The following is a 57,671-nucleotide window of genomic DNA, read 5'->3' on the forward strand; positions in this document are numbered from 1 at the left end:
ACGGCTTCTATGCACATAACAAGGTAGTGATTGTTAGTGAGGAAGTTGCCAAAGAAGGATTGTTACCTTTATTTGAAACATTTCAGCGTGAGCAGTTAGTGCGAAGTTATGTATGGCTAGGAGTGACAAAGAATACAACCGCTAAATCTGTTCTTGAAAAGCAAAAAAATAGCATCTCAAAGATTTCTGCTGATTTTCTCAGTAGTTTATTTGAGAATGCAGAGCATGAAACTGTTTCCTTTAATTTATTGAAATTATATAAGCAATCACTAAGGCAAGGACAAAACCCAGTATTAGGTGTAGTAACTTTTGATCAAAGTGAGAGCGAAGAAGTAGATGTTCATTTGTCTGGAGGAGCAGCATTTAATAAAGACAAACTTGTAGGATATATGTCCGAAATAGAAACGATGGCATATAACTGGATCGTACCTACTAACGATAACAACCAGGAAGGAACATTTACTTTTCCTTATAAAGAAGATAACTACGTTACACTGAAAGTAATAGATGTCCATTCAAACATTAAACCAAAAGTAATAAATGAGAGAGATATCTCCTTTACAATAGAAATAAAGCAGAAAGTTAAAATTACAGAACAGCAAGAATTAAAGAAAACAGAAACGAGAAAGGAAATTGTTGAAGTAGTTGAAAAATTCGAGAAACAAACAGAAAAAGAAATAGAAGCTCATGTTGGAAAAGTCATTGCAAAAGCCCAAGAAGAGTTCCAATCTGATATTTTTGGGTTCGGGGCATCATTGCGCAATCGATATCCAAAGGTATGGAACAAAATAAGGGATAATTGGAATCAAGAATTTGCGGAAGCTTCTTATGAAGTAAAGGCGGAGGTTGAAATCTTAAATTCTGGATTGTTACAAGGCTCTTTACACCCCAATGAATGAATTAGCGAAAATATCCTCTGAAAATATGGTATATAAGCGTGAGTATTAGTAGAATAGCATAAACGATACCTCCAATTAGTAAGAAGCTTAAGATAAAATCTGCTTTAAGTACATCGATATCTAAATGCATCGGAATCCACCTTTTTCTATGGTGACTTTTTCACTATAAGGAGAAAGTCACCATTTATTGTTTACGTTTCTTTTTTACTTGGATAATGAGCAGAATTAATAATGGAAGCAGTGAATATAACAAAATACTAAAGACCCCACCTTCCATGCCTTTCCACCTTTGATCATCTAAATTATCAAACCGTAATATCGAAAGCAAAGGAAGCAGTAAACCAAAAATAACAATAATCCATTTAGAATTAGACTTATTCAATAACCAAGTAAACACTAGGGTAAAACCATAAAAATGTATAGCTGTTTTATAGAATCCTCCAATAAATATAATAAATACACCGATAATATCTAGATTAGTAAATATCATCGCAATATGAATAGAGAGCATTACTTCTAACAAAGGTATTTCTGAGATTGCTGCTAGTTCTGAACCGAGGACAGCAATAAAGACAATTTGGGCGATTAATAATAAAAACGTTGAAACCGTAACAGCAATAAATGTTGTTTTGCGAATATATTCTTGTTTATTGACATAGTGCCAAATGGCAAGAAACACTACCATCTCACCGAAAGGAAAGGCTACAACCCTTGGAATTTCAGTGAGGATCGGTTCTATTCCTTCACCTAAGATTGGCAATAAATTCCCTATCTCAAATTCGCCAGAAATCATATTTAGAAAATAAGCAGCAAGTAAGAAAAAGAATAGGCATGGTAGAAATATTTCAAGCGATCTAGCAACAACTTCAATGCCTTTATGTAAGAGATAAACCATCACGATAATGTATATGTAAAGAATGACGAGAAGTGGTGTATTAGGTAGTGCAGCCATTTTGATCAGTGCGCCAAATTCATAGAAATTATGTGTTGCCTGACTAAGAAAATACATACTGTATAGAAATAATAATGGTTTAGCTAGAATGACCCCTAAACAGTCATTTAAAATCTCCGCAAAGTTTTGCTTTGGATAATATTTAGGAATTTGAGTGTATACCCATAATAAAATAAAGCTGAGAACAAATGACAGTAATATAACTATCCATGCATCTTTTTTAGCTCCAATACCTAAAGCAAATATAGTGGTACTGCCAATTTCAAATGTAACGATAAGGGCAAAAAGCTGTGTGTTTGATATTTGTCTCATATCTCATCCCCCATTGTATAGTTTTGGCACTGTTTTTGATTAGGTATAGTTTTAATATTTTTGCCATTATTGCAGAAAAATATAACGAAATACTGCAAGTGTAAGTCATTACAGGAACGTGCTATACTTATGGCTAAGATGGAAAAAAGGAGTATGAACAATGGCACATAAGGGCTGGATTATTTATAACGGAAATCTTGATAGTCAGAAGTTTTCAGAACAAGTAGAATGGTTACAACAAACAGCAGAATCGTTTGATTTTGAAATAGAACCAATGAAAAATAATGAGCTGCTTGTCATGATTGATCAGGGTAAAGCAAGGATCGAACCAGCTAAGGAATTACCAGATTTTGTTTTCTTTTGGGACAAGGATTTATTTTTAGCGAAACAGCTGGAACAACAAGGCGTGCGTTTGTTTAACCGAGCAAAAGCGATCGAAATCTGTGATGACAAAGCATTGACTTATCAACAACTTGCTGGTAACGGTATTCGTATGCCGAAAACGATCATTGCTCCGAAAGTCTTTTTAAGCCTCGAAGATACAAGTCATTTGCCACTTGTGATAGAAAATCTCGGTTTTCCAATGGTTATTAAAGAGTCATTTGGATCGTTTGGAGAGCAAGTGTACCTGATAGAGGATGAACAGCAATTGCTGGAGAAGGTAGCTGAGTTGAAGCATAAGCCGTTTGTTTTCCAAGAATTTATTCAGTCAAGTTTCGGGAAGGATGTTCGACTTAATGTTGTTGGTGACGAAGTAAGAGCGTCGATGTTGAGAAAATCCTCAGATGATTTTCGTGCCAATGTTACGGCAGGTGGAAAAATGTACCCATATCAGCCATCTAAGGAAGAACAAGCGTTAGCCATTAAATGTACGAAGCTAGTTGGTGCAGATTTCGCAGGAGTTGATCTGCTGTTTGGACAAGATGGTGAACCGATTCTTTGTGAAATTAACTCCAACGCTCATTTTAAGAACATTTTTGACTGTACAGGCGTTGATTTGACAAAAGATATGATGGCATATATTAAGGAGACTATTTCATGAACGGTTGGCTAATTTATCGAGTGAAGGATGCCGAAAAGAATCGTGCATTTATTGATTGGATGCAAGCAGAAGCAGCATTACTTGGAATAACGCTTCAGCTTGTGATCTATCATGAGCTGACATATGGCATTAAAGATGGTCGCCTCTTTATTAATTGGAAAGGTAGAGAGAAACCTGATTTTGTTATCATGAGGGCAATTGATCCGCTTCTCTCAGCACAATTCGAATGGCTGGGCATCCGAGTTTTTAATAATTCAAGAGTTGCTTCTATTGCCAATGATAAAGCCAACACCCACCAATTATTTGCAACCCATGGGATTCCGATGGTCGACACACAATTTCTGAATAGAGAGGAATTAAAAGAAGGCACATTCCGCTTTCCTGTCGTCTTAAAAGCAGTTAATGGAAGAAGTGGCAGTGAAGTTTATTTACTCAATTCGTTAGATGATTTGCCACCTTTAACAAGTGAGCGATTCATTGTGCAATCGCTGGCAACTCCGGGAAGGGATCTCCGAGTCTTTGTGATGGGGAAGAAAGTAATTGGCAGTGTACTTCGCGAATCGAACATCGATTTTCGGGCAAATTATACGCTTGGCGGTAATGCTAGCTTATACCAACTATCCTCGGCTGAGTGTGAGCTGGTAGATAAAATTATTACTATTTTACCTGTAGATTTTGCAGGAATTGATTTTGTCTTTGATGACCATAATCGCCTTCTGTTAAACGAAATAGAAGATATTGTTGGTAGTAGGACAATCACGAGCTTAACAGATATCAATATTGCACGGTTATATTTGCAACACATTATGAAAGGTGTCCAATAACAGAGAATAAAACCACAAAGGAGTTGTAATAAATGCGTAATGAGCAAGAAATGATGAAAATAGTGCTTGATTTTGCTAAAGCAGATGACCGAATCCGTGTGGTCGGAATGAATGGGTCACGAACGAATCCTAATCTTCCTACGGATCGTTTTCAAGATTATGATATCGTGTACTTAGTAACAGATATGAAATCATTTCTGGAAAACCGAGACTGGCTTGATTTTTTTGGTGAGCGCATGATCATGCAAACTCCTGAGGAATCCACATTATTTCCTGCCACATTAGGTAACTGGTTTTCCTTTTTAATACAATTTAAGGATGGAAACAGAATTGATTTAATGCTTATTCCTCTGGAGGAATTAGACCTTTATTTACAAAATGATAGTCTTACAAGCATATTATTAGATAAAGATCGTTTGATAGAAAATCGACCAATACCAGATGAGAGCAGTCATTTTGTTAAAAAGCCTACCGAACAACAATTTATTGATTCCTGTAATGAATTTTGGTGGGTAAATCCTTATGTAGCCAAAGGTTTATGCCGTGGAGAATTTCTATACGCTAGTCATCATTTGGAGAACATACTAAGAGGAGAAATACTACGAATGATGGCATGGAACGTCGGTGTTGAACATCATTTTAAAGTGAATATTGGTGCTGCTTATAAGTTTCTTCATCATTACGTGGATGACGACGCCTTCGAGGCTTTACAAGCAACTTATCAGTTAGATACAATCGACAAATGTTGGGAAGGATTATTTCTAATGCAGCGGCTATTCCAACAATACACAAAGAAGCTAGCGAATGAACTTGGCTATTCCTACCCCTCTCATTTTGAAAGCGTTATCCCGTACATTCAGCAACTTCATCAAGAATTCGTTAAATAAATTGTATGGAGTAATGATCCATATCCCTCACGAGTAATATACTTTCGTACTTGTGAGGGAATGAATTTATAACGGGGCTAAACGTCTGTAAGACCTACACTGATCATTGGCTCCCTTTATTTGTCTCTTTTACCCATCAACCCATAGAAGAACAACGTGATAATATCTTCTGTTAAAGGTAAAATATAATCACTAACCTTGTCATTCTTCAAATATTCTTTAAACATATGAATGTACATCATGATTGCTTCTGTTGAAACATCCTGATTGATATACCCCGTTCTTTTCCCTTCCTCTACTAGCTTTGTGAATAAAGGGATCGATTTTTCTTGATAGATCCTGTCAATATAGGACCCTTTATTAGAAAAATCGTCCATTATGTAGTGATATAGTTCCTCATTTATTTTTGCAGCATCATCCGTTTTGTTGAAAGTAATTTGTTCAATTTTTTCAGGGAAGCTGACATCACTATCGAGGATATTTTGAAATTTTTGATATTCCTTCTCGACAAAATAAACCATTGTTTCATATATTAGGTTTTCTTTGCTATCAAAATAATTATAGATTGTCACCTGAGAGACATTTGCTTCACTAGCAATTTTTGCAATGGGAACACTTTTTATTCCTTTATCATTAAAAAGTTGAAGGGATGTCTCCAGAATTTTATTTTTTTTACGTTGGGTTCTTTTTTCAAATCCGTCCATTGTTGTCACCTCTTATATAGTATTTTAAGTTAAATTATGAAATATAACAACGAATTTATTTCAAAAAAACCTTGATATAAGTCATATCCTTCTATAATATGAAATATATAAGGTAATATATTTCAAAACTTAGGAGGTTTTGATATGAAGATGATTGAAATAAAGGGAGTAACGAAGAAATTTGGTAAGTTTACTGCTCTTAATGGAATTGATTTAGAAGTGAAAAAAGGGGAAGTATATGGCTTCATTGGACCGAATGGTGCGGGGAAGTCAACGACCATTCGCGTGTTATTAGGAATTATTCAAGCAACCTCAGGAACAGCGACAATATTTGGTAAGGATGCCTGGAGAGATGCAGTAGAGATTCATCAGAAGGTTGCTTACGTACCGGGAGATGTATTTCTTTGGGAGAATTTAACCGGTGGAGAGATTATTGATACGTTTCTAAAATTACGTGGAGGAATTAATAAGAAGAAGCGTGACACTTTAATTGATCGTTTTCAACTTGATCCACGCAAAAAAGCTGGTACGTATTCAAAAGGAAACAGACAAAAGGTTGCATTAATTGCTGCATTTGCATCTGAGGCAGATTTATTTATCTTAGATGAACCGACATCTGGACTAGATCCTTTAATGGAAAATATTTTTCAGCAATGTGTAGAAGAAGTGAAAGATGAAGGGAAAAGTGTTCTGTTATCCAGCCATATTTTATCCGAGGTGGAAAAACTTTGTGACCGTGTCGGCATTATCAGACAGGGGGAAATGATTGAAACTGGTACGTTAGATGAATTACGCCATTTAACAAGAACGAACATTATTTTGGAAACAGAGAAGTCTGCTACAGACTTAAGCAACCAACCAGGTGTTCATCAATTTACAGAGGATGCTGGCGTATATTCATTCCAGGTAGATCCTGAAAAATTATCAGACGTCATGCTGAAGGTTGGGGAGTTAGCTGTTAAACGTATTGAAAGTACACCACCAACATTAGAGGATTTATTTATGCGTCATTATGAAACAGATGGGGTAGCAGAAAAGGGGTGATAAAATGCTTTTCTATCAATTGAAATTTTTACTCAGATTTAATTGGCGGCAAAATTGGCTTGCTAGCATCATTTGGACATTGTCAGTTGTGGGGATTACCGTTATCATAGCAGGTGCTTTTGTAAATCTATTTGGATCGGAAGCAGAAAGGAATACAATGGCCCAAACGCTTGAGAATCCTGCTATGGTTGCGATGGTTGGACCGGTATATGGCATTGACAACTATACGACAGGTGCGATGATGGCAAATCAAATGTTATTGTTTACTGCTATTGTACTTGGAATTATGAGTATATTAATGGTAACCAAGCTAACTCGGAAACAAGAAGAAGAGGGTAAATATGAATTAATTCGCTCGATGCCGGTGGGACGGTTATCAAGCTTGAGTAGTGCGTTAATGTTAGTAGCATTGGTTAATGTGGTTATCGGTTTAGCAACAGCGATAAGTTTAATTGTTGTAAATGTAGAAGGAATCGATGTGGAAGGATCGATCATGTATGGTGCGGTTTTGACGGTGACAGGATTAATGTTTACCGGGATTACTGCTGTCATTACCCAGTTGACGGAAACATCTAGAGGTGCATTAGGCATATCAATCGCGGTTTTACTTGTCACCTATTTTGTGCGGGCAATTGGCGATGTCAGCAGTGAAGTGTTAAGTCTTGCTTCCCCATTAGGTTTGGTTTTGCGCGCGGAAGTATATGTAGAAAACTATTGGTGGCCCATTATTGTTTCGGTTGTCATCACCTTGATATTAACCATTCTTGCTTTTTATTTGCATAACCGACGAGACTTAGGTGCAGGTCTACTACCATCCAAACCCGGGAAAAAAGAAGCTTCCAAACTGTTATTATCACCACTTGGTTTGCTTTTACGTTTGCAGAGGACACAGATTATTTCTTGGCTGGTAGCAATGGTTTTTTTAGGTGCTTCTTATGGATCGGTCTTAGGTGATTTAGAATCATTCTTTGCAGACAATGAAATGTTTCAACAGCTCCTTGGTGATCATCCAGCATATACCATGACGGAACAATTTATAACGATGTTAATGGTGATTTTATCCATATTTGCGACCATTCCTATGGTAGTTTCGTTTTTGAGAGTGCGTGGGGAAGAGAAGAAAGAGCGCAATGATCATCTACTAACAACAGGTATATCGAGATATACCTTATTAAGCCACTATCTTGGCATATCAGTAGTAGTCGGAGTAGTTTCTTTATTTATTGCATTATATAGTATATGGGCAGCTGGATCTGTCGTAATGAATGAGGCCATTCCATTGGAAAATATATTGAAGGCGGGAATGTCTTATTTACCTGCGATGCTAGTCATTCTTGCAATTGCTAATCTGTTATTTGCTTTTGTACCGAAATGGACACCGTTAGTGTGGGGATATCTGGTATTCTCCTTTTTTACTGTATATTTAGGTGGAATGATAGATATACCAGAATGGTTAGCAAACATTTCAAGTTTCAACCATATCCCACAACTCCCGGTAGAAGAATTTACGTGGACACCGCTAATCGTATTAATGGCGATTGGGATCATTGCTTTAATCGTTAGCCAATTCGGCTATCGAAACCGAGATGGAATCGAGGGGCAAGGCTAGGCATCAATTTTTAAGGAGTAGGGGGCATGTATGCTGCCCTCTTTCCCATATTCAGGAAAGATGAACGTCCAAGGCATGCTTGTGTTCGCTGGCAGGTATAGCCTTTTTTCCTCCATTTGTTGGCTTGCTAGCTGTTTGCCTTCTTGAAATAGTTGGATGTTGATGTTGGTTAAGTCAGCTTCGGTTGATTCGAAGTTATGAATTAATGTCGTGATGAGCAAATCATTTCGATGATTTACTGCGCTTCGAATGGGTACAAACGTAACACCGCCGTCAGCATCCGCTTTTGTTTGGTCAAAAATCTTCTTTATTTCTAAACGATCTTGTTCACTAATCGTCCTGTTCCATGCATCCTCTAAAAATAATCTCTGCATCAATAAGCACCTCCATTCATCATTCTATCAGGAAACGAGCCAGAACAATAGAGAACTCCCCCTAAGATAACAGATTATTAATTCTGTTTACCAAAGGGGGAGCATATGTTACTAGCCTATTCATTTGCAGGTACTACGGCACCTTTATATTCTTCTTCCATAAAAGTTTTGATTTCATCTGATTGAAGTACGTCTACTAAAGCTTGTAATGCTTCACTGTTTTCATCTTCGCTGCGAGCAGCAATAATATTTGTATAAGTGAAGTCAGGCTCTTCTAAAATGACTGCATCTTCCAGATTTACGCCACCCTCAATAGCATAATTGGCATTAATGGCAACTAGTGCGTCTGTTTCGCGGTTATAATATTCTGGTAGTAGTCCAGCATCAATACTTGCATCAAATTCAAGATCAAGTGGGTTTTCTACTACATCATCAATCGTCGCGTCAGCAGGGTTTACATCTTCATCAATCTTAATTAATCCTTCATCCTGTAGTAGTGATAGCACACGGCCGTGGTCCGCAACAGAACGACTTAAAATAACTACAGTACCTTCAGGAATATCCTCTACACTGCTGATATCCATGGAATAGATTCCTAATTGTTCGGTGTGAACTCCACCAAGGTTAACAAAGTCATATCCTATTTCTTCTTTTTGACCTTCAAAGTATGGCACGTGTTGGAAATAATTAGCATCCAATATTCCGTCCTCTAGATCTTGGTTTGGTAATACGTAGTCTTGGTAAACTTCAATTTCAAGCTCAATGTTTTGCTCTTCAAGTAATGGAACTGCTTGCTCTAACACTTCTGCGTGTGGCACACTTGTTGCACCAACTACAATTTTTTCTGGTCCTTGCTCAGCATTTTCGTTGTTCTCTTCCTCATTGTTTCCTCCACAAGCTGCTAATGCAATTAATAATAGAGTGGTTAGCACCAATGTTAATAACTTTTTCATTATAAATCATCCCTTCATGTTTTATCTTTTATCTATTATTTTAGATAGTGTATCCCCTATATATTGGAATACGAATACTATCAATATAATTAATATTGTACAAGCTAATACTACGTCAAAGTCACGTCGTTGAAATCCTTTCATATAGGCCAAATCTCCAAGTCCACCTGCTCCAATAACACCAGCCATTGCCGTATAACCTATTAAAGCAATTGCTGTCACCGTTAAGCCAGATATAAGAGCGGGCATGGATTCAGGTAATAACACTTTGAAAATAATTGTATGTGTTTTAGCACCCATTGCTTTAGCAGCTTCGATGACTCCTTTATTAACTTCCTTTAGTCCGATTTCAACGAGACGGGCATAGAATGGCGCAGCCCCAACTATTAATGCAGGTAATGCTGCTTTCCATCCCCTTATTGTGCCGATCAAGAAATCAGTGAAAGGGAAGAGTAATAGAATCAATATAATAAAAGGTATTGCACGAAATACATTGACAATGGTTGCCACAATAAAATTAATAAATTGATTTTGCCATAAACTCCCTGAATCGGTCAGGAATAATAATAATCCGAGTAAAACACCGAAAATTAATGTACCAAGTATTGCAATACTAGTCATATAAAGTGTTTCTAATGTAGCCACCCATATGTCCTCAGGGATTACATTTGGAAATAGTTCTTCAAGCATCTTTTAACACCTCGACTTCCACACCGGTGTTTTTCATAAATTGAATAGCTTCCTGTAAGATTTCTCTATCACCGTTTATTTCAATAAACAACGTTCCATAGGCGCCTTCCTGTGTAGGGGCAATGGACCCTTGCAGTATATTCACCTCAACATCGAATGTTTTCGCTACCTCACTGATAAGTGCACGCTTCGCACTATTTCCGATAAAGTGAAGTTTGACCACTTCACTGTCTTCGCGATCATTAATAAACTCCGTTAACTTATCTTTTTCATGTTCTAACGGATTAAGCTGCTGCACAAATCGTTTAGTTGTTTTCGACTGTGGTTTTACAAAGACATCTAACACATCACCAGTTTCTACCACTTTGCCATTTTCCATCACGGCAACGCGATGACATATCTTCTGGATGACATGCATTTCGTGGGTAATCAAAATAATGGTCAATCCTAACTTTTTATTAATAGAGACTAACAAGTCTAAAATATCATCCGTCGTCTCCGGATCAAGCGCTGAAGTAGCCTCATCACATAATAATACCTCAGGGTCATTTGCCAGTGCTCTTGCTATTCCAACACGTTGCTTTTGACCGCCACTTAGTTGTGATGGGTAGGCATTTTCTTTCCCGGAAAGCCCAACTAGATTTATTAGTTCTAATACTTTTTCCTTACGTTTTGCTTTTGGAACACCGGCAATTTCTAATGGAAAAGCGATGTTTTCCAAAACAGTACGAGACCATAATAAGTTAAAATGCTGAAAAATCATTCCGATCTTTTGTCGCTTTTGGCGCAACTGATTCCCCGGCATTTTCGTGATATCTTTATCATGGATAACGACAGAACCGTTAGTTGGTTCTTCTAAACGATTAATAAGCCGGACAAACGTACTTTTACCAGCACCACTATAGCCGATAACCCCAAAAATTTCGCCCTGTTCTATATTAATGGAAACATTATCGACAGCTTGAACTTGTTGTTTTTTAGATTTATACACTTTCGATAAGTTTTGAATTCGAATCATATTTTCACACTCCTTCATTTATTGTGCATCAAACACAATAAAAAAATCCTTTCTGCGTAAGAGGACAGAAAGGATGTTTATTCATTGTCCTCTTATCTTTCAAAGCCTAGAAGCTTTGATGGAATTAGCACCTATCAGTTTTACTGACGGTTGCCGGGTTTCATAGGGCCAGTCCCTCCACCTCTCTTGATAAGAGTTTCACGTATTCAATTCAGTAACCAATATATTATCATTATATCAGAGAATCGTCAATTCCTTTTATAAAAGTAAAACTATTCAGAATATAGAGATAAAACACTTTAGTACACTAGCGTAATAAAATCAATTCCTTTATAATGAATAAATATTATTCATTTTATCTTGGAGGAACGGATATGAAGAAAATCGCAATTGTTGGGAGTAGTGGGGGAAATCTATTTAATTTAGGAGGGAAAAATCCTGCAAAACTTCTGGAAGAAATTAAAAAACAAGCTGTTAGCGCAGGTATTAAAATTGATGCGGTGCAATTTATCGGTGCTGAAGAATCGATGGACAGTGCAAAAGAGACGACAAAAGCATCTCTTTGGAAAATAGATAGTACGGATGTTTTCGTTGAAGGAGAAAAAGGCAGATTAATAGATATTAATCTTGAAGCACAACAAGTTGATCACCAAATAGCAGAAATGATTGATCATGGTGAGATTGATGGATTAATCGTGATGAGTGGTGATCCTGATAAGACGAATAAACAAACCATAGAAGCAGCTGCGAGAAATGGTGTCCCAGTAGTGGGAACAGGTGGCACATCTATGGCAAAGATAGCCTCAAAAGGTGCAAATGTTATTGCTACATCTGGTACAACAGGTACGACAAATCGGACAAGGGCAGTATCTTTTATTACAGCATTAAGTAAGGAACTGAAGTTAAATTATCAGCCAATACTTGGTAGCAGTAATAATGAGATGACGAAAGGAATTGGCCTGACAAATATTAATATCCGTGGCATTATGATGTCAGCTTTACCAGGTTTTATTGCGATGGCCATTATATTAGCCCTAAGTAAAATTCCAGGGCTTGGGGCATTAAGTGATATATTTGATCTGTTAATTGGTGCACTGCCTGTTATTATTGCCGTAATCGCAGCTAAACAGATTTCGGAATTAGATGAAGTTTCGATTGTTGCTGGTGTGATAGCTGGAGTACTTTCAGTAGATGGTGGAATTATCGGTGGAATGATTGCAGGTATTTTAGCAGGTTTATTGGTACGTGTTTTATTCAGGAAATTTGTGGAATGGCGCTTTCCGATGACAACAGTCAATATTGCAGCGGGTAGTTTTGCCGGCCTTGGTGCAGGTTTATTGGTGTTTTATTTTATTGGACCGATTGCTTTGTTTATAGGTGACGGTATTAAAGAATTAATTGAAACAGCTGTAGCATTCAATCCGATATTGGCTGGAGCGATTGCTGGTGTGCTAATCTGGCCGGCGATTATTGGCGGTGTTTATCATGCCGCTATTCTACCAATCGTGTTATTAGAAATGGAGAGAACAGGAAATAGTTTTTTAGGTGCAGTTGACATGGTTGGTTTAGTAATGGTTGCTGCTGGCATTAATCTTGCAAATATCATTCGACCACGTGATAAAGGAGAAGCAGCGGTTGCTGTACCAGGTTTTGCGATTAACATGGGATTTGGAACCTTTGTGGAATCAGCTTATCCATTTATGTTCTCTAATAAATGGGTATTTGCCGGCGCGTTATTATCTGGTGGGGTTGGAGGAGGATTAGTAGGGTTGTTTGATGTGAGAGGGACCGCATATGTGCCAACCTTTACAGCGCCATTATTAGCAAGTAATGCGATTGGATTTATCATTGCTATGGTAGTACCAGCTTTGTTGGCATTTGTGATTACTTTCATCGTTAATACGATATATAAGAAAAAGGCTTGAACAGGAAACGAAACATAAACAAACAAAGTTTGGGAATGTAGCAAATATATTAAGGGAAAGTTTGTAACGGGCCGATGAGATAAGCTGTCACTCTAAATAATCCGAGCAAATTCAACATAGAATTGCTCGGATTATTTAATGAATAAACACTTAATTTATCAATGATTGTAATGGTGCAGGTATTCTACCACCACGTTTAATTAATTTTTCAGAAGAAAACTGGTTCACCCCAATAATTGGTGCACGACCAAGTAGGCCACCGAATTCGACCGTTTCTCCTTCTTTTTTGCCAATCACAGGAATGACTCTTACTGCGGTCGTTTTCTTATTAATCATACCAATTGCAGCTTCGTCTGCAATAATTGCGGACAACGTTTCGGGGCTAGCACTTCCTTCTAATGCGATCATATCTAATCCAACAGAGCAGACACATGTCATTGCCTCTAATTTCGAAAGGTTTAAGGCTCCTTCCTCAATACCACGAATCATACCGTTATCTTCACTGACTGGAATAAATGCGCCACTCAATCCGCCGACATAAGAGCTTGCCATTGCCCCACCTTTCTTCACAGCATCATTCATCAATGCTAAAGCAGCGATTGTACCATGGGTTCCGACACGTTCTAGTCCGATTTCTTCTAAAATTTCCGCGACACTATCATTCATCGCGTTCGTCGGTGCGAGGGATAGATCCATAATGCCGAAAGGAACATTTAAGCGCTCAGCAACGACACGTCCAATTATTTCACCAGCTCTCGTTATCTTAAACGCTGTTTTCTTAATAACATCCGATACCTCACCCAAATCAGCATCTGGATATCGTTTTAATGCATGAAGGACAACTCCAGGGCCACTTACTCCAACACTTAAGACTGCTTCTCCTTCTCCAGCGCCATGAAACGCTCCTGCCATAAATGGATTATCTTCCACAGGATTACAAAAGACAACTAATTTGGCACAACCGATACTATTGTTGTCTTTCGTTAATTTAGCTGTTTCGTGAATGACCTGTCCCATTTGGGCTACGGCAGCCATATTAATGCCTGTTCTTGTTGTCGCAACAGAGATGGAAGAACAAACACGTTCTGTTTTACTTAACGCCTCAGGTAAAGCATCAAGTAAAATTTGATCTCCTTTAGAAATACCTTTATGTACTAAGGCAGAAAAACCTCCGATAAAGTCTACATCTAAAGTTTGCGCTGCTTTGTCCAATGTTTCTGCAAGCTCGATAGCTTGTTCTTTTGTTGCGTTCCCTAACAATTCTGCAGCAGGGGAAATCGCGATTCGCTTGTTAATAATAGGAACACCATATTCTTTTGCTACCTGATTAGCAGTTGATTGTAAGTCTTTTGCATAATTAGTGATCTTTTCATATACTTTTTGTTTTACTTTTTCAAAATCGTGATCCGCACAATCGCGCAAGCTAATTCCCATTGTAACTGTACGAATATCAAGGTGCTCCATTTCCACCATTCGTATTGTTTCTTGAATTTCCGTAAAAGCTATTGGCATCAGTTTCCCTCCTTAGACACGATGCATTGCTTGAAAGACATCTTCTAGTTGAATATTAATTTTCAAACCTAATTCTTGCTCAATTGGCTTAAATTTTTGTTGTAATGTTTCGAGATTACTTGGATCGTTAATGTCAATCAACATAATCATGGTGAAAAACCCTTCCAAGATCGTCTGACTAATATCTAAAATATTGATATTGTTTTCTGAAATAACAGTAGTTACTTTGGCAATGATCCCTACCTGGTCTTTGCCAACTACACTGACTACAGCTCTTTTTTGCATTTTGGTCACCTCAATTTTTTATTACTTTTATTTATTATACCCAAAGCATCCTTTTTTGCTAAATCACACTATATCGCATAAAATAAAAAGGAATGCATGGATGGGAGGAGCTTACACATGAAAAAGGATATACAACTGATTGCTCTAGACATGGATGGCACTTTGTTAGGTAGTAACCATCGAGTATCGAAAACGAACAAAGAAGCAATTATTAACGCTCGTGAAAAAGGTGTAGAAGTGATTATTTCTACAGGTAGACATTATCAAACAAGCTCTGATATTGCAAAAGAATTGGATATTCATTATTTAATTACAGTAAATGGCAGTGAAATCTGGACGATGACTGGTGAATTAATTGCCCGTCAAACACTTGATGCACGTATCATAGAGAAACTTGTTGCACTAAAAGACGAACATCAAACATGGGCATGGCTTTCTTCAACAGACCAAATATGGCGTGGAGAGGTGCCAAATGATATTTTAGCACATGAGTGGTTAAAATTCGGCTTTGACACAAAAGATCCAGAAACAAAAGGAAAGATTATGGAAACTATTGAAAGCTGGGAAGAAATAGAATTAAGTAACTCCAGTCCAACCAATATCGAAGTAAATGCTGTTGGTGTCAATAAAGCTGCAGCGATCGAAGTTGTTTGTGAACGCATTGGCATTAGTATGTCTCAAGTAATGGCTATGGGAGACAGCTTGAACGATATTAAAATGATTGAACAAGCAGGCTTAGGGATTGCAATGGGTAATGCTCAAGAAGAAGTGAAAAAGGTAGCTGATTGGGAAACAACAACAAATGATCAGGATGGGGTAGCCCGAGCTATTGAAGAATGGATTTTGTAAGCTTTAGTGGTAGGTCGATGATGATACTCCGTTTCCTGAAAGTGGGGTATCTTCTTTTCGTTTCTATGGCAAATTTGCAATCTTTTTAACAATAGGTGAATTTTCAGATAATTAATAGCTAATACTTGCAGAGCCTGTTTCGATATAATAACTTAATATATGGAGTGAAATTTTTAGATCACTACAGTAATATTCGATTTCATGCTAAAATAGACAATGGAATAATACATAGTGACAAAAGAAAAGGAGCGAAAATGAGGATGGCAAAACAACAATTTGGTGTGATAGGACTTGCTGTTATGGGGAAAAACCTCGCACTTAACGTGGAAAGCAGAGGCTATTCTGTAGCAGTATTTAACAGAACTTATCAAAAAACGGAAGACTTTTTAAATAATGAAGCAAAAGGTAAAAACTTTGTTGGTGCGAAGACAATCGAGGAATTTGTTGACTCACTAGAAAAACCCCGTAAAATCATGCTTATGGTACAAGCAGGACCGGCAACAGATGCAACGATCGCTAGCCTAAAACCACTTCTTGATGAAGGGGATATTTTGATCGACGGTGGTAATACCTTCTTTAAAGATACAATGCGTCGTAACGCAGAATTAGATGAATCTGGAATTCACTTTATCGGAACGGGTGTGTCAGGTGGGGAAGAAGGAGCGCTTAAAGGACCTTCGATCATGCCAGGTGGACAGAAAGAAGCATATGAAAAAGTAGCACCAATTTTCGAAGCAATCTCTGCAAAGGTTAACGGAGATCCTTGTGTAACGTACATCGGGCCGAACGGAGCAGGTCACTATGTGAAGATGGTACACAATGGTATTGAGTACGGCGATATGCAATTAATTTGTGAAGCATACTTTATTATGAAGCATGTACTGGGGCTTGAAGCAGAGGAGCTTCACGAAGTATTTGCAGAATGGAATAAAGGAGAGTTGGACAGTTACTTAATCGAAATAACTGCTGACATTTTCAAGAAAAAAGACAAAGAAACAGGTAAACCAATGGTAGATGTCATCCTTGATACTGCTGGTCAAAAAGGTACAGGTAAATGGACAAGCCAAAGCTCACTAGACTTAGGTGTACCATTACCAGTTATTACTGAATCTGTTTTTGCTCGTTTCATCTCGGCAATGAAAGAAGAGCGTGTAGCAGCAAGTAAAGTTTTACAAGGACCATCCGCAGGAGACAAACCATATGAAGGTGACAAAGATGAGCTTATCGAAGCGATCCGTAAAGCACTTTATATGAGTAAAATTGTTTCCTATGCACAAGGGTTTGCACAAATGCGTGCAGCTTCTGAAGAAAATGATTGGAACCTACGCTATGGTGACATCTCAATGATCTTCCGTGGTGGATGTATCATCCGTGCACAATTCTTACAGAAAATTAAAGAAGCATATGATCGTGATCCAGCTCTTGCAAACCTATTGCTTGATCCATACTTCAAAGAGATTGTTGAAAGCTATCAAACATCTCTTCGTAAAGTACTTTCTATCGCGATGGAGCGCGGTATTCCGGTACCAGGATTTGCTAGTGCATTAGCTTACTATGACAGCTATCGTACAGAAACATTACCTGCAAACCTTCTGCAAGCACAACGTGATTACTTCGGTGCCCACACTTACCAACGCATCGATAAAGAAGGCGTGTTCCACACAGAATGGTTAGAAGATTAATGTAAGAGAAAAAACCTCTTGTTTTATAAAACAAGAGGTTTTTAGTTTGGAAAGACGAAAGATATAATTTGTTTTCAATATAGGAAGTATGGCTGGCATCGGATTAAAAAAGAGGCAAACGAAAAATTCGGTCACTCATAAGCTTGATGAACGCCTGAAAAAGCGAGAAAAAAGAATTTCAGTCACTCATAAATCTTATGAGGATCACACCAAATGGAAAAATTTCTCCGATGAGAATATCTACGTAACACTACACGAAATAACTTACTCTTCTAATAACTGCTTCACTTGTTTTTTGTTCTTTTTGGAAACCAATATAAATAGCGTATCTCCTTTTTTAATGATTGTGTCCCCGGTAGGTGTAACCAGCTCATTGTCTCTAATGATTGCACTTATTAAAGCATCTTTAGGAAAATCAATATCTACTAATTTTTCTCCTATTATATTTACTTCCTCGCGCACCTCATATTCAAGCATTTCTGCATTTGCTTTTCCAATGGAAATAAGCTCTAAGCTGTGCATTGGTTCCGTCCGTGATGGTCCTGACAATCCAAGCTTCTCCGCAACAATAGAGATTGTAGAGCCTTGGATTAAAGCGGATATTAAAACAACGAAGAACACTACATTAAAGAATAATTGTCCATTTTCAAGTCCAGCTACCATTGGGAAAGTAGCTAAAACGATCGGAACTGCTCCCTTTAAACCAGCCCATGAAAGAAAGATTTTCTCTTTAAAGCTATAATTAAGCTTTATCGTACTGATAAAAACAGCTATAGGACGAGCTAATAAAATTAAGATGAGAGAAATAATGAGCCCTTGCCAAATAATGTCCCAAGTAAATAAGTCATTAGGGAAGACAAGAAGTCCTAATAATGTAAACATTAAGATTTGCGCTATCCACGCAATACCTTCATTAAAACGGAAAATCGAATGACGGTAAGATATTTCTGCGTTACCTATATAAACAGCTAATACGTAAACAGCTAATAGTCCGCTAGCTTGAACAAGGTCGGAAAAACTAAATGTTAATAGCGCAAATGCCAACCCAAATACGGGATATAGTCCACTTGAATCTAAATTTATCTTGTTAATGGAGTATACAGCTATAACACCCATGATTAGACCAATTATAATACCAGCAAGCATTTGCCAGAAAAAGGAGCCGATTAGCATAAAATAAGATGATTGCTCATTTGTGATTAACTCAATGAAAGAAATAGTAAGTATCATTGCCATTGGATCATTGGAGCCAGATTCCGCTTCAAGCGTAGAACCAATCCTTGGTTTAATATTCTGGCCCTTTAAAACAGCAAATACTGCTGCTGCATCAGTGGAACCAACGATTGCCCCAAACAGGAACCCTTCTAACCAAGAAACACCAAGAATGAATTTGGCAGCAACTGCAACTACTAATGACGTGATGACTACACCTAGTGTAGCAAGTGAAATGGAAGGTGCGATAACTGGGCGGATACTATTCCATTTTGTTTGCAGTCCACCCTCGAATAAAATAATAACAAGTGCTAGCATACCGATTATCTGGGTAAGATTATAATCACTAAAATAAATTAAATTGAAGCCATCGCTTCCAACAAGCATGCCAATAGCTATATATAAAATAAGCACTGGTACGCCAATTCTGCTAGAAAATTTCGTCGTAATAACACCGATGATAAATAATAATCCTATCGTTAAAATAAAGTACTCTGTTGCCATAGGCATTTCCCTTTCAAATCTAAATTTGTATTATAAGTTCACATCCACTTTGATCGAGGTATGTTCATTTTTATCAATTCCAATGTAGTGAAGTGTTTCTGTAGTAGTGGAATGTCCATATATATCCCTTATAATTGATATGGCGATTCCTTTTTGATAAGCATGGTATCCGAATGTTTTCCGTAATGTATGAATGCCAATTTTATCCTGAATGCCGATTTCTCGTGCTGCTTTATTGATGATACGATAGGCCTGTTGACGTGTAATAGGGGAGGATCCGTTTTTCGTTTTGAATAAATAGTCGTCTGGAGATAAATGAGATTGTAGCATATATAGCTTTAAAGCAGAACGAACCTTCGCATTTAAATAAATAGGTTGGTTGATGTTGTAATAGATAGATTGGATAAATTCCCTTGGCTGTTCGTTATGCCATACTTGATTAACTTTAAGCGTTAATAGGTCATTTATTCGCATACCTGTATTAATTTCGAAAACGACTAACAGGTAATCACGGAGCGACCGTTTTTTAAAGTATGCTTTCAATTTTTTAATATTATTTACATCCTTAATGGGGAATACATATTCCATCTTCATCTCTCCAAATATTGCATTGATGATCGTCTGTAAAACTATCATTGGAAAAGTCTCATGTTATGTTACTTAATATATATTATAACAAAGGTTTTGTAACATATAAAATGATTTGCCTAGAGACGACCGCGTAAATACAAGCCAAGATTCAAAAAAGAGCGGCCCTTGTCTATCTAATAAAAGAGCAATCATCCAATGTGAGATTGGATGATTGCTTTTATTTGATTCTTTATAGGATTTATCGGCCTGTAAATTTTCGTTAATGGAAGTCTACTTTTCTTCTGGTGTAACGTCCCACCACTCGAAACCATCTTTATTTAATAAAAGATCTGCTTCTTCTGGACCGTTTGTTCCTGAAGTATAGTTAGGAAAGTCTGCTTTTTTATTTGACCATGCTTTGGCAATTACATCAATAAACTTCCAAGATAATGCCACTTCATCCCAATGGGTAAAGTTAGTAGAGTCACCACGCATACAATCATGCAATAAGGTTTCATATGCCTCAGGAGTATTCATTTTATCTTCTGAATTATTGTCATAGCTTAACGTAATTGGTGTGGACGATGCATTGTAATCGCCTTTCTTGGCATTAACATGTAAGGTAATCCCTTCATGTGGCTGTACGTGAATGACTAATAGGTTAGATTTCGTTTCGTGTTCCTGATCATAGTATAGATTCATTGGTAAGTCTTTGAATTCTACCACGATTTCCGTTGATTTCCGCTTCATCCGTTTACCAGTACGGATATAGAATGGAACACCAGCCCACCGGAAGTTATCAATCATTAACTTCGCCGCAACAAAGGTATCTGTATTTGACTCAGGATCTACACCGTTACCTTCACGGTATGCTGGTAATTGTTCACCGTTGACATTCCCTTTGTCATATTGACCACGAACAAAATAATCATCGACTTCGTTTTCATTTAGTACACGTAATGCACGCAATACTTTTACTTTTTCACTGCGGATTTCTTCAGGTGTTAATCTGATTGGTGGATCCATTGCGATCAGCGCAAGCATTTGTAAGATGTGGTTTTGCACCATATCTTTTAATGCACCTGCACCATCATAATAGCGTCCACGCTCTTCTACACCTAGAATCTCACTGGATGTAATTTGAATATTAGAAATGTATTGATTATTCCATAGTGGTTCAAATAAGGCATTGGCAAAACGAATCACTTCAATATTTTGCACCATTTCTTTACCAAGGTAATGGTCAATGCGATAGATCTGATCTTCTGTAAATGCCTCGCGAATCTGATCATTCAGTTCTTTGGCTGACTCATAATCATGACCGAAAGGTTTCTCGATAACTAAACGAGTCCATCCTTTCGTTGTAGTTAAACCTTCTGATTTAAGGTTGGCTGCTAGTGTGCCAAAGAAGTTAGGCGCCATGGAAAAATAGAACAAGCGATTCCCTTCTGTTTGATGTTTAGCATCCAACTCCTGAATAAGATTTTCCAATTCTCCGTAATGTTCTAAATCCTGAATATCAAATGGATTGTAGTGGAAGTGACTGGCGAATTCATCTTTATCAATATGTGGATCATCGAAATTATCGATGGATTCTTTTACTTTGTCACGAAACACGTCATTTGTCCATGGTCGTCTTGCTACACCAATTACGGCAAAATTATTGGATAACTTTCCATTTCGGTAAAGTCGATAAATGGAAGGATAAAGTTTTCTGTTAGCTAAATCCCCTGTTGCACCAAAAATCACAATAACTGCTTTTGGGTTATTCGTTGTCATTAACTTTAACTACCTTTCTTCTTGTATATTTACGAGTTAAGCGCATATGTCCAGCTATGCATATAACTATGTAATAAACTAATCTAACAGCATACTTTTCTATTTTATCATGTTAAATACTTCTGTTAAATTATTTAACATGATAACATACAAATATCTGTTTAGTCTTTATTGTCATAAATATATACTATCATGGATCGCGAAAATGACAAATAAAATACATAGAATTTTCAAAAAATTCAGGAGGATATTATGCAAAAATATAAAGGTTTTTTAATCGACTTAGATGGTACAGTCTACAAAGGAACAGAAAAAATAATTGAAGCGATAGATTTCGTTAAAGAGCTAGACCGAAGAGGGCTACCTTATCTTTTTTTGACGAACAATTCAACTAAACATCCTAGTGATGTATCGAAAAAATTAGTCGATATGGGTGTCCCAAGTACAACAGAGCATGTTTTTACAACGAGTATGGCAACAGCAAGCTACATCAAAGAACAACAGGCTGATGCAAAGGTCTATCCAATTGGAGAAGAAGGATTACATATGGCCATAGAAGAATGTGGATTGGAGATTGTGGAGGAAGGCGCAGATTTTGTGGTGATGGGTTTGGATCGCAACATTAATTACGAAAAATTAGCTAAAGGGGCGCTAAATATCCGTGCAGGAGCAAGGTTTGTAGCGACAAACGGTGATGTAGCATTACCGACTGAACGTGGATTTCTGCCTGGGGCTGGCTCATTAATTTCGGTATTATCGGTAACAACAGGTGTTAAGCCTACATTTATTGGAAAGCCGGAATCTATCATTGTTGAGCAAGCGATCGAAGTATTAGGTACGCCTAAAGAAGAGACCTTAATGGTCGGCGATAATTATGCAACAGATATTTTGGCAGGTATTAATGCAGGGATTGATTCATTATTAGTCCATACAGGTGTAACGACAAAAGAGGATTTACAAGAAGTCGAAAATCAGCCAACATATGCAATTGACAATTTAGCAGAATGGACTTTTGATGCGTGATAAACAGTGAGCCGTTATGGATGATGGTTCATTGTTTGTATATCCTTTCATCACTTCCGGCTAGGTCAGTTATCAAAAATACTAGCAATATTTGAATTTGTTCGAGAGCTTAAATGGGATAGGTCCTACCCCAAACCGGAAAGGAGCCGTTCTTATGAAAAGAAGAAAACTAAACTCTTGCGTTTCTCTAAGCTTGATTTTTCTCATTTTCTTAAGTGGTTGTGGTAATGATTTGCCTGAGAATTTACCGCAATCGGACTTTGGTGAAATAGTTGAAAACAACCATTATCAAATAAAACTAGATAAAGAAAAATATTCTGTAGAAACGGACTTGATAACAATAGAGATCATGAATAATAGTGAATCAAACTTAAATGTAGATGTTACCTATCAGATTGAAAAATATAGAGAAGGTTCCTGGTATCAAATTCCATTTGATGAAAATATTGATTTTCAGTTGTATGGCATTATTGTAAAACCTAACGAATCATACACCCAAAATATTTCCATGAAACAATTGAAATATGATCCTTCCCCTGGTAAATATCGTGTGGTGAAACCTATAAATGAGGAGATAACCTTGGCAAGAGAATTTGAGATGGAATAAGTATTTTAAAAAGGAGCATCAAATTGCTTCACAATTTAAGGCTCCTTTATCAAGTTGCTAACCGCCTATCTCTGTTATTTCGATCTTATCTCCTGGCGCATAAACCATAAATAAGAGATAGCAAAACAGATTAACGTGGCCGCAATTAATCCTGTTAGTTGTGGCCAAATTAACATTAAACTTTGACTTAATGGTAATGGTCCAGCAATCGCGCCTGTCGTTTGTTCAACTGTTAATGGTCCTAAGCTGCGAACAGACGGTGATAAAAGTGTTGTCGTTGATTCAGTAAATAAATAATTGGGTGAGAGTCTCATGAGATTAAGGACTATCCCTTGCCTACTAATGGCGTCAGCAGCACTAGAAATATTGTCAGGATTTAAAATAGACTTTGACAATAATTCGACGATCATGGAATAGAAAACATTAAAGAAAATCCAGACAGCGATGGCTGCTAAAGCTGATGTCGCCGCTTGTTTAAAGCGAACAGAAAACAGGATGCCGAGATTCAGCCAGAAGGCAATATAGGCAATACATAAAACAAGGAAACAAAGAATTCGTAAAAACTCTTCACCTGTAGGTGGAATACCTAGTATTAAGATTCCAAGTGCCATTACCATAAATCCCAATGCAACAAAAAGTACAGTGTTTAACAATAAGGCAGCCGCAAATTTTGCATTTAGCACATAGTCGCGCGGAATTGGTTGTGCCATCAGCCTGCTCAATGTTCCTTTGTTACGCTCTGAATTAATCGCATCAAAGCCTAAAGCAATACCTAAAAGTGGCCCTAAAAATGATACAAAGGTAATAAACGATGGTAAGGTTCCATCCGATATCGTAAATAATTTTAAGAAAAGGAACGAGCTTTTGGCAATTTCCTTTGCTTCCTCATTTGCATCAATCGCATCCTGAATCGAAGTGATGGCAGTATATAGGGAACCAACACATGTCAGAACGATTAAAGCCAACATGATAATGATACGCCAGCTGGTAATATAATCTGTGAATTCCTTGCGAACAATGGCTTTAAATGCCTGGATATTATCATGATTGTCTGAACGCATTATCTCACTTATGTTAGGGAGCCATTTCTTAAGCGCTTGAAGCTTTACCATCTTCGGCACCCCCTTCAAAATAGCGATGATAGATTTCATCTAAGCCATAATTTTTCTTTTTAATGTAGTATAACTCAGCACCTGTTTCAACAACGGTTCTTGCTACCTTTGAAGACACATCGGTTTCTGCATAGATTTCTAATTGTTGCTGATCTTGTTCCACTCGATTTACCCCTGTTATTGCTTGTAGTTGTTCCGTTAACTCCTCATTAATTGGTGAGGCCTTGGCATAAACAACAAAAGAATCGTCAAAGAACAGCTGCTTTGCCAAATTTTCCACATTTCCTTCTGCAAGTAACTTACCTTTGACAAAGATACCAACCCGGTCACAAATTTGTTGTACCTGGTGGAGTTGATGGGAAGAAAGTAGAACTGTAATTCCGTCTTCTTTGTTTAGCTGTTTGATTAATCCAAGTAATTCACGAACCCCTTCTGGATCAATCCCAAGAGTAGGCTCATCCAAGATAATCACTTCTGGCTTCTTCATTAAAACATCGGCTAACCCTAAGCGTTGTCGCATACCTCGTGAATATTTGCCTGCCTTTTTGTCAGCAGATTCGGTCAAGCCGACTTTTGCTAACAAATCTCTGGCCCGACTTTCTGCAATAGGACGAGGGATAGCGTTAAGACTGGCGGTGAAAAGTAAATTTTCATAACCGGTCATTTGTTCATAAAATCCTAAATCGTCAGGTAAGTAGCCTACTCTTTTTTTAACAGCGAGTGGATTAGTTGTGGAGTTCATTCCACATACTTTGACACTCCCGCTAGTTGGTTCACTTAATCCCAACATCATCAAAATAGTAGTTGATTTACCTGCTCCGTTAGGACCTAACAGACCAAAAACTTCCCCTTTATTTATAGTTAAGGTTAGCTCATCAACTGCATATTGTTCATCGTATTTTTTGGAGATATGATCGAGTTGAATAATCGGTTCAACCATGATTTATCTCCTCCCGTATTTTTTAATAATAAAGTAAAGTCCACCTACTACTGCTAAAATGATCACTACACCGATAATTCCCCATAAAGTGGATGTGCCTACGGATACCCGAAAATCCGCTTCAGACGAAGCTTCAGATGTTTCTGCAGTGAAAGTAGTGACGTAATCTCCCGCTATTGCATCATTTGCTGCTGTTAATGTTGCTTTTACTGTTTTCGATTCGCCAGCTTCCAGCGTTGCAATGGAGCTCTCATCAAACTCAGATTCCCAATTGGGAGGAGTAGAGGCAGAAAGCGAAATATCATTAAGCGTTGCAGTTCCCGTATTCTCCACGACAAGGTCGATGGTTCTCCTATTTCCAGCAGTAACATCTGCACTTAAGTTTCCATCAGGAGTGGAAATGGAAATATCATAGGACCCTGTGATAACAGCTTCTAGAGTTAGCTCAGATGATGTGGAACTATTTGCCGCACGGATTGGTATTTCATATGTGTCTGCTTTCACGTCTGTTGGAGGAGTAACATCCACCGTGATATCCTTTGATCCGTTCGGTTCTAATGTGACAGATGTAACACTATTACCATCTGCTTGGAATTGAACACCCCATCCTTCACTAGCGCCTGCTGATAAAGCATAGGTTTGTTCATCAGCCGTTCGGTTTCGTAGTGTCGTAGAATAAGAGAAAGAGGCATCGGCATGGCCTTCCATATTCGGTTGTTCAGAGGTAAACTCTGAATTGAATGTTCCTTCCTCGGTAACTGTTGTAACAAATGGCAATTCTGCATAAGCATCGCCATCACCATCCGCCACTAGATCAAATGAATAATCGTCTTTTTCGACTTCAAGTGGTACGGTTACTTCAAAAGATATTTCCTGTTCATCATTTCCTCTGATTGATAATTGACTGATGTCATTTCCGTTAGCTGTGATGGAATAATCCCACTCTTCAGGTAGATTATTTACATCAAAAGTCACATTCTGAATAGCAGAGTTATCATTAATCACGGTTACATCATATGTCAATGTTTCACCTGGTGTAACAGATAGACCTGTATATGGTGTGTACAAGGTTAATCCACCAACAGCAAACCCACTGCTCACAGGAGCAAAAAGTGATAAGGCTAATAAAATGATTAACGAGAATGTCAGCTTACGAAACATTTCATTTCCCCCTTATTTTTATTGGTTCTTCACTAAGTGATACGGTGGAAAAAAGTATTTGGATTTGTCAATTTAAAAAAAATTTGTAAAATTAAAATTAAAAGGGGAAGGGGCGATCGAATTGGAGGATTATTTTTTGTTGGAACAAATGCGTTTAGGTAATCAAGAGGCTTTTGATCAATTTTATCAACGATATCATTCCTATATTTTTCAAATTGCTCATAAAGTACTCGCCAGTCGCCCAGAAGCAGAAGACATTACACAGGAAGTGTTGATAGAGATCTATCAAAAGTGTGATCAATATCAAGCATCAAGAGGAAGTGTCAAAGCATGGGTTGCTGTAAAGACAAAATCAAGAGCAATTGATCGGCTCCGGAAAAAGCCAGAGGTTTTAGTAGATAAGCTCGAACATATTATTACTAATGCCAGTCCGGCAGCAGATCAGTTTGTAATTGAAAGAATGGAAAAAGACATATTGCAGACAGCACTCCTTCAGCTTCCCTTTTCACAGCGACAGGCCATTTATCATATGTATTATGAGCAATTTTCCCAAAAGGAGATAGCGTTAAGAACTAATCGTCCACTAGGCTCAGTTAAATCATCGATTCGGTATGGATTGCAAAATCTGAAGAAACAAAAATCATTATTACGCTGGATCAGCCCTGGTGGAGGTGACAAGTAATGAGAAAGGATAAACATCTACCTGAAGAAAAGTTAGTTGATTATTTGGAAGGACATCTGACAGAAGCAGAGATCCAAGAGATTGAATGTCATTTAGCAGATTGTGGGAAGTGTCAGCAAACAGTAGCTTTTTGGAAAGAAACATTGGAAATAGACGAAGAAGTGCAACCTTCCCCACAATTAAAAGAAAAAATCAATGAAACGTTACATGCAGATCACTCCCCGACGAAACGTGTGATCAAATGGAAAAAGCCTTTATTTGGTTTAGCCGGTGTAATAGTGATGGCGATATGTATGATTAGTTTGATCAACCTTTTGAAAGTAGAGCATATTGTTCAACCAGAATATGAAGTTTATCAGCATCAAGATATTATCAGTGATCAGGTATTTATGGATAACCCGGTTGTTGCCAGACAGCCAATTCAGCCGTATAAAGACTTTGCTAGCATTGAGGGAATGGTCTGGATTAACCCGCAAACACAAGAAATTTTATTAGAGATGGAAGGCTTAACAGGGTTATATAATAACGATTATCAGATCTGGATCATTGATAAGAACGGAAATATTAATGGTGACTTGGTCATGGTGGAGAATGGAGTGGCTCGGATGTTATATCGAGTAGAAGACTTATCGGATTTCCGCTTTATGAAAGGAAGTGTAGAACCACCAGGTGGTAGCCACCAACCAACAGGTCCAGAAACATTCTATGTAGATATTAAAGAATAAAAATAAAAAGCTGTTGGCTAGATAAGTCCTGCTCTTCGGGAGATAAGTGTCGCTGTTCCCAAGATAAAACAAATTTCCTACCAAGAGTAGTAACTATCTTGTGAACAAGGGAGGGTATCTCACGAACGTACGAACTATCCTGTCAACAGCCTATCATTATTTCTCGATCTCAAATATATCCTCTAGTTTTTCACTTAGAAACTGATGTGCATCTCTTATTCCTTGATTATAAAAAGTAGGAGCAATTTCATTCGTGAAAAAATCAAGGATAAATTCTGCTTCTAAATTACCTAGTTCTTCCTGTCGTTCAACAGCAAAATAATCCTGGATAGAAGAGATCATGTCATCGCGGTTCTCCTTTGATAAGGAAAAAGGTGTCTGCATGAGAAAAACTCCTTTCGTTTTCCTCATTATATCAGATTATTTGACAGCCTTTTGTAATTTTTGAATCATTTGTAATGAGCGTCCTGTACCGACAGCAACAGATTCTAATGGATTGTCAGCAAGATGGACAGGCACATCATTAATTTCGTTAGACAGCCATTGTTGCATTCCTTTCAATAATGCACCACCGCCAGTAATAGTGATTCCTTGGTCGACAATATCACCACTTAATTCTGGCGGACAGCTTTCAAGTGTTTCCGTTATTGCCTGTAAAATGGATTCTAAAACTTCCTTAAAGGCATGATGAACTTCTGAGGAGCGAATTGTAATGACTTTTGGTAAACCAGTGACAAGATCACGACCTCTTACATCCATTTCCTCTTCGGGATGGTTATTATGTGCATAGCCGATTTCCATTTTTACTTTTTCAGCTGTACTTTCGCCGATTAGCACATTGTGTTGACGTTTGACATATTGAATAATCTCTTCATCCATATGGTCACCACCAACACGAACAGAGCGGCTAGAAACAACACCACCGAATGAAATAATACCAACTTCACTTGTCCCACCACCAATATCCACGATCATACTGGCTTGTGGTTCTGCTACTGGCAAGTCCGCACCTATTGCAGCTGCAACTGGCTCTTCGATTAGATGGACTTCTTTTGCGCCAAAGCTTTTGACTGCATTATCTATTGCTCTTCGTTCAACTGCTGTACTGCCAGATGGTGTACAAACAACCACACTAGGTTTACGTGTTGACACACCAGCTTTTTTGCTTACTTTCTTCAAGAAGGCTTTAAGCATTTGTGTCGTCATATCAAAATCTGCAATCACACCATCTTTTAATGGACGGATAGGGACGATGTTTCTAGGGGTTTTCCCGATCATATTTTTGGCCTCATTGCCGACAGCGACTACTTGATTAGTTCTTGTGTCAACGGCGACAACAGAAGGCTCATTCAAGATAATTCCTTTATTTTTTGTATATATAAGAATATTAGCAGTTCCTAAATCTATACCAATTTCTGTAGTTGAAAACATGATGTTACCTCCGATTAAGTATAATTTCTTTCATATAATTATTCTGTTTTTCTTCAAGAATTATGACCGTTGATTAAGTGGTGAATTTTAACAATTTAAAAAAGATAAAAAAAAGGCCGGTTGATCGGCCTTTTTCGTACATTTTTATTTTTCTTTTTCGTTTAAAAGATTTGCCAGGATGTGTGCTTTGTATTTCTCAATTTTCTTGCCTTCAATATGACGCACACCTTTTTCTTTTAATTTTTCTACGTACCAGCCTTTGCTTCCTACGTGCATGATTAATCACTCCTTGCCAAAAATTTCGCAGATGCCATTCTAACATCTTACACTATCATGGAAAAGAGGTTATCATTAATTTTTTTAGGAAATTTTTTGTATAATGGGTATAAGTAAGAAAGAGAGGGAGTTGTGGACGTGTTATTTAGAGTCGCATCCTTAAATGTAGGGAAGCCAGAAGTCCATCATTTGGCTGGTCAGGAATTAACAACAGGATTTATTAAAACCCCTACAAATCAACCGAAATATTTAAGCTTCACTGGTTTTTGGGATGATGGACAAGCCGACCTTAAAAACCATGGAGGAGAAGAAAAAGCGTTATTAATGTACCCAAAGGATCACTATCCATTTTGGCAACAAAAGTATCAGCAGGATTTTTCCTATCCAGCATTTGGTGAAAATATAACGATTGATGGGTTAACAGAGAATGACCTTTTTATTGGCGATATTTTCAAACTAGGTGAGGCAGAAATTCAAGTTTCACAACCGAGGCAGCCGTGTTATAAAATTGCGAAAGTCCATGGTATCCAAGAAATGCCTGCAGTTGTAACAGAAACAGGATACAGTGGATATTATTTTCGAGTGCTGAAAGAAGGCTGGGTGAAGTCGACAGACTATTTAGTAAAAGTGAAAGAAGACTTCAATAGAACAACTCCAGCAGATATCTTTCACTGTTTATTTCATGATAGAAAAAACAAAGCAAAGATGGAACGGTATATAGAGATCGATGCGTTAGCACCGAATGTAAAGAAAAGCTTGGCAAAAAGAATGGAAAAGTTAGGGTGATACACAATGGATGTATTCTCACAGCTTGCGGAAGAACGAATTAAGCAAGCAATGAAAAATGGTGATTTTGATAATATCGAAGGCAAAGGTAAGCCGCAAAAGAAGGATCCACTCCAACATGTTCCAACAGAGTTGCGGATGAGCTATCGTATAATGAAAAATAGTGGTTATCTACCTGAAGAAGTACAAATAAATAAAGAATTAGCTTCGTTACGTGATTTACTAAAATTATGTACGGATGAGAGCGATCAAAAACGTCTTAAGAAGCGAATCTCAGAAAAAGAATTACAATTTCAGCTGCTGTTAGAAAAGCGAAACATAAAACAAAATGCATCATATAAAAGATACCGGAGTAAAATTAATCGGTTATTCTAAGGGAGAAATGCAGAAATAAGTTACCTCATACTTTTTTCCTAAAATCTTTTCACGTATACTAGAAGAAAATAGAAATAAAGGTGACGACGATGCCACATGAAAAGAAGATATATCATGATAGTAATGCCTTATTAACAATATTACAACATAATATGAATGTATTGTTCGTGATTAGGGAGGAAAATGGTCAATTCTATTGTTCTTTTATAGCTGGTAAATTGAAAGACACATTACAGTTACCAGACAACAATAGCTACCTTGAATTTATCTTATTTCACAAAAGTAAACTCAAACAAGCCTTCGCTGGAAAAGAAATTATTTTTAAACACCATTTTCATCGGTATTATTTAGTCACCATGTTATCACCTGTCATCGAAGATGGTCGCGTAACGGAAGTAGTAGGATCTACAAGTGATATTACGTCCTTTGAAAAATCGGAAAAACAGATTGAATTTATGGCCACACATGATACACTCACAAAGCTTCCTAATCGGCAAAAGCTACTAGTTGATTTAGAAAAAATGATTCATCATCCTTCGGAAGGAAGTCCACAAGCAATCATAATATGTGGTTTGGATCGGTTAAAGAATGTCAATGATACTTTAGGACAATTTGCTGGCGATATAGTGATTACTTTAATTGCGAATCGATTAAAGGGCCCAGAACTGAGGGGATATCCGGTTTATCGCTTGGGGGGAGACGAATTTGTCATTGTTATCAATCAACCTTTTGCAGATTTAAAGCATTTTGCAGAAGAGATTCTCCAAATTGTCAGACAACCTATCAATATCTCCGGTCATGATTTTTATATGACAGGGACGATAGGGATTAGCTATTTGAGTGAAAAGGCCGGAAAAACAGAAGACTATATTAATCGAGCGAGTGTAGCGGTTCATTATGGTAAAATCCAGGGTGGCAACCGGATCAGCGAATATACGAGTAAAATGAGTGAACAATATAATGAACTGATATTACTAGAGTCAGACATTCGCAAAGCATTTAAATTTAACGAATTTACCTTATCTTATCAGCCTAAAGTAGATGTATATACAAATGAGATTGTTGGACTAGAAGCGCTAATTCGTTGGGAGCATGGAAAAAAAGGTGAAATCCCACCTTCTGTTTTTATTCCAATTGCAGAAGAAATCGGTATGATTGATCAAATCGGAGAATGGGTTTTACGAGAAGCATGCAAACAATTTGTAAGATGGCAAAAAAGCGGGATCAATCCTGTAATGATAGCAGTCAACATCTCTGCAATTGAATTACAGCAAGTAGATTTTCTGTTAAGAGTAAAACAAATCATTAAAGAAACAGGAATGAATCCTCATTATTTGGAAATAGAAATTACAGAAAATAGTGTGATGCAAAATACGGAAGAATGTATCGAAAGGATGAACGAGCTACGTGCTATGGGTATTTCCTTATCCATTGATGACTTTGGGACAGGGTACTCATCAATGGGGTATTTGCAAAAATTTCCGATCAATTATTTAAAAATCGACCAATCCTTTATCAAGGAATTGTGTAAGGAAGAGGGCAGTGCAGAAATTATTAAAGCGATGATACAATTAGGGCATACATTTGGTCTCAAGGTCGTTGCAGAAGGAGTAGAAAGGGAACATATGCTATCGTTCATCCGAAATGAAAAGTGTGATTATTATCAAGGTTACTTTTATAGTAAACCACTTGACGCGGACTTGATTCAAGAGAAATTACTAGCATTTTCATAATAAATTGCGTAAGAAACAGGATTAATATGAGTATTGAGGTGGTATTATATGATTAAAGTATTATTTATTTGTTTAGGAAATATTTGTAGGTCCCCAATGGCTGAAGCGGTATTTCGTCATATCGTTAAGGAAAAGGGAGTAGAGGATAAGTTTGTCATTGATTCAGCAGGGTTAGGTGATTGGCATATTGGTAATCCTCCCCATCAAGGAACAAGAGCAAAACTGGATGAAATGAATATTTCCTACCATGGACAAAAAGCGAGACAGATAGAAGCAAATGACCTTACTGAGTTTGATTACGTTATTGCCATGGACCAACAAAACATGAGTGATTTATCACAATTTTCTTATCAAGCATCAGATGTAACCGTCAAAAAATTGATGGACTATGTTGATCAACCAAAAGAGCAAAATGTACCAGATCCATATTTCACCAAAAATTTTGATTACACGTATGAGCTAGTAAAAGAAGGTTGTGAGCAATTGTTCAAACATATCTCAATGGAACATAATTTAAGTACAAACTAAGATAAAGAAGGGTTGAGAGGTTATGGGTAAAGAAAGACTGTTAAAAGGAATCGTTACAGGAGCAATTGTTGGGGGGCTTATCACGTTAAGTGACCGAGAAACCCGATCTTTTGTAATAAACAAATTACAAAATTGTGGTAATAAGGCTGCCTATTATGCTAAGAACCCTGCAGATGCTATCCATCAATTAAACATTAACTATACGAAGTGTTCGGAACAGCTTGCTACTAGACTAACCTCTACGTTAGAGATGCTTCATCAATTACAAGAACTGACAGAGAAAATAGAAGAACGGGATAAAAATGAGTAACAATGATGACAATCGTATTGCTCGTTTTATAAAACGACTGATAGAGCGACTAACCAGAGACGAAGTACCAGGTATAGCAGCTCAATTGTCTTATTTTTTTCTATTATCCTTATTTCCTTTTTTACTATTTCTTGTTACATTGGTTGGTTATTTGCCTTTCAATGAGATTGGTGTGATAAATTTTATATCTCAATATGCACCAGACGAAATTGTTACACTCGTAAGTGACAATCTGACCGAAATTATCCATAACCGTAATGGTGGGTTATTATCGATCGGTATTATTGGTACCCTGTGGTCAGCATCAAATGGTGTGAACGCGTTAGTACGATCCTTCAATAAAGCCTATGATATTGAGGAAAAGCGTTCCTTTATTGTCATGAGAGCAATATCGATTGTTCTGACAATTGCTATGCTGCTAGTCATTATTGTTGCTTTCTTATTGCCTATCTTTGGAAGAATGATTGGAGTATATCTCTTTTCATTCTTCGGATTATCAGAAGATTTCTTAAATGTATGGAATACCTTAAGATGGGTAGTTTCCTCGGTCATTTTCTTTATTGTTTTAATCATGTTATACCGACTAGCACCAAGTAAACGAGTTTATTTTAAACATATCTACGTTGGGGCACTATTTGCAACGACTTGCTGGCAACTGACATCTCTTGCATTTTCTTATTACGTATCATCAATAGGTAACTACTCTGCAACCTATGGAAGTCTTGGGGGAGTGATTATCTTGATGATCTGGTTCTACCTTTCTGGAATTATCGTTATTACCGGGGGAGAAATCAATGCCCAAATCGAAAGAGAGGCAACTAAGAAAGTGTAACCTGTAATATTATATCCGAAGCTATAGAATAGCTCTAAAGAAATAAATGTTTTATCACGGTGCTAAACCGTTTGTAACCCCTCACTGATCAAACTCATTTAATTACAAAGGGACTGTTTCAAAAAGAGATGGGGACATAACTAAATAGGAAGAACAAAAATCCGAACAATCTGAACTTAGCGTAGGGAAAATACGCAGACTCCTGTGGGTCAGCTAACTACGGTCACGATCATCTTGATCTTCGAAACTCACACGAGCTGAAGGCATTCCACGGAAAGCGAAGTATCTTACCGAAACGCTAACTGCGATAGATATGAATGTTCGGATTTTTCCTTCTTCTTATCTCTTTTGTTCCTACCTCTTACTTGGTAACAGTCTCTTTTATGTATTCGTCAAAAAAATATAACAGCAATATAAATAAAATGAAACAGATTGTAAAAACATTGAAATAATACAAATAAGCTGTTATCTTTTAATAGTTAGATATAATATAACAAAACAAAGGGGGCAATTATTGTGAGAAAATTAGTAGTGCTTTTAGGTTTGTTAACGATAGTTAGTTTACTAGCAGCATGTGGAAACTCAGCATCAGAAAAATGGGATGAAATTCAGGAGAAGGGCGAGATAGTGGCAGGTACATCTGGTACTCTAATAGGGGCGTCTACCTATGACGAAAACGATAACCTCACTGGCTATGATGTCGAAATTATGAGAGAGATAGCAGATCGTCTCGGTTTAGAGGTACAGTTTGAAATTATGGGAATTGACAGTATGTTGCCCGCTATTCAGAGTGGAAGAATAGATGTCGCTATAAATGATATTGAAGCAACAGATAACCGAAGAGAACAATTTGCTTTTTCTGATCCGTATAAATACTCTTATTCAACAATGGTGGTAAGAGAAGAAGATAATTCAGGAATTGAAAGCCTAGAAGATTTAGCAGGTAAACGTGCTGGCGGTGGAGCGACAACGATCTACAGTCAGATCGCTGAACACTTTGGTGCAGAAGTGGTTACCTATGGGAATGCACCGAATGAAGCATATTTACGTGATGTGCATGATGGGAAAACGGACGTGATTGTCAATGACTATTATTTATCTAAATTTGGGGTAGCTGGCTTTCCTGAATTTGATATTCAATTACATCCAGATTTAAAGTTCCACCCAACTGAACAGGCAATCGCAATGGATCTGGAAGCAGAAGTATTACAACAGAAAATTAATGAAGCCCTTGAAGAGATGAGAGAAGATGGAACGCTAACAGAGTTAGCTATAGAGTTTTATCAAGAAGATGCTTCACAAAAACCAGAGGAAGAGATCGAAGAAATTGAGGGTCTTGAACTATAAGGTGTGATACCAAATGGGTGATTTTTTTGATGTGAAATTGGCTATAGAGAATTTACCACTGATTTTAAGTGGTTTACCGATGACATTGATTGTCTCGTTTGCGAGTATGGGATTAGGACTTGTGTTAGGGTTATTTGTTTCCTTGGCTCGAAGCTCAGATTTGGTAGTTTTGCGTTATCCTGCCAGAGTATATATTTCCTTTATGCGAGGGACACCAATCTTAGTTTTTCTGTTTATTTTATATTATGGCTTGCCAATGATTGACTTGAAGATGCCAGCAATTATGGCCGCTATCTTAGGTTTTGGCTTGAATAGTGCTGCTTATATTGCCGAAGTCATTCGCTCATCGATTAATAGTGTTCCAAAAGGTCAATGGGAGTCTGCAAAGGCATTAGGTTTTGGCTACTGGCAATCATTAATGAAAATTATTTTACCGCAAGGGACTCGAATTGCTTTGCCGCCATTAACGAATGTCTTTTTAGATTTAGTAAAAGCAACTTCCTTAGCTGCAGTCATAACGGTGCCTGAGCTTTTCCAAAAAGCTCAAATTGCTGGAGGAAGATCTTTCGATTCTTTAACGATGTATATACTAGTAGCACTTATTTACTGGCCAATATGTATAGTCATATCCGTTTTCCAAGAACGCTTGGAAAATAAATTCAGCAGATATATGAAGAGATAAACCGTAGAGAAGCATGCTTCTCTACGGTTTTTCATACAGTGCCAAATGTCTGTAAGCCCTCACAAGTAATACAAGGATAAGTTTAGGATAACAGACTTACTTTACCACAAGGTATATTGTGTTTGAAGATTACAGAAAATGAGAATAGTATCTATAACTTCATCAAAGGAGGTGTTGTATATATGGATTTTTATTTATCTGAGGGAGGAGTTCGAACCGTTTTACCTTTCGGAGAATTAGATATATCGGGTAATGAAGAATTAGGCTACCGTCCATTTCAATTAATGGTAGCTTCAGTTGCGGGATGTAGTGCTACTGTATTTCGTAAGGTGCTCGATAAAAAAAGGATAGCTATTGATGATCTCAAAATTTCGGCTGAGGTTGAAAGATCACCAGATGAAGCAAATAAACTCACTGCCATTCATCTCCACTTTGTTGTAAAGGGAATAAGCTTAAAAAGAGACCAAATCGAAAAAAGCATGGATCTTGCCCGAAAGAATTGTTCGATGATTCGGACAATCGAAGATAGTGTAAAGATTAGTGAAACGCTTGAAATAGTAAATTTGAGTAAATAATCTGCATATTTTTCGCTCCTATTGTAACACTAAGAAAAAAAGGAGCGAAAAAGAATGATGGAGAAACTCGGCCTTTCTGTGATTTTATGTTTAATGATGCTAACCATCCCATTAATTGCAGAGTCAAAAGGGGATAAACCTAATGATCTAATTTCGATCGAAAAGGAAAATACGTATAACCAAATTTCTGAAGAAGATACTACTATTGAACCGAGTCCCTTAGTGAAGGAATTGTTAGAAGATGTAAACGTGGAAATTGATAATCCCTTATTAATAAAATCATTAAACGAGTCAACGATTAATCCTTCTCCGTTTGCGATTGGCTACCGAGCCAATGTGTATCTTGGGCACTGGCCGTTATCGTATCAATCAGAATCATCAGAAATTCATTGGGATTTTCAGACCGTTAATACGAATGAAGTGAATAATGTGAATGGTGAGAAAAACGAAGAGATTTATTATTATCAGACAGAAGAAAAACATGTCGATGGAGCATTGACAGCACAGGTGGAGAAAACAGATCAAATTAAACAAATGATTTTGCAAAAGGCGAGAGAACAGCATGATTTTCCTTTGACGTTTAAAGCGGTGATCGGGGAAGAAACAAAGCTAAGTAAAACATATAGTGTCCCGCCTTCTACAATTGGTGTATTAAAAGCAAATATACCGATGGTCAAGGATGCAGGGCAAGTAACTCTAGGTGAAGTGTACCTCGAATTAAAAGGGTCCAAAAAAAGCCTTGTTATTAAAAATGTTACTAAACAGGAAGTAGGGGCATTTATTCCGATTGCAGATCATCTCACTTTTAAATTTGAGACAAAATGACTTATTAGAAGCATGTATTTCCATTGGAAAGCATGCTTTTCTACTTTCTCCTAAAACTAGTATGGAGGAATGTATCACTACATGGCACCTGGTTTGGGAAGCTGGAAAGTGCTAGACATGTTTGCTTTTTTAGATTAGGATGGTAGAGGAAGTTGAAAGGGGTGTTGTTGTGGACAATGAGAAGAAGATAAAAGAGCTTCGAATACAGCTCGAGCACTTTATGGAGCGTTTGGATCATTTGGATCCTGAGAGAACCTCAATTGAGGATGTGGATCAGTTAATTCAGATGATCGAAAAAATAGAGAAAGGTCTTAGCTAAGAATAGAGGGAGAGGGAACACTATGGAATGGATTGTTGTTATTTCTGTTCTTGTCATGCTTGCCCTAAGTTTGTTAAAGGTGCATGTTATCTTTGCGATTATTATTGCAGCAGTAGTAGCTGGACTTATGGCAGGCATGAACATTCAGGATACAATCAATATGTTGATCGATGGAATGGGTGGTCAAGCGAGTACAGCGTTAAGTTATATTTTACTAGGTGTATTTGCTGCAATGATCAGTTATACCGGCATTACGTCAATATTAGTTCGATCATTAATAAAAGTATTAACAGGCAAAAAAACGATGCTTGTATTAGCAATAGCTGGTATTGCTTCATTGTCACAAAATATTGTGCCAGTTCATATCGCATTTATTCCGATTTTAATACCGCCATTATTAAAGTTATTCGATCAAATGAAATTGGACAGGCGAGCAGTAGCAACCGCTTTAACATTTGGGTTGAAAGCACCGTATGTGATGATTCCTTTAGGGTACGGACTTATTTTTCACGAAACAATTCAAAGCGGAATGAGTAACAATGGGGTCGATATTTCGGTAAGAGAAATTGCATTTTCTCTGTTATTGCCAGGTATTGGTATGATTATCGGTTTACTGATAGCGATATTTATTAGCTACCGTAAGCCTCGGGAAGCAAAGAAATGGTTACCAACCGATGGAATCAGCAGAGATATGGAAGAAAAAATAGCCTTTAATTATAAACACGGTTTAACGATAGTCGCCATTCTTGTAGCATTAGTGGTTCAGCTTATCACGGAAAGTCTTGTAATCGGTGCGTTAACAGGTGTGATTTTAATGGTACTATTTTTTGCTGTACCTTTACGTGAGGGAGATGCATTCGTCCAACAAGGTGTTGGAATTATGGGAACAATCGCCTTCGTAATGCTTGTTTCCTCTGGATTTGGTCATATTCTTCAAGAAACAGGAGCTGTAGATGAGTTAGTGGCTTCTTCATCTGATATGTTAGCAGGTCACCAGGCTATCATTGCTTTTATTTTATTATTAGTCGGTTTAGTTATCACTTTAGGAATAGGTTCCTCCTTTGGTACGATACCGATTATTGCAGCATTATATGTACCAATTTGTGTTGCTGCAGGTTTCTCACCAATGGCAATAGCGGTATTGATTGGTACGGCGGGTGCATTAGGGGATGCTGGAAGCCCAGCAAGTGATAGTACATTAGGTCCGACATCAGGTTTGAGCGCTGATGGGAAGCATCACCATATTTGGGATACATGTGTGCCAACCTTCTTACACTTCAATATTCCATTGTTTTTATTTGGATGGGTTGCCAGTATTATTTTATAGAACTACGGGATATAATCACCTTTTTTAACTTACACTAAAAATAAAAAAAGGTGATTATATGAAGAAAATATCGATAATAATGATGCTATTCTTGTTCATTTTCCCACTAGAAGCAGGTGCTGCCAGCTATGGTTGGGGATACAAAAAGAATAGCAATCAACAACCACCAGATGTAGGGATTTATGAACAGATATTAGAAAAGCACCAAAGCTATTACTTGGATCCATCAGGTGATAAACATGTTTATTTAACATTTGATAATGGTTATGAAGCAGGTTTTACCGAACAGATTCTCGATGTGTTAAAGGAAAAAGAAGTACCAGCCACCTTTTTCTTAACAGGCCATTATGTGGACGATCAACCTGATTTAGTTCGCCGTATGTTAAAAGATGGTCATATCATCGGTAACCATTCAGACGGTCACCGAGATTTTACCAAGATATCGAAAGAAGAATTCACGAAAGATGTAACCGACTTAACGGATAAAATTATGAAGGTCGATGACAAGGCGGTTGTCCAATATATTCGTCCACCGAAAGGGACTTTTAATGAAACTTCTTTAAACTGGGCAAATGAACTAGGATATACCCATATTTTTTGGTCGATTGCATTTGTCGATTGGAATGAAGGCTCTGAAAAAGGCTGGAAACATGCCTATGAACAGGTGATGAATCAGATTCACCCGGGAGCCATTATCTTAATGCATACTGTTTCTCAGGATAATGCAGATGCGCTGGAGCATTTAATTGAAGATTTGAGAGAACAAGGATATCAATTCAAAAGTATAGACGATCTCATGTTAAAACAGTTGCTACCTCCAGAAATAATCGGCTACAGTAAAAATGCCCAATAAAATAACTATAAAAAACTGTTGATTTTATTCTGAGTAGTTTTCTTTCGGTGGAGAAAAATCTAAATAGCATACCAAACCGCATAATGATTGGTATGCTGTTTTTGTTGATATATCAGCGTTTTCTTACAAAAAGCACCACTTTTAGTATTGTAATTAACACACAAATTACAGTTCACTAAAAGATGTTAGTAGGGTACTAATTGCTATGTTATGTATATCGCTAATTGTAATTACAATTGCAACTTATCTTTTGGAAATTTTAGGATAAATCAGATTATATGTTATAGTAGATGTATTGTGAATGTTAACATTGAATCACTATATACTGGAGTGGTTATTTTGAAAACTGAAAAAAGTTTAAGGATCTGTGAAAAAGGACATAGGTATTACAAAAGTAGTGATTGCCAAAGTTGCCCTACTTGTGATAAAGAGAATAAACCTGAAAGTGGCTTTCTATCAAAACTAAGTTCTCCTGCTAGAAATGCCTTAGTTCAAGAGGGGATTGATACTCTGCAAAAACTCTCAGAGTACACGGAAAAAGAAATTCTAAAAATCCATGGTATCGGACCAGCTTCCTTACCGATTATGAGAACTTCATTAGAAGAAGAAGGTTTATCATTTAAAAGATAATAGTGTACTTAAAGTCAAGAGTACTATTGTTAAACAAGACAATTTAGAAGAAAAACGCTTGGATATATACAACTTATCCAAGCGTTTTTGTGTGTTAAAATAGTTGTTAAAGATACTGCGAAATCGTATGCTATTTGTTATGTGTTTTGATGTTTTCTCCACGGTAAGTGAACTACTTAATTTTATCCAAACGGTTTTTTATTACTATGATTCCGTTATTCCTCATCTTCCATTACGTTATAGGCCATATCGAACAGCATAAGTTGACTATCTAATAAAGTGCCTTGTGTTTGATATTTAATATGTGAATAGCTACCATCCTGATCCTGGACTCTTGTCTTGGCGGTGTCTCTAAGTGTAATATCAAGGATCGAAAGAATGCGTGATTTGATTCTGCCTTCAAAAATTGGGAACATCAATTCTACACGTTTTACCATATTTCTAGTCATTAAATCTGCGGAGGAAAGAAATATTTTTTCTTCTCCATTATGACGAAAATAATAAATACGGCTATGCTCTAGAAATCTACCGACAACACTTTGCACTTGAATATTTTCACTAACCCCAGAGATTCCAGGTTTTAAACAGCATATTCCTCTAACAATTAAATGAATCTTTACCCCTGCCTGTGATGCTTTATAAAACCTTTTGATCAGCTCTTTATCTGTTAAAGAGTTCATTTTAGCAATGATTCGACCGTTACTGTAGCGTTTATGAAAATCAATTTCATTGTCAATATACTTAAGTATATCATTCCGAATATCAAACGGTGCCATTGATAAATGATGGTATGTCGGTTTTTCCGTATAGCCACTTAAATAGTTAAAAAAATTAGTTGCATCTATTCCAAATTTCCGCTTTGTTGTTAAATAGGACATATCGGTATAAAATTTCGCCGTTTGATCATTGTAATTACCTGTTCCAAGTTGTACGATTCGTTCTATTCCGCCAGCCGTTTTACGAACAACAAGTGTTATTTTACTGTGCGTTTTTAGAGAAATCATTCCATAAATAACGTGGCAGCCTGCTTTTTCTAATTCCTTTGCCCATTGCACATTATTTTCTTCGTCGAATCGTGCCTTTAGCTCTACCAGTACTGTAACTTGTTTACCATTTTCAGCAGCACGCTTTAAGCCTGCAATAATAGGTGAATCACCACTTACGCGATATAATGTTTGCTTAATCGCTAATACTTCAGGATCATCGGCGGCATCACGAATTAAATCCACAATCGGCTCGAATGATTCATAAGGATGGTGCAAAAATAGATCTCTTTTTCTAACTGCCTCAAATACACTTTCATCTTCATGAATATCTTGGGCAGGCTGGGGAATTAATGTTTCATATACTAAATGTTCATATTCTTTTTTTATGTGACTGTAGAATTCAAATAAGAAGGTGAGATCGAGTGGTCCATTAATAATGTATAAATCTTTCTTATGAATTTCTAGTACATGAAGTAAAAACTCTATCATCTCGGGATTATTTTCACGGGCATCCACTTCCAGTCGGACAGCGGCTCCCCATTTTCGTTTCTTTAATTCTTTCTCAATTTCTTTTAATAGGTCACGTGCTCCCTCCTCGTGGATCGTCATATCAGCATTTCGCGTGATACGAAATGTGGTAGTTGTAAGCACGTGATAGCCAGTGAAAAATTTAGGCATAAAATATCGAATCAAGTCTTCAAGTAAGACAAATTTTTGCTGATCTCCAACTTGAATGAAGCGGTCAAGTAATGCAGGAACCTGTACGATCGCTGTTTTAACTTGTTCGTGTTCCATGTCATAAATATCTTCAAGTTGGACTGCCAGGTTTATTGATTTATTCAGTAGCATCGGAAAGGCACGATACGCATCTATTGCCATAGGGGTTAGCACTGGAAATATTTGTTCATCAAAATAATATTCTAGTTGATTAATTTCATCGGAAGTTAAGTCCTCCATATTAATAATATGAATATTTTCTTGTCTTAATAGGGGGAGTAACTCTTTATATAAATCATACTGTTGCCCAACAAGCTCATGATTAAAGCTGGAGATTTGGGAAAGCTGTTGTTTGGGCGTTAGACCAGATTTATTATCAGGGCGGTTGAAGCCGGCTTTCACTTGATCCTTTAAACCAGCAACACGTACCATAAAAAACTCATCTAAATTAGAGGAAAAGATGGCGAGGAAACGTAATCTCTCTAATAATGGATTGGTTTCATCGTCAGCTTCTTCCAGGACACGTTTATTAAAGGAGAGCCAACTTAACTCACGATTGTTATAGTAAACAGGTAACTCCACATTTTTGTTTTGCTTGACAGTTGACATCAATCATCATCCTTTTTCGACAATCTCTATCCTTATCATATCGTTAAACGAAAGATCCTCCATTAAAGGAACGTAATTTCTTTGTAAATTATTTTTTTACAAAACAAACTTTAACTCTACATTTTTCTTTACTGCTTTCTCCACATGTTTTTTTTGTTTTTCTGATTGATACTCTTCTGGTTTGGCATCGCCATTACAATATAAGGTAATAAATAGTGTGTCCCCTTGCATAGCACAACTAATTTCCTTCACTACTTGCCGTTTGGTCGCATCTAAGCAATAACTAAACTTTAAAAGTGCGCCCAGATGACGCAGTTTTTTTTGTTCTGATTTGAGAAACCATTCTTTATAGGGTTTGATAAATTGCTTGAATACCGTCTTATTTTTATAGGAAGCAATTAATGCGAGTTGCAAGCGGTCCTTATGCAATAAGCCATCAATGGTTCGGTTTGCCAATAAATAAAAGGTGTGCTGTGCACTTGATTCAGCATCGATATATTCCCCTAGATGGCATAAATAACTGGCTCTTTTTAGTAACTCCCAATCGTTATTGGTCAAATGAAGGAGACCATTATCCTTAATGAAATCAAATAGCTTGCGCGTAAGATATTGGACATGAAGAATTTGCTTTGGATCCAAGTCAAAATCATTCATCAGCTCTTGAATACTATCCTCTAGTACATTTGGAAAAAGGATAGTCCCCATCTCTTTTGATAATTGTTCATAGAACACACCATCTCGAAGACCTTTCCGACTTAAAATAAAGCAGTCTGCTTGAGTGATTTTATATAAACTGTGAAACACTTCAATAGCAGGTATAATGATATCAGCTCGATCCTTTGATAATCCTTCTACTTTTGGTAACTTCTCTGGCTTTAGAGACGTTAAATAATTACTGATGTTGATAATGTCTGTATCATACATTTTATATTGATGGAGTCCGGCAAGCGGGTATTTTTTTAAGTTTTGATCAATTTGTACAAGATTACGGGCACTGCCTCCGATCGCAACCAAAGGAATTTGTTTATCTCGTAACCATGGTAATGTAGCAAATTGTTCGGTTACATAATGGCGCAATTTTGCCAATTCTTCGCTTGTAGGAATGTCTGTGGCAAAGAAATCTTTTAATGTTAAGGCCCCAAAAGGAAAGCTATGTGCGTTAATTAATTCTCTGTTTTTAAAATAAGTAACTTCTGTACTGCCGCCACCGATATCCACTGTAATTCCAGTGGATATAGAAGTAGAATTAACAACTGCTAGGTAGCCATAATAAGCTTCTTCTTCTTCTGATAAAATCCTAATGGTCATCCCGGTTTGCTTTTCTACCTCGATCAGAATTTCTTGTTTGTTTTCCGCTTGTCTAATGGTGGCAGTGGCAACACAAACGACTTCCTGTAGCTTATATGTTGCTAACACCTCTTGAAAGCTCTTTAGTGTAGATATTAATCGTTTTACCCCTGCATCATTTAACTGATTATTTTTTTCTAAGAAGGTTCGGAGTCTGGCAACTGCTTTTACGTTTTCTACTTCCTTTAACCTGCCACCTTTTTCTCTTAAAAAAATGACTAGACGCATAGTGTTAGAACCTATGTCGATTATTGCATAATATTGTTTTCGCATTGTATCACCCTATTTATTGTTGTGAATTTTGCATTATTATACCATAATAGAGTGAAAATGCTTAATTTCGAGAGGGGTTATGGCGATGTGGCTAGAGAAAATAGAACTTACAATACCGTATGATTTTGACTATCTACTTTTTAGATTAGACATGGATAAGTTGTATTATGTCGATTTCCAGAAACGATCTGTTAAAGTACCCTTACGTATAAAAAAGGAAAAATATGTGGTAACTGTTACGGCAATAGGTACAACAGAAAAACCTATATTTTTAATAGAAGGGAATGATAACGAAAGAAAGGACGATCTGCTTGTCCGAATAGCTGATATATTTGCATGGGATCAGAATCTGAAAGTGATTCAAGCTTTTTTTGCCAAAACAGATTTAGCAGGGTTGTTTGAGAAATATCCAGCAACGCCGTTAATTCGAGAATTTGATCCTTTTAGTAATTTAGTGAAAACCATTATTCATCAACAATTAAATATGGCTTTTGCTCAAGTTTTAACCGCAAGATTTGTGACGACTTATGGGGAACAATTGGACGGCGTCTGGTTTTATCCGACACCGGAAAAGGTAGCAACCATTCCTTACCAAGAGCTGCGAGACATGCAATTTAGTACACGAAAAGCGGAATATGTCATAGATACCGCGAAGAAAATTGTTGCAAATGAGCTCAATCTAACTTCATTTTATGACCAAAGCGATCAAGAAGTGCTGCAACAATTAACCAAAATTCGCGGAATTGGAGCATGGACGGTACAAAATTGGCTGATGTTCTCGCTTGGTAGACAAGACCTTTTTCCATCAAGTGATATAGGTATTCAGAATGCATTAAAGCTTTATTTAGGCCTTGACCATAAACCAGCTACGCCCCAGGTAGAAGAATGGAGTCAAGCTTGGCAACCATATCGTTCCTATGCTGCAATGACATTATGGCGCAGTATTGAAGAGCCTTAAGAAGATATATTGGCAATTAATTGTTTATAGGTGTTTGCTTGTTCTTTGTCACCCTTTGCCAAATAGCTTTTGTATAGATATTGAACGGGAGCGGGATCATTTGGCGATAATTCCATTTCCCATTCAAAACAGGCAATTGCTTGGTCGTATTGTTCAAGATCAAAGTAAATTTCACCTAAAGCAAATTGCTGATCGGGGTTATCTGTCAATCTTTCCATTTTTTTCAGCTTTTGCATAATCGGTAGTTCGGAATCTTTTAAGGATGTGATGATCTCTTTCAAAGATAGATGTTGCAAGAGCTTTTTAATCGTTATGTGGAGAGTTTTCTCCAGTTGTGCTACATCATTTTTATAAATACGCATTACTGCTTGGAGAAGAGCTTGATAATCTTCAGCTAATTGGTCAGCGGAAACAGAAACTAGTGCCTTCTCAAATACTTGACGGTCTTCAATCGGATGATGAAGGTAATACGCTAAAATAACTTGATAGCCATCAAGCTTGACGAGTATGTCGATGATCTCTTTTGGTTCCGGATATTGAGACAATAATTCTTGCCATAAAGCGATTTGGTCCTGCTTGGACAGTTGTGCTTGTGCCAACTGATCAAGTTGTGTGACAGCCTTTATGGATGAACATTTCAGGTAGATGAGGAAGAGCTGATCAAATTTTCGATTATCTATATGATATTGTCGTATGACCGAATTTATGACGGTTTCAGGGAAATTTTGATCGAAATAAATAGATTCTAAATAGAGAGGATCAGACCATTCTATTGTAAGCTGCTCAATGTTTTGATATAGGTCTTTATATTGTTGAAAGTCAAAATGATGGAGCATATCTTTGGCAAAAATATCATGTGGTCGTACTTGGGTATAATTAACAAGTATTCGGAAAGCTTTTTTTAGTTGGCCGTTTCGGCGATAGTTATAAAAGGTCTTTTTTAGGAGAGCAACGATTTTTTTCTCATCAACATAGTTATCGAACATCGCAAGTACGTAGAGCATTTCTGTTTCGTTATATTTGTTGGAGAGCTTTTGGACCATTTGATTATTGGAAGTCAGTCGATAAGTATCTTCTTTTTGGAGCAGTGCTTTCGTTAATGGATGATCGGCAGTAAATATATGGCCAGATTGAAAGGCATTTTTTAAAAAGGATTGCAGTCGTATCGAAGTTGTTTTCTTAGCGTTAATATAGCGGTCTTTGTAAAAAAACAAATGATAAGATTGCTTTTTTTGACCAATTGCTTCTACTATTTTAGCCTGTTTATATACGGTCATTTGTACTACATTAAAGCGCATTGTTTTTTTATTGTGCATTAACTGGATGGTTGTCATTATGAAACAACTCCTTTTTATTACGGATTACCTTTAGTTTAGCACAAATTATCATTCCGAAAAAGAATGTTGTCAATGTAAATTCTTTGTAATATTTTCTTTCAAAGCACAAGCACCTATTTATTTCTATGGTAAGATGGACTAAACGTTTACTAGGAGGATCTATGTGCTAAAAGAAATTTTATGGACGATACTCTTAGCCTTATTACTAGTGTTTGTTCCCTTTGGTGTGGTAATTTAAAAAAATAATAGAAAAGAAGCGCAATCTACCTTCGTAGGTTGTTTTTTTTATGGTTTAGGAAATAATAGATTTGATAAAAATTTTTTGAGCAAAGATCTTGAAAGTCAAAAAAGGTCAGATTATAATAATAGATAAGAAAGGTCAAATATAGTCAAAGTCAAAATTGACCTTGATTACAGTATCACTTTATAAAAAATTGAAGGAGGAATGACAAATGAAATGCCAGCAATGTGGTATTCATCAAGCAACGATTAATGTAAACCTTCGATTTAATGATCAAACCGAATCTTTACATGTTTGTGAATCATGCTTTCAAGATATAAAAAATCAAATGAAAAATCCATCAGGTATGTTTGGAGGACAAGGCTTTGAAGGCTTTTTTGCCGGAGGAGCAAATGGTTCTAACCAAGCAAATGCCAAAACGCATACAAGACAAGGTGGAAGAGGTAATGGTCTTCTCGATCAATTGGGGAAAAACCTTACCGATGCTGCAAGAGCAGGACTAGTTGATCCTGTGATTGGACGTGAACAAGAGGTTAAACGGGTAATAGAAACACTTAACCGTCGTAACAAGAACAACCCAGTCCTAATCGGGGAACCAGGTGTTGGTAAAACAGCAATCGCAGAAGGATTAGCACTAAAAATTACAGAAGGAAACGTACCGTCCAAGCTGCTAGATAAAGATATTTACATCTTAGATGTAGCATCATTAGTTGCTAATACGGGTGTTCGCGGTCAATTTGAAGAGCGAATGAAACAATTAGTATCCGAACTGCAAGAACGTCAAAATGTCATCCTTTTTGTTGATGAAATTCATTTACTTGTAGGTGCCGGAACTGCAGAAGGCTCTCAAATGGATGCCGGGAATATCTTAAAGCCTGCATTGGCACGAGGTGAATTACAATTAATCGGTGCGACGACATTAAAAGAGTACCGTCAAATTGAAAAAGACGCAGCACTAGAACGTCGTTTCCAGCCAATTATGGTAAAAGAGCCATCTTTAGCTGAAGCAGAGCAAATCTTACAAGGCTTGAGGGAACGTTATGAAAAATATCATAAGGTAAGCTACTCTGATGATGTGTTACGCGCTGCCGTAACATTATCAAAGCGTTATATCCAAGACCGCTTCTTACCAGACAAAGCGATTGATTTAATTGATGAAGCAGGTGCACGTCTCAACCTTGATGTAAGTGAGTCAGATCACGAAGCATTGCAGAAACGTCTCGACGAAATCGGCAAAGAAAAAATGGAAGCTGCTGAGAAAGAAGACTATGAACGCGCAGCGAACCTAAGACATCAAGAAATCAAGCTTGAGAAAAAATTAGCAGAAACAAAAGAAGCACCAAAAGCAGAAGTAACAGTGGAAGATATTCAATTAATAATAGAAGAGAAAACCGGAATCCCTGTTCGAAAAATCCAAGCAGATGAACAGTCCAAAATGAAAAACTTAGCGGACAACTTAAGTCGAAAAGTAATTGGTCAACAAGTTGCCGTTGACAAAGTAGCTAAAGCGGTTCGCCGTAGTCGTGCCGGTTTGAAGTCGAAACATCGTCCAATTGGTTCCTTCCTTTTCGTCGGACCAACTGGTGTCGGTAAGACAGAACTAACGAAAGCACTAGCAGAGGAACTGTTCGGTACTAAAGAGGCAATGATTCGCCTTGACATGAGTGAATATATGGAGAAGCATGCCGTATCTAAAATTATCGGTTCACCACCAGGATATGTAGGTCATGAGGAAGCAGGCCAATTAACAGAAAAAGTTCGTCACAATCCGTACAGCTTAATTCTGTTAGATGAAATTGAAAAAGCCCACCCTGATGTACAAAACATGTTCCTACAAATCATGGAAGATGGTCAATTAACAGATAGTCATGGTAGAACGGTAAGCTTCAAAGATTCTGTGATTATCATGACAAGTAATGCTGGTACCGGGGTGAAGAAAATTACGGTCGGCTTCAATAGTGATAACAATGAAGCTGTTTCAACACTAGAAAATTTAAGCAGCTATTTCAAGCCAGAATTCTTGAACCGTTTTGACGCGATTATTCCATTCAATGAATTAGAACAAGAAGATCTACTCCGAATTGTAGACCTAATGATCGCGGAATTAAGCAAACAATTAGAAGAATCTGATCTTACCATTACTGTAAGTGATGAAGCGAAGAAATTCCTTGCTGATAAAGGTTATGACCCTCGCTTCGGTGCACGTCCATTACGTCGCGTTATCCAGGATAAAGTAGAGGACGGCATCACAGATCTCATCTTGGAAGAAGAGGATGTTAAACAAATAGAGATCATGTTTGAGAACGAAGATATCGTTGTGAAAAAGAGCGCTAGCTAGTATTTTAGCTAGTGCTTTTTTTGTGTTGTTTACATAATCGGAAAGAGGCCAGCAAAGTCCAGAAAGTGGCCAGCAAAATACATAAAAGAAGCACGGTTGGCAGCCTAAGGACGAACCAACCGTGCTTGTTTTCAAGATATTACTTTATCTGTATGAAAGAAAGAACCATTTGATTACTGAAAGATTGATTTAAAAGATAAAATGATGCAAGTGTACAGGTTTGTGTTTGGACAATTCTGGACGCTTTGTCCCTTTCTTTAGAATGAATGAAACGAAGTAAGGTATAATAAAAAATAAAAAAGGGAGCGCATTTCTCCATGATTTATCAGCAAAATGAATATGACCGCTTAAAACGAGTAATTACTTGCCCACCAACATATATGGAAATTAGAAAGGTCATCAATGAAACACAGAAATTTTATGAAGATGAAAATATTGATGTAGATATAGCTATGGAGCAGTTTGAAAGTTTTGTACAAACATTGGAACAGTTTGATATTGAAGTGATCGAACTGACACCAGACCCTAAGTTGAATGAACAAGTCTTTACAAGAGATATCGGATTTACAGCAGGAGCATCACTTTTCACTTGTGAGATGGGGCGTAATATTAGGAAGCCAGAAATCGATGTGTTGCATCAGTACCTTGATCACGAAAATTTGCCATATATACCTTTGAGTACACGCTCTATTGAAGGGGGCGATGTGATTGTTTCTAACGATAAAGTTTTTGTAGGAAGGAGTCTTAGAACAACTACAAAGGCTATTGAAGAGTTACAATTACAAATTCCTGAAAAAGAGGTCATTACGGTTCCTATTCGTGAAGATATTCTTCACCTGGACTGTTGTTTTAATTTAGTGAGTGATAAGGTAGGACTTATCTATAACGACGCTTTTAATGAAAAGGAACGCAACTTACTCCATAATGAATTTGATTTAATAGAAGTAACGGATGATGAGCAATTTACTTTGGGTACGAATGTATTTTCTCTCGGAGATCGACACATTATTTCGTTACCTGACAATAAACTTGTGAATGAACAGTTAACAGAAAAAGGATTCGAAGTTGTAGAAGTACAGTTTTCGGAAATTATTAAATCTGGCGGCTCCTTTCGGTGCTGTACTTTGCCAATAGAACGAGAGAAGTAATGGACATAACCAATTTTCTTCACATCAAATACGAACGATGTAATACGTTTTATTGCGCAATATAGGGATACTTTTCACTAACTTACGTTTTATGATATCGAGTGTAAAGCATCCACTCTGACTGATCGTTTCGCTTTCCGAGGGTCATGCTCTTTAGTAACCTATTTTATAAAAATTAAATTCAACTTATGGGAAAGCCATTGTCTGTGTGTGGACAAATAAGAAAAAATAGGAATACGTACCAAAAAAGCAGGTAGAAAAAAATCCGTTTTTCCTTGCCTGCTTTTATTTCTATAGAAAACCACTCGTTATAACCTATTTTAGGGGTGAATCAGAATTCGTGAAGGGATTTATTCGCATATTGTTCCGATTGCTATACCAGTTGGAGCGTTACCCACTGGGATAGTATCGATTACTGTATTCGTTGTAATATCAATGATCGATACTGTATCTTCAGCTTGATTTGTGACGTAAGCGCTTGTTCCATCCGGCAAAATGGCGATTTGATCAGGTGATTGACCAACAGGAATTGTAGCAATAACTGTATTCGTAAAAACATCAATGACCGATACATTGTTATTCCCCTTATTTACAATGTATGCGAGGGTTCCGTCTGGTGTGATGGCTGCACCAACGGGTTGGATTCCTACGGGAATGGTATCAAGGACCATGTTCGATTCCAAATCAATAACCATTACATTGTTATCCCCTTGATTAGTGACAAAGCCACGTGTCTCGTTCGGTAAAATGGCGATTAATCTAGGACGATCTCCAACATCAATCGTATCGACTACCGTATTTGTCGCCGTATCAATGACCGATATTGTATCACCCAATTCATTTGCGACGTAAGCACGCGTACCATCCGCAGTAAAACTAATTCCTTGAGGGCCGTTCCCTACCATAATGGTAGCTACCACTGTATTTGTCGCTGTATCAATAACCGAAACAGTGTCATCTTCATGATTGGAGACATAAGCGGTTGACCCATCTGGAGAGATTCCTATACCGAGCGGATCTTCGCCAACGATAATGGTAGTAATCACCGTATTTGTCGCTGTATCAATGACCGATACGGTGTTAGAAAAGAAATTTGGAACATAAGCTCTTGTCCCATTTGGCAAGACAGCTACTTCAAGAGGGGCATTTCCTACAGTAGTGGTAGCAGTAACCGTATTTGTTTCCGTATCAATAACCGATACGGTATCATTTGCTGGATCATTTATATCACCCGCATTAGTGACGTAAACGATGAAATTACACGAAATTGGGGGCGGGGAAGGGTTCCTGTAGAGAGTGATACAGTATGTCCCACTTTCACCTTCATCGGCTGTGATCGTAAAAGAAGTTGGATTATTCACAGATTGGGTATCCGTATTCCCTGGTGCTGCACTTAAAGAGATCGCTGGAGATGCGGCTCCTGCTGCCGTTACCGGTCCTGTGCTTGATACTGAATTGAACAATTGAAATGTTCCTGAACGATAACTACCAGCTGTTGCACTCCAAACTTCTTCAGCTGCTAGCGGGCCATTAAAATTTCCGCAAAAGCTCTCTTGCATAATCGGAAACGAGGGACAACAAGCTCCCATTCTTTTGGTGGATTTCATTTTCCTTCCTCCCTTCCATAAGATTCTTGACAGCCATGGTACATTTCTATCTTATCTATACAATTAATTTATAAAAATTCTTTGAAAAAGATTGTACATTTGTTACTAAAACAAATTTTGTGCTAGTTCATCATCTTTTCATATCTTTAACAGAGAGAGTATCAGCATCGCTGTCATGAACGGCAAAGTAGATGGATATTAAAGCAAATTTGCAATTTGTTATTCTCTGAGTTATCAAATCATAAAAACTTGCTGCAATCCCATCAAAATTATATAATAAAATTAATTTACGAATTCAACCTACTTGATTTTATAATGGGGCTGTAGTTCAGTGGGAGAATACTTGTCTGGCAGACAAGGGGTCACGGGTTCAAATCCCGTCAGCTCCATTCTTGACCAACCATATGTTAATAACTCCATCAAATCGTATCGCTCTTACTTGTTCTAATTACAGAACGAGAGGAGTGCTTCTTAATATAAAAGGCAACAGGTTACTATTTTTCCATTCATTCTTGTATTAAATCTACATAAAATAGGGAAAACGAATAAGAAGAAATATTCATACAATACTACCAAAGAGAAGGCGGTGAAGTAATGAAAATCGGTGTACCTAAAGAAATTAAAAGCAATGAAAATCGTGTGGCAATTACGCCTGCAGGAGTAATGATGCTGACACAAGCAGGTCATGAGGTGAGAATAGAGAGCGGGGCAGGTCTTGGTAGCGGTATTGAGGATGCTGCCTACAAAGGTGCAGGTGCAGAAATTGTTCCTTCAGCAGAAGAAGCATGGGCACAGGAATTAGTAGTGAAGGTAAAGGAGCCTCAACCGTCAGAGTTTTCTTTTTTTCGGAAAGATTTACTTCTTTTTACTTACTTACATTTAGCTGCTGAGCAAGAAGTGGCGGAAGCTTTATTAGAGCATAAAACGACAGGTGTTGCGTATGAAACGATTCAATTGGCAAATGGTGCTTTACCTTTATTAACGCCAATGAGCGAAATTGCAGGGCGGATGTCGGTGCAGGCAGGTGTTAGGTTTCTGGAAAAAACCTATGGTGGCAAAGGTGTACTTTCTAGTGGTGTACCGGGAGTTTCACCAGCCAATGTAGTGATTATCGGCGGAGGGATAGTAGGTACGAATGCAGCGAAAATAGCAATTGGGTTAGGTGCAAATGTTACGCTATTAGATATTAATATAGATCGTTTGCGTCAATTAGAGGATTTGTACCAAGGCAAAATTAGGACCTTGGCATCGAATGAATATAATATTGCAGAACAAGTAAAAACGGCAGATTTAGTAATAGGCGCTGTCCTAATTCCAGGTGCTAAAGCACCGAAGCTAGTCACAGAAGAGATGGTTAAAATGATGGAGCCAGGATCTGTCATTGTAGATGTAGCAGTGGATCAGGGTGGATCGATTGAAACGATTGACCGGGTTACAACGCATGAGAACCCTGTTTATGTTAAACATGACGTTATTCATTATGCCGTCGCTAATATCCCAGGTGCAGTGTCACAAACTGCTACGTTCGCACTGACAAACGCCACAGCACCATATATTTTAAATCTGGCAAACAAAGGATTAAAGAATTACCTTCTCACGGATCCTGCATTTGCCAAAGGGGTAAACACGTACCAAGGAAAGCTTGTTCATGAAGCTGTGGCAAAAGCGCTTGACAGACGATATACGGACCTAAGTTCCGTTTTGAATAGGCTAGGTAATCCAGCACAATAAATATTAAAATAAGAAGGTCACCGGATCTATTCCGGTGACCTTCTTCAGACCAAGCGCTTTTTACTGATAGAATGCTAATTCTGCTTCTATGGCTTTTTTTATTTTCGCTAATGTTTCCTCTGGAGTTTTGCCATGAACTCGTTGATTGTTAACCAGTGCATACGGTTTTAATCTGCATAATCCACAGAAATTTAAGCAGTCGTTAATTAAAACCGCTACCTCTGGATATTCTGATTCGATCATATTCTCTATATCAAATGTATTCATTAAATTGCTATCACAAATTTCTACAACCACGATTCCCATCCAATCACCCTTTGTTCATATCTTGCATTACTAATACAATTCCTATTGGCTAGCGAAGCTTATCGGGAGCCCGTTAAACCTTCCATCTATTCTTAACATTTGTACAACATGCTAGTACATTATCAATCAATAAGTCTTGAGAAGAGTAATTTAAACGAATCAAATTAGAGTATTGCCTTCTCTATCACAAGTTTAAAAAGAGTGGCACTAAGAAGGATACCACCACAGCACTAATTGTCATTGCTAACGCACTAACCGCGCCATCCTGTTCACCTAATTCTAAAGCTTTTGAAGTACCGATTGCATGTGAGGCTGTTCCGATTCCTATTCCTCGTGCAACGGGATGCTGAATACGAAATAATTTCAAAACGAGTGGTCCAAACATTGCACCACTAATTCCAGCTATCATTACAAATACTGCAGCAAGTGATAAATTCCCACCAGCTGTACCTGTTATACTTAATGCTACAGGTGTTGTAACTGATTTAGCCGCCACTGACTTGATAATCTCATCTTCAAACCCTAACCATTTTGCTCCTACGATACCAGTGATTACGCCAACAATCGAACCAGCAAATACGCCAACAAAAATCGTACGTGCATACTTTTTTATTAAATCCAGCTGACGATATAGTGGTAACGCGAGTGCTACAACGATTGGTCCAAGAAACAGATCAATCCATTGACCTCCGAGCATATACAATTGATAAGGAATATCGCTAAAGCTTAGAAATATAATGAAGAAACCAGAAGTTAAGAAAATCGGTAATGTAAAAGGGCTCGGATATTTACCATATAATTTTTTAGTACCAACATAAACGGCAATCGTGATGCCCAGAAAAATAACACCAATCCACAAATCAGTCATGAGCATTCACTTCTTTCTTTACTAACCAAGATGTAAGGACTCCATTAATGACGATGATTAAAAACGTGCTAATAACTACAAGTGGAATCATTAAACTTCCTTTACCATAAAAGAAATCTAAATATTGGACAACACCTACTGTTACAGGGACGAAGAAAATCGGCATATCCTTCATCAGTAAGTCAATTCCGTCAGCTATCCACTCCACTCGAATTATTTTTGCTGTCAACAACGCAAAAAAGAGCAACATGCCAATAACGCTGCCCGGTATGAATAATGAAAAAGCGGACTGAATGGTTTCACCGATATAATAAAATAGAAAAAGCACACTGATCTGTAAGATAATTTTTAGATATTTCATGATAAGGCCTCCGCTCTTATCATACGCCTTACAGAAGTATGTGCGCAAGTTTAATAATTTAGCTCCTTTTGCAAACATTCCTTACAATAGATGGTGCCATTATGTTGATAATATTTTTTAACAATTGTGGACCCCAGACTATCTTGTAGTCTACTGCGAAAAAAATATTCTTCATTAAATTGCAGTTGTCGTGAGCATTTGTCACATTTAATTTTTGCTATAAACATTTGTTCATCAGCTCCTGCTAACATAGTAACATATTCACAAGGTTATCAAGTAGTGAAAAGTTGGTATACTAACTCCAAACTACTTTATCCACAATATCCCCAAATACTCGTCTATTTTAGTGCTGAATAATCATCCTTATCAAAACAAGATCCACAACCCTTATGCACATTATGCACAGGGTTGTGGATAACTTTTGTGGGTAGTTACATTGCTTCTCCACCCTCAGCAAGAGATTCCTTATGAGAGAAGTAATTTTCTTTGGTAATAACGTATAAATCATAAACAGGCTGTTCCTGTTGAGCATTAATTTTTTCATGAATGTCAGGATAGATTTCGTTACCATACATGACAAAAGGGACTTTTAATATCGCTTTTAATGAACGTATATTTGTACGTCTAATTTTGATGAAAATAGCGTCCATTTCATGATGGTAAAAGAGTTCCTCAAAGAAAGCATCTTTCGCTAATTTATTGTAGCCTTTGCCAAAGTAAGGCTTGCCGATCCATGTCGCCAAAAAGCCTGCATTATTTTCTATATCAAACAAATTAATCGTCCCGATTGGGTTATACCATTCATCAAGAATAGTCCGAGAGATCAATTCACCACGTTCTTCCGCCTCGATGGTCTGCTTCGTTAAAAAGTAAAACTCGTCACTAGAATAAGCTTTATGTCTCACATATGGAAATACTTCCGGATCTGACATTAAATCAAATAAAACGGGAGCATCTTGGACGTCTCTATTTTTAAGCATAAAAAATCCCTCCTTAAACCTTGGAGGGTGAGAAGAAGACAGGAACATGGCATAGTAGTGTTCTTCTCACCCTCGAATTTTTATCAAACTTTAAACAAAAATTCGGGGTGGGAATCGAACCCACTAGAACCAGCTTTGCTAAAACTGGTGGCGCACCATTTGCCTTCCCTTACTATAAACTGCTCTGGCAGTAATACTTACGATTTCGTACCCCTATCTTACACAATAAACAGGATAATTGTAAATAGAAAATCCTAAAAAAATAGTAAAAAATTTTGAGTAAAATGAAGAAAAATTAAGAAAATTTACATTACGTTCATATAAGTGTCATAAATGAGCTTATATCATTAATTAAGACGATTAATTGCAAATTTTGGCTAATACTTGCTCGATGGTAGTATAATGAAAATCATACCGAATGGACGAGCATTTTTAGGTTAAACCTTTTTCTTATCAAAAACCTCCAATATTGTTTGTGGAACATACGTTTGTTTGATAAAATGAAAAAAGAGGTGATAAAATTGCCTGAGATTTCCAAAATAACGACCCAAAAGAAATCGAAGCACCGTTTTAATATTTTTTTAAAGGAAAATGAGCAAGAATATTACGGTTTTAGTGTGAATGAAGATATTCTAATTGAATATTATCTTCGAAAAGGGTTATTCCTTACAGCTGAGATGATCGAACAAATTCAAGAAAAAGATGAATCCTATAAGGCATATGCCCTTTCTGTTAAGTATTTAAGTTATCGGATGCGTTCTGAGCAGGAACTGATTGACTATCTACAACGAAAAGAAGTGGATGATACTTATATTGGTGAAGTAATAAGCCGTTTAAAACAGGAAGGATTAGTGGATGATCTTGCCTTTAGTGAGGCATTAGTACGAACGAGAATACAGACATCTAGTAAGGGGCCATTATTAATTAAAAAAGAACTCACGGAAAAAGGCATAAATGCCACTATTATGGAACAGGCACTATCCCTCTATACATTTGGGAAACAATTTGAAAAAGTGGAAAAATTATTACAAAAGAAATTACAAGCTTCCAGTAAAAAGTCCCGACGGCAACAAATGGACAGTATAAAACAATCGTTAATGCATAAAGGCTTTACATTCGATGTTATTTCAGAAGTTCTCAATAATATGGAGCTAGAGCA

At 37.3% G+C, this 57,671-nt stretch carries 56 protein-coding genes, 1 tRNA gene, 1 pseudogene and 1 riboswitch (2 of these 59 running past the window's edge); of the genes and pseudogenes, 33 read left to right on the forward strand and 25 right to left on the reverse strand.

Features of this window, described 5'->3' with window-relative positions; translation table 11 throughout:
- A protein-coding gene (locus tag ACTNEP_RS12130; RefSeq protein ID WP_441162277.1) for a Ger(x)C family spore germination protein crosses the window boundary here: on the forward strand, window positions 1-899 show its 3' portion. The gene continues 265 nt to the left of window position 1, outside the view; only the last 899 of its 1,164 coding nucleotides appear in the window; its start codon lies off the left edge, out of view; it ends in the stop codon at window positions 897-899.
- A 184-nt stretch (window positions 900-1,083) separates the two neighbouring features.
- Here ACTNEP_RS12130 and ACTNEP_RS12135 read toward each other — a convergent pair whose 3' ends face one another.
- The gene (locus ACTNEP_RS12135; protein ID WP_441162278.1) at window positions 1,084-2,163 is read right to left on the reverse strand and encodes a GerAB/ArcD/ProY family transporter; all 1,080 of its coding nucleotides are present in this window, start codon (window positions 2,161-2,163) and stop codon (window positions 1,084-1,086) included.
- 160 nt (window positions 2,164-2,323) lie between these two features.
- Between ACTNEP_RS12135 and ACTNEP_RS12140 the strand changes: the two genes are divergently transcribed.
- The 3 genes from ACTNEP_RS12140 to ACTNEP_RS12150 are packed head-to-tail and all read left to right on the forward strand — an operon-like array spanning window position 2,324 to window position 4,916.
- Complete coding sequence (locus ACTNEP_RS12140; protein WP_441162279.1) at window positions 2,324-3,205, forward strand: ATP-grasp domain-containing protein; 882 nt, start codon at window positions 2,324-2,326, stop codon at window positions 3,203-3,205.
- Window positions 3,202-4,029, forward strand: coding sequence for an ATP-grasp domain-containing protein (locus tag ACTNEP_RS12145; protein WP_441162280.1), 828 nt, complete (start codon window positions 3,202-3,204; stop codon window positions 4,027-4,029). The genes ACTNEP_RS12140 and ACTNEP_RS12145 overlap by 4 nt, the downstream gene beginning before the upstream one ends.
- Before the next feature lie 32 nt (window positions 4,030-4,061).
- Window positions 4,062-4,916 carry an aminoglycoside 6-adenylyltransferase gene (locus ACTNEP_RS12150; protein WP_441162281.1) on the forward strand — a complete coding sequence of 285 codons (855 nt, stop codon included), beginning with the start codon at window positions 4,062-4,064 and terminating at the stop codon, window positions 4,914-4,916.
- Window positions 4,917-5,032: 116 nt separating this feature from the next.
- Here ACTNEP_RS12150 and ACTNEP_RS12155 read toward each other — a convergent pair whose 3' ends face one another.
- Complete coding sequence (locus ACTNEP_RS12155) at window positions 5,033-5,620, reverse strand: TetR/AcrR family transcriptional regulator (RefSeq protein WP_441162282.1); 588 nt, start codon at window positions 5,618-5,620, stop codon at window positions 5,033-5,035.
- 144 nt (window positions 5,621-5,764) lie between these two features.
- Between ACTNEP_RS12155 and ACTNEP_RS12160 the strand changes: the two genes are divergently transcribed.
- Entirely contained in the window at window positions 5,765-6,664 is a 900-nt protein-coding gene (locus ACTNEP_RS12160; protein WP_441162283.1) for an ABC transporter ATP-binding protein, read from the forward strand.
- Between the two features lie 4 nt (window positions 6,665-6,668).
- Window positions 6,669-8,273, forward strand: coding sequence for an ABC transporter permease (locus ACTNEP_RS12165; protein ID WP_441162284.1), 1,605 nt, complete (start codon window positions 6,669-6,671; stop codon window positions 8,271-8,273).
- Here the strand turns inward: ACTNEP_RS12165 and ACTNEP_RS12170 are convergent.
- The 4 genes from ACTNEP_RS12170 to ACTNEP_RS12185 form a co-directional block, all read right to left on the reverse strand.
- Entirely contained in the window at window positions 8,270-8,647 is a 378-nt protein-coding gene (locus ACTNEP_RS12170) for an SLAP domain-containing protein (protein WP_441162285.1), read from the reverse strand. The two genes, ACTNEP_RS12165 and ACTNEP_RS12170, sit on opposite strands and share 4 nt — an antisense overlap.
- A 116-nt stretch (window positions 8,648-8,763) precedes the next feature.
- Complete coding sequence (locus ACTNEP_RS12175) at window positions 8,764-9,600, reverse strand: MetQ/NlpA family ABC transporter substrate-binding protein (protein WP_441162286.1); 837 nt, start codon at window positions 9,598-9,600, stop codon at window positions 8,764-8,766.
- 21 nt (window positions 9,601-9,621) lie between these two features.
- Complete coding sequence (locus ACTNEP_RS12180) at window positions 9,622-10,290, reverse strand: methionine ABC transporter permease (protein ID WP_441162287.1); 669 nt, start codon at window positions 10,288-10,290, stop codon at window positions 9,622-9,624.
- On the reverse strand, window positions 10,283-11,308 hold the full coding sequence (locus ACTNEP_RS12185) for a methionine ABC transporter ATP-binding protein (RefSeq protein ID WP_441162288.1): 1,026 nt from the start codon (window positions 11,306-11,308) through the stop codon (window positions 10,283-10,285). Before ACTNEP_RS12185 ends, ACTNEP_RS12180 begins: the two co-directional genes overlap by 8 nt.
- A gap of 89 nt (window positions 11,309-11,397) precedes the next feature.
- Window positions 11,398-11,504, reverse strand: a riboswitch (SAM riboswitch).
- A gap of 178 nt (window positions 11,505-11,682) precedes the next feature.
- Between ACTNEP_RS12185 and ACTNEP_RS12190 the strand changes: the two genes are divergently transcribed.
- Complete coding sequence (locus ACTNEP_RS12190; RefSeq protein ID WP_441162289.1) at window positions 11,683-13,233, forward strand: PTS sugar transporter; 1,551 nt, start codon at window positions 11,683-11,685, stop codon at window positions 13,231-13,233.
- Between the two features lie 150 nt (window positions 13,234-13,383).
- On the opposite strand, the gene ACTNEP_RS12195 is transcribed toward ACTNEP_RS12190, so the two are convergent.
- Together ACTNEP_RS12195 and ACTNEP_RS12200 are read right to left on the reverse strand one after the other, a co-directional pair.
- On the reverse strand, window positions 13,384-14,745 hold the full coding sequence (locus ACTNEP_RS12195; protein ID WP_441162290.1) for a PFL family protein: 1,362 nt from the start codon (window positions 14,743-14,745) through the stop codon (window positions 13,384-13,386).
- 12 nt (window positions 14,746-14,757) lie between these two features.
- Window positions 14,758-15,030 carry an ACT domain-containing protein gene (locus ACTNEP_RS12200; RefSeq protein WP_441162291.1) on the reverse strand — a complete coding sequence of 91 codons (273 nt, stop codon included), beginning with the start codon at window positions 15,028-15,030 and terminating at the stop codon, window positions 14,758-14,760.
- Between the two features lie 117 nt (window positions 15,031-15,147).
- Between ACTNEP_RS12200 and ACTNEP_RS12205 the strand changes: the two genes are divergently transcribed.
- Both ACTNEP_RS12205 and gndA read left to right on the forward strand, forming a co-directional pair.
- A complete protein-coding gene (locus tag ACTNEP_RS12205; RefSeq protein ID WP_441162292.1) occupies window positions 15,148-15,879 on the forward strand; it encodes a Cof-type HAD-IIB family hydrolase in 732 nt (243 codons plus the stop codon).
- A 260-nt stretch (window positions 15,880-16,139) separates the two neighbouring features.
- Entirely contained in the window at window positions 16,140-17,561 is a 1,422-nt protein-coding gene (gene gndA, locus ACTNEP_RS12210) for an NADP-dependent phosphogluconate dehydrogenase (RefSeq protein WP_441162293.1), read from the forward strand.
- Between the two features lie 264 nt (window positions 17,562-17,825).
- On the opposite strand, the gene ACTNEP_RS12215 is transcribed toward gndA, so the two are convergent.
- From ACTNEP_RS12215 to zwf, 3 genes are all read right to left on the reverse strand, one after another.
- Window positions 17,826-19,277 carry a potassium/proton antiporter gene (locus tag ACTNEP_RS12215; protein ID WP_441162294.1) on the reverse strand — a complete coding sequence of 484 codons (1,452 nt, stop codon included), beginning with the start codon at window positions 19,275-19,277 and terminating at the stop codon, window positions 17,826-17,828.
- Between the two features lie 30 nt (window positions 19,278-19,307).
- Window positions 19,308-19,865 (reverse strand): tyrosine-type recombinase/integrase, encoded by a 558-nt coding sequence (locus tag ACTNEP_RS12220; protein ID WP_441162358.1) that lies wholly within the window; start codon window positions 19,863-19,865, stop codon window positions 19,308-19,310.
- Window positions 19,866-20,138: 273 nt separating this feature from the next.
- Window positions 20,139-21,626, reverse strand: a complete 1,488-nt coding sequence (zwf, locus tag ACTNEP_RS12225; RefSeq protein ID WP_441162295.1) for a glucose-6-phosphate dehydrogenase — start codon at window positions 21,624-21,626, stop codon at window positions 20,139-20,141.
- 252 nt (window positions 21,627-21,878) lie between these two features.
- On the opposite strand from zwf, the gene ACTNEP_RS12230 reads away from it, so the two are divergent.
- Together ACTNEP_RS12230 and ACTNEP_RS12235 are read left to right on the forward strand one after the other, a co-directional pair.
- Window positions 21,879-22,649 carry a TIGR01457 family HAD-type hydrolase gene (locus ACTNEP_RS12230; RefSeq protein WP_441162296.1) on the forward strand — a complete coding sequence of 257 codons (771 nt, stop codon included), beginning with the start codon at window positions 21,879-21,881 and terminating at the stop codon, window positions 22,647-22,649.
- A gap of 154 nt (window positions 22,650-22,803) precedes the next feature.
- Window positions 22,804-23,256 carry an immunoglobulin-like domain-containing protein gene (locus tag ACTNEP_RS12235; RefSeq protein WP_441162297.1) on the forward strand — a complete coding sequence of 151 codons (453 nt, stop codon included), beginning with the start codon at window positions 22,804-22,806 and terminating at the stop codon, window positions 23,254-23,256.
- A 74-nt stretch (window positions 23,257-23,330) separates the two neighbouring features.
- On the opposite strand, the gene ACTNEP_RS12240 is transcribed toward ACTNEP_RS12235, so the two are convergent.
- From ACTNEP_RS12240 to ACTNEP_RS12250, 3 genes are read right to left on the reverse strand one after another with little or no spacing between them, the layout of a single operon-like run.
- Window positions 23,331-24,317 (reverse strand): ABC transporter permease, encoded by a 987-nt coding sequence (locus tag ACTNEP_RS12240; protein WP_441162359.1) that lies wholly within the window; start codon window positions 24,315-24,317, stop codon window positions 23,331-23,333.
- 28 nt (window positions 24,318-24,345) lie between these two features.
- Window positions 24,346-25,308 carry an ABC transporter ATP-binding protein gene (locus ACTNEP_RS12245; RefSeq protein ID WP_441162298.1) on the reverse strand — a complete coding sequence of 321 codons (963 nt, stop codon included), beginning with the start codon at window positions 25,306-25,308 and terminating at the stop codon, window positions 24,346-24,348.
- A 3-nt stretch (window positions 25,309-25,311) separates the two neighbouring features.
- Window positions 25,312-26,469: a COG1470 family protein gene (locus tag ACTNEP_RS12250; protein WP_441162299.1), complete on the reverse strand. Its 1,158-nt coding sequence runs from the start codon at window positions 26,467-26,469 to the stop codon at window positions 25,312-25,314.
- 121 nt (window positions 26,470-26,590) lie between these two features.
- Between ACTNEP_RS12250 and ACTNEP_RS12255 the strand changes: the two genes are divergently transcribed.
- Both ACTNEP_RS12255 and ACTNEP_RS12260 read left to right on the forward strand, forming a co-directional pair.
- Window positions 26,591-27,151, forward strand: a complete 561-nt coding sequence (locus ACTNEP_RS12255) for an RNA polymerase sigma factor (protein WP_441162300.1) — start codon at window positions 26,591-26,593, stop codon at window positions 27,149-27,151.
- A complete protein-coding gene (locus ACTNEP_RS12260) occupies window positions 27,151-27,876 on the forward strand; it encodes a zf-HC2 domain-containing protein (RefSeq protein WP_441162301.1) in 726 nt (241 codons plus the stop codon). The genes ACTNEP_RS12255 and ACTNEP_RS12260 overlap by 1 nt, the downstream gene beginning before the upstream one ends.
- 156 nt (window positions 27,877-28,032) lie before the next feature.
- On the opposite strand, the gene ACTNEP_RS12265 is transcribed toward ACTNEP_RS12260, so the two are convergent.
- The 3 genes from ACTNEP_RS12265 to ACTNEP_RS12275 all read right to left on the reverse strand — a co-directional run bounded on the left by ACTNEP_RS12265 (window position 28,033) and on the right by ACTNEP_RS12275 (window position 29,583).
- Window positions 28,033-28,260 (reverse strand): DUF2164 domain-containing protein, encoded by a 228-nt coding sequence (locus tag ACTNEP_RS12265; protein ID WP_441162302.1) that lies wholly within the window; start codon window positions 28,258-28,260, stop codon window positions 28,033-28,035.
- 36 nt (window positions 28,261-28,296) lie between these two features.
- Window positions 28,297-29,307, reverse strand: coding sequence for a rod-share determining protein MreBH (mreBH, locus tag ACTNEP_RS12270; RefSeq protein ID WP_441162303.1), 1,011 nt, complete (start codon window positions 29,305-29,307; stop codon window positions 28,297-28,299).
- Window positions 29,308-29,451: 144 nt separating this feature from the next.
- On the reverse strand, window positions 29,452-29,583 hold the full coding sequence (locus tag ACTNEP_RS12275; RefSeq protein WP_441162304.1) for a DUF2639 domain-containing protein: 132 nt from the start codon (window positions 29,581-29,583) through the stop codon (window positions 29,452-29,454).
- Between the two features lie 138 nt (window positions 29,584-29,721).
- Between ACTNEP_RS12275 and ACTNEP_RS12280 the strand changes: the two genes are divergently transcribed.
- The 14 genes from ACTNEP_RS12280 (at window position 29,722) to ACTNEP_RS12345 (ending at window position 40,705) form a co-directional block, all read left to right on the forward strand.
- Window positions 29,722-30,369, forward strand: coding sequence for an MOSC domain-containing protein (locus ACTNEP_RS12280; RefSeq protein ID WP_441162305.1), 648 nt, complete (start codon window positions 29,722-29,724; stop codon window positions 30,367-30,369).
- 6 nt (window positions 30,370-30,375) lie between these two features.
- Window positions 30,376-30,744, forward strand: coding sequence for a DUF1992 domain-containing protein (locus ACTNEP_RS12285; RefSeq protein ID WP_441162306.1), 369 nt, complete (start codon window positions 30,376-30,378; stop codon window positions 30,742-30,744).
- Between the two features lie 89 nt (window positions 30,745-30,833).
- Entirely contained in the window at window positions 30,834-32,477 is a 1,644-nt protein-coding gene (locus ACTNEP_RS12290) for a putative bifunctional diguanylate cyclase/phosphodiesterase (RefSeq protein ID WP_441162307.1), read from the forward strand.
- 48 nt (window positions 32,478-32,525) lie between these two features.
- Window positions 32,526-33,005: a low molecular weight protein-tyrosine-phosphatase gene (locus ACTNEP_RS12295; protein ID WP_441162308.1), complete on the forward strand. Its 480-nt coding sequence runs from the start codon at window positions 32,526-32,528 to the stop codon at window positions 33,003-33,005.
- 22 nt (window positions 33,006-33,027) lie between these two features.
- Complete coding sequence (locus tag ACTNEP_RS12300; RefSeq protein WP_441162309.1) at window positions 33,028-33,315, forward strand: hypothetical protein; 288 nt, start codon at window positions 33,028-33,030, stop codon at window positions 33,313-33,315.
- Window positions 33,308-34,147, forward strand: a complete 840-nt coding sequence (locus ACTNEP_RS12305; RefSeq protein WP_441162310.1) for a YihY/virulence factor BrkB family protein — start codon at window positions 33,308-33,310, stop codon at window positions 34,145-34,147. The genes ACTNEP_RS12300 and ACTNEP_RS12305 overlap by 8 nt, the downstream gene beginning before the upstream one ends.
- Before the next feature lie 516 nt (window positions 34,148-34,663).
- Window positions 34,664-35,494, forward strand: coding sequence for a transporter substrate-binding domain-containing protein (locus ACTNEP_RS12310; protein WP_441162311.1), 831 nt, complete (start codon window positions 34,664-34,666; stop codon window positions 35,492-35,494).
- A 13-nt stretch (window positions 35,495-35,507) separates the two neighbouring features.
- Window positions 35,508-36,176, forward strand: coding sequence for an amino acid ABC transporter permease (locus ACTNEP_RS12315; protein WP_441162312.1), 669 nt, complete (start codon window positions 35,508-35,510; stop codon window positions 36,174-36,176).
- A gap of 182 nt (window positions 36,177-36,358) precedes the next feature.
- The gene (locus ACTNEP_RS12320) at window positions 36,359-36,751 is read left to right on the forward strand and encodes an OsmC family protein (protein WP_441162313.1); all 393 of its coding nucleotides are present in this window, start codon (window positions 36,359-36,361) and stop codon (window positions 36,749-36,751) included.
- A 54-nt stretch (window positions 36,752-36,805) separates the two neighbouring features.
- The gene (locus ACTNEP_RS12325) at window positions 36,806-37,576 is read left to right on the forward strand and encodes a YfkD family protein (RefSeq protein WP_441162314.1); all 771 of its coding nucleotides are present in this window, start codon (window positions 36,806-36,808) and stop codon (window positions 37,574-37,576) included.
- 169 nt (window positions 37,577-37,745) lie between these two features.
- Window positions 37,746-37,895 (forward strand): SE1561 family protein, encoded by a 150-nt coding sequence (locus ACTNEP_RS12330; protein ID WP_441162315.1) that lies wholly within the window; start codon window positions 37,746-37,748, stop codon window positions 37,893-37,895.
- A gap of 22 nt (window positions 37,896-37,917) precedes the next feature.
- A complete protein-coding gene (locus tag ACTNEP_RS12335; RefSeq protein ID WP_441162316.1) occupies window positions 37,918-39,222 on the forward strand; it encodes a Na+/H+ antiporter family protein in 1,305 nt (434 codons plus the stop codon).
- A gap of 58 nt (window positions 39,223-39,280) precedes the next feature.
- Window positions 39,281-40,075 carry a delta-lactam-biosynthetic de-N-acetylase gene (pdaA, locus tag ACTNEP_RS12340; protein ID WP_441162317.1) on the forward strand — a complete coding sequence of 265 codons (795 nt, stop codon included), beginning with the start codon at window positions 39,281-39,283 and terminating at the stop codon, window positions 40,073-40,075.
- A gap of 339 nt (window positions 40,076-40,414) precedes the next feature.
- Window positions 40,415-40,705, forward strand: coding sequence for an RNA polymerase alpha subunit C-terminal domain-containing protein (locus ACTNEP_RS12345; protein ID WP_441162318.1), 291 nt, complete (start codon window positions 40,415-40,417; stop codon window positions 40,703-40,705).
- Window positions 40,706-40,920: 215 nt separating this feature from the next.
- On the opposite strand, the gene ACTNEP_RS12350 is transcribed toward ACTNEP_RS12345, so the two are convergent.
- Window positions 40,921-43,017 (reverse strand): RNA degradosome polyphosphate kinase, encoded by a 2,097-nt coding sequence (locus ACTNEP_RS12350; protein ID WP_441162319.1) that lies wholly within the window; start codon window positions 43,015-43,017, stop codon window positions 40,921-40,923.
- Window positions 43,018-43,113: 96 nt separating this feature from the next.
- Window positions 43,114-44,637: an exopolyphosphatase gene (gene ppx / locus ACTNEP_RS12355; RefSeq protein WP_441162320.1), complete on the reverse strand. Its 1,524-nt coding sequence runs from the start codon at window positions 44,635-44,637 to the stop codon at window positions 43,114-43,116.
- A gap of 85 nt (window positions 44,638-44,722) precedes the next feature.
- On the opposite strand from ppx, the gene ACTNEP_RS12360 reads away from it, so the two are divergent.
- The gene (locus tag ACTNEP_RS12360) at window positions 44,723-45,595 is read left to right on the forward strand and encodes a DNA-3-methyladenine glycosylase family protein (protein WP_441162321.1); all 873 of its coding nucleotides are present in this window, start codon (window positions 44,723-44,725) and stop codon (window positions 45,593-45,595) included.
- Here the strand turns inward: ACTNEP_RS12360 and ACTNEP_RS12365 are convergent.
- Complete coding sequence (locus tag ACTNEP_RS12365) at window positions 45,592-46,929, reverse strand: hypothetical protein (RefSeq protein ID WP_441162322.1); 1,338 nt, start codon at window positions 46,927-46,929, stop codon at window positions 45,592-45,594. The genes ACTNEP_RS12360 and ACTNEP_RS12365 overlap by 4 nt on opposite strands.
- 455 nt (window positions 46,930-47,384) lie before the next feature.
- On the opposite strand from ACTNEP_RS12365, the gene ACTNEP_RS12370 reads away from it, so the two are divergent.
- Together ACTNEP_RS12370 and ACTNEP_RS12375 are read left to right on the forward strand one after the other, a co-directional pair.
- Entirely contained in the window at window positions 47,385-49,511 is a 2,127-nt protein-coding gene (locus ACTNEP_RS12370) for an ATP-dependent Clp protease ATP-binding subunit (protein WP_441162323.1), read from the forward strand.
- 317 nt (window positions 49,512-49,828) lie between these two features.
- Entirely contained in the window at window positions 49,829-50,659 is an 831-nt protein-coding gene (locus ACTNEP_RS12375) for a dimethylarginine dimethylaminohydrolase family protein (RefSeq protein ID WP_441162324.1), read from the forward strand.
- Window positions 50,660-51,009: 350 nt separating this feature from the next.
- On the opposite strand, the pseudogene ACTNEP_RS12380 reads toward ACTNEP_RS12375, so the two are convergent.
- A pseudogene (locus tag ACTNEP_RS12380) lies at window positions 51,010-52,104 on the reverse strand (YVTN family beta-propeller repeat protein); the annotation flags it as partial.
- A 479-nt stretch (window positions 52,105-52,583) separates the two neighbouring features.
- Between ACTNEP_RS12380 and ACTNEP_RS12385 the strand changes: the two are divergent.
- A tRNA-Ala gene (locus ACTNEP_RS12385) sits at window positions 52,584-52,655 on the forward strand.
- Between the two features lie 205 nt (window positions 52,656-52,860).
- Window positions 52,861-53,997, forward strand: a complete 1,137-nt coding sequence (gene ald / locus ACTNEP_RS12390; RefSeq protein ID WP_441162325.1) for an alanine dehydrogenase — start codon at window positions 52,861-52,863, stop codon at window positions 53,995-53,997.
- Window positions 53,998-54,057: 60 nt separating this feature from the next.
- Here the strand turns inward: ald and ACTNEP_RS12395 are convergent, their stop codons facing one another.
- The 4 genes from ACTNEP_RS12395 to ACTNEP_RS12410 all read right to left on the reverse strand — a co-directional run bounded on the left by ACTNEP_RS12395 (window position 54,058) and on the right by ACTNEP_RS12410 (window position 56,512).
- The gene (locus ACTNEP_RS12395) at window positions 54,058-54,303 is read right to left on the reverse strand and encodes a DUF1450 domain-containing protein (RefSeq protein WP_441162326.1); all 246 of its coding nucleotides are present in this window, start codon (window positions 54,301-54,303) and stop codon (window positions 54,058-54,060) included.
- A 184-nt stretch (window positions 54,304-54,487) separates the two neighbouring features.
- Window positions 54,488-55,171: an LrgB family protein gene (locus tag ACTNEP_RS12400; protein WP_441162327.1), complete on the reverse strand. Its 684-nt coding sequence runs from the start codon at window positions 55,169-55,171 to the stop codon at window positions 54,488-54,490.
- Window positions 55,164-55,532 carry a CidA/LrgA family protein gene (locus tag ACTNEP_RS12405; RefSeq protein ID WP_441162328.1) on the reverse strand — a complete coding sequence of 123 codons (369 nt, stop codon included), beginning with the start codon at window positions 55,530-55,532 and terminating at the stop codon, window positions 55,164-55,166. The genes ACTNEP_RS12400 and ACTNEP_RS12405 overlap by 8 nt, the downstream gene beginning before the upstream one ends.
- Before the next feature lie 431 nt (window positions 55,533-55,963).
- Window positions 55,964-56,512: a GNAT family N-acetyltransferase gene (locus tag ACTNEP_RS12410; protein WP_441162329.1), complete on the reverse strand. Its 549-nt coding sequence runs from the start codon at window positions 56,510-56,512 to the stop codon at window positions 55,964-55,966.
- Between the two features lie 512 nt (window positions 56,513-57,024).
- On the opposite strand from ACTNEP_RS12410, the gene recX reads away from it, so the two are divergent.
- On the forward strand, window positions 57,025-57,671 hold the 5' portion of the coding sequence (gene recX, locus ACTNEP_RS12415) for a recombination regulator RecX (protein WP_441162360.1). Its footprint extends 178 nt past the window's final position; only the first 647 of its 825 coding nucleotides appear in the window; its start codon is at window positions 57,025-57,027; its stop codon lies beyond the right edge, outside the window.

Source organism: Gracilibacillus sp. HCP3S3_G5_2, from assembly GCF_052063305.1.
In the GTDB taxonomy this organism is placed as follows: Bacteria; Bacillota; Bacilli; order Bacillales; family Amphibacillaceae; genus Gracilibacillus.

Excerpts from the sequence above, each read along its gene's own strand:
- ACTNEP_RS12135 (WP_441162278.1), bottom strand. The coding sequence starts at position 2,163 with ATGAGACAAATATCAAACACACAGCTTTTTGCCCTTATCGTTACATTT.
- ACTNEP_RS12140 (WP_441162279.1), top strand. The coding sequence starts at position 2,324 with ATGGCACATAAGGGCTGGATTATTTATAACGGAAATCTTGATAGTCAG.
- ACTNEP_RS12145 (WP_441162280.1), top strand. The coding sequence starts at position 3,202 with ATGAACGGTTGGCTAATTTATCGAGTGAAGGATGCCGAAAAGAATCGT.
- ACTNEP_RS12150 (WP_441162281.1), top strand. The coding sequence starts at position 4,062 with ATGCGTAATGAGCAAGAAATGATGAAAATAGTGCTTGATTTTGCTAAA.
- ACTNEP_RS12155 (WP_441162282.1), bottom strand. The coding sequence starts at position 5,620 with ATGGACGGATTTGAAAAAAGAACCCAACGTAAAAAAAATAAAATTCTG.
- ACTNEP_RS12160 (WP_441162283.1), top strand. The coding sequence starts at position 5,765 with ATGAAGATGATTGAAATAAAGGGAGTAACGAAGAAATTTGGTAAGTTT.
- ACTNEP_RS12165 (WP_441162284.1), top strand. The coding sequence starts at position 6,669 with ATGCTTTTCTATCAATTGAAATTTTTACTCAGATTTAATTGGCGGCAA.
- ACTNEP_RS12170 (WP_441162285.1), bottom strand. The coding sequence starts at position 8,647 with ATGCAGAGATTATTTTTAGAGGATGCATGGAACAGGACGATTAGTGAA.
- ACTNEP_RS12175 (WP_441162286.1), bottom strand. The coding sequence starts at position 9,600 with ATGAAAAAGTTATTAACATTGGTGCTAACCACTCTATTATTAATTGCA.
- ACTNEP_RS12180 (WP_441162287.1), bottom strand. The coding sequence starts at position 10,290 with ATGCTTGAAGAACTATTTCCAAATGTAATCCCTGAGGACATATGGGTG.
- ACTNEP_RS12185 (WP_441162288.1), bottom strand. The coding sequence starts at position 11,308 with ATGATTCGAATTCAAAACTTATCGAAAGTGTATAAATCTAAAAAACAA.
- ACTNEP_RS12190 (WP_441162289.1), top strand. The coding sequence starts at position 11,683 with ATGAAGAAAATCGCAATTGTTGGGAGTAGTGGGGGAAATCTATTTAAT.
- ACTNEP_RS12195 (WP_441162290.1), bottom strand. The coding sequence starts at position 14,745 with ATGCCAATAGCTTTTACGGAAATTCAAGAAACAATACGAATGGTGGAA.
- ACTNEP_RS12200 (WP_441162291.1), bottom strand. The coding sequence starts at position 15,030 with ATGCAAAAAAGAGCTGTAGTCAGTGTAGTTGGCAAAGACCAGGTAGGG.
- ACTNEP_RS12205 (WP_441162292.1), top strand. The coding sequence starts at position 15,148 with ATGAAAAAGGATATACAACTGATTGCTCTAGACATGGATGGCACTTTG.
- gndA (WP_441162293.1), top strand. The coding sequence starts at position 16,140 with ATGGCAAAACAACAATTTGGTGTGATAGGACTTGCTGTTATGGGGAAA.
- ACTNEP_RS12215 (WP_441162294.1), bottom strand. The coding sequence starts at position 19,277 with ATGGCAACAGAGTACTTTATTTTAACGATAGGATTATTATTTATCATC.
- ACTNEP_RS12220 (WP_441162358.1), bottom strand. The coding sequence starts at position 19,865 with ATGGAATATGTATTCCCCATTAAGGATGTAAATAATATTAAAAAATTG.
- zwf (WP_441162295.1), bottom strand. The coding sequence starts at position 21,626 with ATGACAACGAATAACCCAAAAGCAGTTATTGTGATTTTTGGTGCAACA.
- ACTNEP_RS12230 (WP_441162296.1), top strand. The coding sequence starts at position 21,879 with ATGCAAAAATATAAAGGTTTTTTAATCGACTTAGATGGTACAGTCTAC.
- ACTNEP_RS12235 (WP_441162297.1), top strand. The coding sequence starts at position 22,804 with ATGAAAAGAAGAAAACTAAACTCTTGCGTTTCTCTAAGCTTGATTTTT.
- ACTNEP_RS12240 (WP_441162359.1), bottom strand. The coding sequence starts at position 24,317 with ATGCGTTCAGACAATCATGATAATATCCAGGCATTTAAAGCCATTGTT.
- ACTNEP_RS12245 (WP_441162298.1), bottom strand. The coding sequence starts at position 25,308 with ATGGTTGAACCGATTATTCAACTCGATCATATCTCCAAAAAATACGAT.
- ACTNEP_RS12250 (WP_441162299.1), bottom strand. The coding sequence starts at position 26,469 with ATGTTTCGTAAGCTGACATTCTCGTTAATCATTTTATTAGCCTTATCA.
- ACTNEP_RS12260 (WP_441162301.1), top strand. The coding sequence starts at position 27,151 with ATGAGAAAGGATAAACATCTACCTGAAGAAAAGTTAGTTGATTATTTG.
- ACTNEP_RS12265 (WP_441162302.1), bottom strand. The coding sequence starts at position 28,260 with ATGCAGACACCTTTTTCCTTATCAAAGGAGAACCGCGATGACATGATC.
- mreBH (WP_441162303.1), bottom strand. The coding sequence starts at position 29,307 with ATGTTTTCAACTACAGAAATTGGTATAGATTTAGGAACTGCTAATATT.
- ACTNEP_RS12275 (WP_441162304.1), bottom strand. The coding sequence starts at position 29,583 with ATGCACGTAGGAAGCAAAGGCTGGTACGTAGAAAAATTAAAAGAAAAA.
- ACTNEP_RS12285 (WP_441162306.1), top strand. The coding sequence starts at position 30,376 with ATGGATGTATTCTCACAGCTTGCGGAAGAACGAATTAAGCAAGCAATG.
- ACTNEP_RS12290 (WP_441162307.1), top strand. The coding sequence starts at position 30,834 with ATGCCACATGAAAAGAAGATATATCATGATAGTAATGCCTTATTAACA.
- ACTNEP_RS12295 (WP_441162308.1), top strand. The coding sequence starts at position 32,526 with ATGATTAAAGTATTATTTATTTGTTTAGGAAATATTTGTAGGTCCCCA.
- ACTNEP_RS12300 (WP_441162309.1), top strand. The coding sequence starts at position 33,028 with ATGGGTAAAGAAAGACTGTTAAAAGGAATCGTTACAGGAGCAATTGTT.
- ACTNEP_RS12305 (WP_441162310.1), top strand. The coding sequence starts at position 33,308 with ATGAGTAACAATGATGACAATCGTATTGCTCGTTTTATAAAACGACTG.
- ACTNEP_RS12315 (WP_441162312.1), top strand. The coding sequence starts at position 35,508 with ATGGGTGATTTTTTTGATGTGAAATTGGCTATAGAGAATTTACCACTG.
- ACTNEP_RS12320 (WP_441162313.1), top strand. The coding sequence starts at position 36,359 with ATGGATTTTTATTTATCTGAGGGAGGAGTTCGAACCGTTTTACCTTTC.
- ACTNEP_RS12325 (WP_441162314.1), top strand. The coding sequence starts at position 36,806 with ATGATGGAGAAACTCGGCCTTTCTGTGATTTTATGTTTAATGATGCTA.
- ACTNEP_RS12335 (WP_441162316.1), top strand. The coding sequence starts at position 37,918 with ATGGAATGGATTGTTGTTATTTCTGTTCTTGTCATGCTTGCCCTAAGT.
- pdaA (WP_441162317.1), top strand. The coding sequence starts at position 39,281 with ATGAAGAAAATATCGATAATAATGATGCTATTCTTGTTCATTTTCCCA.
- ACTNEP_RS12350 (WP_441162319.1), bottom strand. The coding sequence starts at position 43,017 with ATGTCAACTGTCAAGCAAAACAAAAATGTGGAGTTACCTGTTTACTAT.
- ppx (WP_441162320.1), bottom strand. The coding sequence starts at position 44,637 with ATGCGAAAACAATATTATGCAATAATCGACATAGGTTCTAACACTATG.
- ACTNEP_RS12360 (WP_441162321.1), top strand. The coding sequence starts at position 44,723 with ATGTGGCTAGAGAAAATAGAACTTACAATACCGTATGATTTTGACTAT.
- ACTNEP_RS12365 (WP_441162322.1), bottom strand. The coding sequence starts at position 46,929 with ATGACAACCATCCAGTTAATGCACAATAAAAAAACAATGCGCTTTAAT.
- ACTNEP_RS12370 (WP_441162323.1), top strand. The coding sequence starts at position 47,385 with ATGAAATGCCAGCAATGTGGTATTCATCAAGCAACGATTAATGTAAAC.
- ACTNEP_RS12375 (WP_441162324.1), top strand. The coding sequence starts at position 49,829 with ATGATTTATCAGCAAAATGAATATGACCGCTTAAAACGAGTAATTACT.
- ald (WP_441162325.1), top strand. The coding sequence starts at position 52,861 with ATGAAAATCGGTGTACCTAAAGAAATTAAAAGCAATGAAAATCGTGTG.
- ACTNEP_RS12395 (WP_441162326.1), bottom strand. The coding sequence starts at position 54,303 with ATGGGAATCGTGGTTGTAGAAATTTGTGATAGCAATTTAATGAATACA.
- ACTNEP_RS12400 (WP_441162327.1), bottom strand. The coding sequence starts at position 55,171 with ATGACTGATTTGTGGATTGGTGTTATTTTTCTGGGCATCACGATTGCC.
- ACTNEP_RS12405 (WP_441162328.1), bottom strand. The coding sequence starts at position 55,532 with ATGAAATATCTAAAAATTATCTTACAGATCAGTGTGCTTTTTCTATTT.
- ACTNEP_RS12410 (WP_441162329.1), bottom strand. The coding sequence starts at position 56,512 with ATGCTTAAAAATAGAGACGTCCAAGATGCTCCCGTTTTATTTGATTTA.